Genomic DNA, 56,144 nt, shown 5'->3' with positions numbered 1-56,144 from the left:
TTTGCCGAGGGTGTCCGCGGCGGTCTTGGCGTCGAGGCCGACGACGACGCGCAGCACGACGGCCTCCGCCTGGTCCTGCGGGAGTTGGGCGATGAGGGAGAGGGTGCGGCCCGTGGCGAGCGCCTCGATGGCCTCGCCTGCGGTGTCGGACTCAGCCGCCCTGCCGGTCAGCTCGCTCTCGTCGCCGCCCGTCGCGGGGCGCCGCCCGCGCATACGTATGTGGTCGAGCGCGCGGTTACGGGCTATCCGGGCAGCCCAGCCGCGGAACCGGTCGGCGTCTCCGCTGAACCGTTCCAGGTCGCGGGCGATCTGCAGCCAGGCCTCGGACGTCACGTCCTCGGCGTCGGGGTCACCGACCAGCGTCCGCACATACCCCAGGAGCCGTGGATGCACGGCTCGGTACACAGTCCGGAACGCGGTCTCGTCCCCGTACTGTGCGGCAAGCACCGCGGCGGTCAGCTCCGCGTCGTCCCCCAGCACAGCGCCCCTTATCGCGCCCGGCCGGCGCCGCTCCCGCGGGCCGGGTCATCCCCGTCATGGTCTCTCGATCGATGGTTGCGGTCCTGCCCCGCATCCGGCGCGAAATGCACGTTACGGCTTGAAACCGGGGCGCGTCCATGTCCGTACAACTTGCAACTAACTCGTTGCGGCGCGGGGTGTGACACAAAACGCACCGTCGGCGCTGAGGAGAGTACGGGCCGCCGCGCGGCCCGTGCCGCGCGACGGCCGGGGCCTCTCCTGTGGGGGGTGGCGGCCCCGGCCGTTGCCATCGGCGGAGCCGCCACCCCCTCCCCTCAACCGCTCCCACCCTTTGCGTGGTTCGCGCTTTTCGCGGCCTTCGGGCTTTTCGTGGCACCGCTGCCCGGCGCCTTCGACGGCTTGGCCGCCTTGGAGGGCTTGGCCGTCGTCGACGGCTTCGGCTTGGGCGTGTCGGGGGCCTTGGGGCGCTTGTTCGGGTTGGTCGTTCGTGTCGCGCAGTACGCCGCCACCTCGTCCTCGCCGCCCGCGGCCCGGACCAGCCGTTGCCAGGCGGCCGAGTCGGGCACCTTGCCCTTGCCCTTGCCCCTGCCCCGCTTCTTGGCGTTGTCGTACGCGCGGCAGTGGGCCGCGGTGTCCTGAGCGGTGGGAGGCCGGTCGGTCCGGCCGGGCGCGGACCCACCGGGGGTACCTGGCCTACCGGGTGCGCCGGACAGGGCCGGCGCAGGGGCGCCGGGGTGCGCCGTCGAACTGCTCGACGGTCGTCGCGTCCGGTCCCGCTCGTCCCCGTCGTCCCGCCCGCCGCCGCCCGAGCCGATGGCCGCGACCGCCACCCCGCCGAGCGTCACGCTCGCGGCCAGCGCGATCAGCGTCGCCCGCAGCGACCGGCCGCGCCGTTCGCCCGCCGACCGCCAGTCGTCCCGACGCCGGGTACGGAACCTGTCGGGCGCCCCCGCGTCCCGGGCGTCCCGGAACGCCGCGAGGGCCCGCTTCTCGGCGTCGGGGTCCGCCGCCTCGGCCCGTACCGCGGCGGCGAGAAGGGCACCGAGGTCCGGGCGGGTGCCGCCGCCCTCCCGTTCAGCCATGTCCGCATCCACTTCCGCCACCGGAGGACCGTCCGTCGTTCATCCCGACTCCCCCAGCGTCCGGAGTTCCTCTTCCGTCACACCCTCCGGGGCGAGGCTGCGGGCCAGCCGCTTCAGGCCCCGGTGGGCGGCGGTACGTACCGCGCCGGGGCGTTTGCCGAGGACGCGGCCGGCCGAGGGACCGTCGAGACCGACGACGACCCGCAGCAGGACGGCCTCCGCCTGGTCGCGCGGCAGGGTCGCGAGGAGTTCGAGGGCGTACTGCGTACCGAGGGACTCCAGGGCCTGGTCGTCCGTGTTCCGCGCGGCGGGCAGGTCGAGCACGTCCTGGACGAGCTCGGACGCCCGCGGGCGCACCTTCTGGCGCCGCAGATGGTCGAGCGCCCGGTGTCTGGCGATGGTCGCGGTCCAGCCGCGGAACCCCGCCCCGTCCCCGCGGAACCGGCCCAGGTCCCGGGCGATCTCCAGCCACGCGTCCGAGGCCACGTCCTCCGCCTCGGTGCCGACCAGACCCCGCAGATATCCGAGCAGTCCCGGCTGCACGATCCGGTACGCGACCGCGAAGGCGTCCTCGTCCCCCTGCTGGGCCCGCGCGACGGCCACGCCCAGCTCCCCGTCGGACGACCGCACGCCGCGGGACTCCCCTCCCTGGCCCAACACTGCCTCGTTCGCACCGGGTCCGGACCACCGCGGCGGACGTACGCGGTCGCCCGTGGTCGCAGGCAGTCGCGTGCGGTCGCCCGTGGTCGCACACCCTCAAGGTCATCTGCGTCGGACGGCGCGGAAACGTCACAGCTCGTCCGGCGCGCCACCCGCCTCCGCGCGCCCGAACCGCCCGAACCGCCCTGCGGACCGCGGCAGTTCGGCCCGCGCCCGCCCGTGCAACTGCAGATAGAACGTGCGCAGGGACTCCCGCTCCCCCGCCTCGAACCTCTTCACGACCTTGCCCAGCGGATTCCACACCCGCCCGTCCGGCATCCGTACGCCCACCGGCTGACCGAACAACTCCCGCTGCCCCCGGTCGAACTCGACCCACGCGGCACCGGCCCGCCGCACCAGCACCTCCCCCGCGTACACCCCGAGTCCGAACAGGACGCCCCGTACGTCCGTGCGGTCCCGGCCGCTCCTGCGCAGCCCGTCGACGATGAAGTCGACGACGCGCAGGCTCGCGACGGAGTAGTCGAGCGGCAGGCGGTTGCGGGCCGTGACGTCCCGTACGAACCGTGCCGCGTGCTGCCGCATCCGCAGATCGGCGGAGAGTCCGCGGGTCGTACGCGAGGGCTCTCCCGACTCCGCGCTCGTTCCCCTCACCGTTTGCGCCCCCTCACTCGGTCACGTCCGGGCCGTGGGAGCCACGGCCGGTCCGCAACACCAAGCGGGCCGGGCGACCCGAACATCACACGTCCCCATAGTGACAAAGGTCACGCGGCAATTCACCGGAATCCACACAACCATTCACTTCCTCCGGGCGTCAGGGCGCTCCCGAGTGACGTACCGCACAGGCTTGTTGGGTGATGTTTGGTCCGGATTTGGCGCTGAATTAAGGAGCCACCCGTGAGACGGGTGGGTATGCAGAGCTGCTTCTCTAGGGGTGGGGTATTTGAGTCGCCGGACGAGTCACGCGTACAAACCGCTGAGTCTGAAGCGGAGAGCGTGGCTGACCACAGGGGCCGTCGTACTGGCCGGAGCGGGCGCCGTGACGTACGCGGTCGCGAACCCGGGCGACGACCCGTCGGTCGACGCCGGCCGCGGCAAGCGGCCTGTGCAGGTGCACGAGTTGGCCATGAGCGCCGACGGCGCGGGCCGCCGCGAGGTGGAGCGGACGAGCACCGCCCGGTTCTCGCTGCTCGGCGTCTCCTGGACCGGCGCGAAGGCCGAACTCGACGGCACCGCCCAGGTGAGGACCCGCGCGGTCGGCTCGGGCGAGTGGACCGGCTGGCAGAACCTGGACCTGGAACCCCACCCGGTCGACAGGGCGGAGGCGGGCGCCGAGCAGGCGCGCGGCGCGTCCGATCCGCTCTGGGTCGGCCCCAGCGACGGCGTCGAGGCGCGGGTGGTGGCCGCCAGGGGCACCTCCCGGACGGGGTCCGGGGGAGGTTCGGCGAGTGCCGGTCTGCCCAAGGGACTTGAGCTGAGCCTCGTGGACCCGGGCGTGACCTCCGCCGAGGCGAAGAGCGAGTCGCTGAGCACGGCCACAGGTCTCTCGATGGACGGCGCCGCCTTCGCCGCCGAGGACGCGACCGGCTCCCCGGCCCCGGCCGACGCCACCGCGGTCACTGCGGCCACCCCGGCCTCTGCGTCTCCGACGGGTGCGGCGGGCACGACCGACGCCCCCGCGGCCCCCGCCGAGAGCACCTCGCAGAGCGCCTCCGAGAGCGCGCCCGAGAGCGCCACGGCCTCCCCGACGCCCGACCCGGTCCCCTCCCCGCCGCCGTCCACCGTGACGCAGCCGCCGATCGTCCCCCGCGCCCAGTGGGGCGCGGCCGAGTCGGCGGTCAAGGACGCGCCGGAGTACATCGACAAGGTCAGCGCGGTCTTCGTGCACCACACGGTCGGTACGAACGACTACAGCTGCGCCGAGTCCCCGGCGCTGGTGCGCGGCATCATGGCGTACCACGTGCAGACCGAGCTGTGGAACGACATCGGCTACAACTTCCTGGTCGACAAGTGCGGCCGGATCTTCGAGGGCCGCGCGGGCGGCGTCGACCTGCCGGTGCGCGGCGCGCACACGTACGGCTTCAACGGCGACTCGGCGGGCATCGCCGTCCTCGGTGACTTCGAGGGCGCCGCCGCCACCTCCACCACCGCGGCGAAGGCCGCGGGCAAGCCGACCCGGGCCGCCCTGGAGTCCGTGGCGCGCGTCGCCGCGTGGAAGCTCGGCCAGTACGGCGGGGATCCCAGCGGCCGGGTCACCCTGACCGCCGCCGACGACACGGGCGTGTGGAAGGCGGGCGACCAGGCCACCCTGAACACGGTCTCCGGTCACCGCGACGGCTTCGCCACCGAGTGCCCCGGCAAGAACCTCTACTCGAAGCTCGGCGAGATCCGCCGGTACGCCGCCGCTCCGGCCAGGAACTCCGCGGTCCCGACGGCCGACTTCGACGGTGACGGCGTCAGCGACCTCGTCGCCGCCACCCCGAAGCAGGGCAGCGGCTGGCTCACCCTCGTGCCCGGCGGTGTGAACGGCCCCGTGTCCGCCTCGAAGGTGAAGCTCAACCAGGGCACCGCGAACGTGCCGGGCGCCGCCGAGTCGGGCGACCAGTGGGGCGCGGCCACGGCCCTCGGCGACATCAACGCCGACGGTTACGCGGACATCGCGATCGGCGCCCCCGGCGAGGACGACACGACCGGCCACAAGGACCGCGGCGCGGTGACGATCCTGTACGGCCCGAAGTTCGACCTCGGCGCCGACACCATGGCGCTGGGCGACGACTACGAGCCGAACGGGGCGCGGTTCGGCGCGACGGTCGCGGTCGGCGACTTCAACGCCGACGGCAAGGCGGACGTCTTCACGGCGGCCACCGGCACGGGGGGCAACTGGGCGGCCCGCTTCGACGACGGCCACGAGGTCGCGGGCGACCTCACCACTGCCTCCGGCGCCCTCTCGTACGCGGACGCCGCGACCGGTGACTTCAACCGGGACGGCTACGCGGACGTGGCGCTCACCTACCTCGACGCGTCCGGCGCCGGCAAGGTCACCTGGTTCAAGGGGTCCAGGTCGCTGGGGCTGTCGAAGGTGTCCACGCTCTCCGTCAAGGGCGGTCGCTCGATCGCCGCGGGCGATGTGAACGGCAACGGCTACGACGACATCGTCATCGGCCAGCCGTACACCGCGGAGTCCGGTGCCAAGGCGGGCGGCCAGGTCACGATGGTCCCGGGTTCGGCGTCCGGCTTCACCACCACCGGGATGACGACGATCCACCAGGGCACCTCGGGCGTCGAGGGCGCCGCCGAGTCGGGCGACGCGATGGGCACCTCGGTCTCGGTCGGGGACTTCAACGCCGACGGCTTCGCGGACGTCCTCACGGGCGCCCCGAACGAGGACATCACCCGCAGTGGCGCCAACAAGGCGAACGCGGGCGCGGTCTGGCTCCTCAAGGGCACCTCGGCCGGCCTCACCGGCACCGGGTCGCTCTCCTTCTCCCAGGACACTACGGGCGTCCCCGGGTCCACGGAGAAGGACGACAAGCTGGGTTCGTCCGTCTCGCTGACGGACTTCTCCGGCCACGGGCGCGCGCATCTGCTCATCGGCGCGGAGGGCGAGGACGCGTACAACGGCACGCTGCTCCACCTCCCGAGCACCGCCTCGGGGGTCTCCGTCGCCGGGTCGGCGTACTACGGCGTCACCCAGCTGGGCACGGCGACGGCCGCACGGCTGGGCCAGGTCCTGACCCCGTAGACCTCACGTGGCGTACGCCTGAGACCGGGACCCTGTACGGAACGGGGCCCCGGCCTCATATGTGGTCCCGGGTGCTCAGGCGCGTCCGCGGGCCCGTCGGGAGACCACCGCGCGCAGGACGCGGCGGCCCTCGGTGGTGAGCTCCCGTGCCTGGCGCAGACCCGCCGGGCCGTGCGCCGCCACCAGTTCGAGGACGCTGACCTGGCGCCGCAGTTCGGCGGCGACGAGCGGTGACATGTCCTGCGTACGCCCTTCGCGCCGGTCCCGCGCCGAGGCCGCGCCGCCGGACTCGGCGCGGGCCGTGGCGTCGAGGAGGCCGTGGATCTGCAGCGCGGCGACCGAGCACGTGTCGGCCCACTCCCGCAGGTTCGCGGCGGTCCGCTCCGCCGGGGCCGCGCCGAGCATGCGGTGGGCCAGGGCGACGGCCTCGCCCTCGGCCGACGCGCCGCCCTCCGGGCCGTCCGCCACGTACAGCTTGGCGCGCACCTGCTCGACGCACTCGCCCCAGTCCCGGAACCCCTCCTCCGGCTCCGCGAGACTCGCCCACAGCGGGCGCAGGATCTCGTCGTCGCCACCCAACAGGGGTACGCACCTGTCCAGGCACGCCAGGCCGCCGGCCGCGAGCCCCAGCTCATCGGCCCGAGCGGTCAGTTCCACCAGGCTCATCACGCCTCCCTCGGTGGGCCGCCGCTGGTCGCGGAGCCCGCACTTCCCCTTACTGCGTGCACGGTGGCCGGAACGTCACAGTGCGAAGTGGCCGAAATCTACATGGGGATGACGCCCAGTCGGTCCAGGAACCGGAAGAAGAGCATCTCGGCCGAGGGGTTCGCGTCGGAGCTGAGCACGTCGAGGAGGCGTTCCTCCGACGCGTCGCGGCCCGATTCGGCGGCCCAGGCGAGGGCTCGCTCGACGGCGTCGCGGGGTTCGAGGAAGAAGTCGTCGACGGCCAGCCCGTCCTCGTTCCCGCCCAGATAGCCGGCCATCGCGTCCCTGGCCAGGCAGGTCGACCAGGCCCCGCTCTCGGGGGCGGCGGCCTCGACGACCACGCAGTCGCTGTCCATGACGTATCCGAAGAGCGCGGGCGCGCCCGTCTCCTGGGCCAGGTCGTTCATGTTGCCCACGTCCGAGGCGCCCCCGCCGGGAGCGTTCGGGTACTCCCAGACCTGCCAGCCGCCCTCCGCCGTCTCGTGCAGCGTCATGCCCGCCGCGCCGGACAACGCGCGTAGCTCGGCAAGCGGCTGCTCGCTTCTGCCCACGACGAAATACCCCCAGTAGCCCATGCCGCTCCCCCCGGTGTGTCGGTCGGCCAGGCCGAATACACCACACGGGCACAGTAGTTCGCCACCGGAACACGCAAGCCGCCGGAACACGCGAGCCGCCGGCAACCGCGCGGCCCCTCACGGAGCGGGCGGGGCGGGCGGGCCCCTCACGGAGCGAGCGGGGCGGGCGGGCCCTTCACGGAGCGAGCGGGGCGGGCGGGCCCTTCACGGAGCGGGCGGGGCGGGCGAGGCCCTCAGTCCAGCTTCCCCGCCAGCGTCTTGAAGTCGGCCCATGACGACACCGGCTTGCGCGGATCCCACAGCTTCTGCGTCAGCGCCCGCAGCGGCAGCCGGATCCCCGCCGCCACCTGGGCCTCGGTCTGGGAGCCCGAGAGGTCGCACCAGACGGCGAAGGACGCGCCGAGGATCTGGTCGTCGTACTCCTCGGACACCGGGGACGTGCCGCGGACGACGAGGGGGGTCCACTGCTCGTAGATGCGCTGCCCGGTCGGGTAGACGAAGGTGTTGGGCTGCCCGAGGACGTAGTACAGGTACTCGTCGTTGTAGTTCAGCAGTTCGCGCCCGGACCGCAGGTACTCCGTCGGCTGCCGCGCGCCGATCTCCTTGCCGGTCCAGTACGCGACCTGGATGTCCTTGTCGGCCTGGACGGTGCCCCCGGCGAAGATCCCGTCGTTCCAGGCGCGCATGGTCCGGTCGTGTCCGCGCACGGTGTCGGCCCGGTCGTTGAGCCACCCGGTCGCCAGGTCGGCGATCCCGGCGCCGGATCCGTACGCCTTCGTCGCGGCGGAGGCCAGCTGCGGGTACGAGGCCGCCGGGTTCGCCACCGTCAGGGCCTGGTACTCGTCGGCGCCGAGGTGCCAGTACGGCCCGGGGAACAGGTCGGCGTACTCGTTCAGCAACTCGTCGACGATCTTGCCGGCGGCGGGCTTCGAGAGGTCGAGCGCGCCCTTCGAGGCGACACCCGCGGTGTTGCGGAGCTGGAGGTCCGGGTGCGCGGCGATCACCGCGCCGAGGTGTCCGGGCGAGTCGATCTCCGGCACGACATCGATGTGGCGGCTCTCGGCGAGCGCGAGGATGCGCCGCACCTCGGCCTTGGTCAGGTCTTCCTTCGAGACGACCTCGGGGTGCGAGTCGGAGGCTATCCGGAAGCCCTGGTCGTCGGAGAAGTGCAGGCCGAGCTGGTTGTACTTGAGGTCGGCCAGCTCACGGATCCGGTCCTCGATCCAGGCGGCGGTGAAATGCTTGCGCGCGATGTCCAGCATGAACCCGCGCTGCGGCTTGGCCGGCGAGTCGCGTACGACTCCCTCGGGCGCCGTGGCGTCTCCGTGGACCTCCTGCTTGAGCGTGCGGGTGCCGTAGAAGACGCCCGCCTCCTCCGTACCGCTGATCCGCACCCGCCCGTCGGCGACCCGCAGGGTGTACGACTCGGCGTTCGCGTCCTCGTCCGTGAGGCTCAGCCCGACGTCCCCGGCGCGCGGCTCGCCCCGGCCCGCGTAGGCCAGCCCCAGCTCCTTGGCGAGAAGCCGCCCCTCGTCGGCGAGCGCGCCGTCGCCCACGAGGACCCGGCCGCCCTTCGCGGGCCGCCAGCCGGGTCCGCGGGCGGGCGTGTGGTCGCGGACGGCCGGAATCGTCCGGGGCGTCTTCGACAGCGGATACGTCCGATCGGGTGACGGGGTCGGGGAGTCGGCCGACGCCGCAGCGCTCCTCTCCCCACTGGGCCGGCCGGTCGAGGGCGCGCCCGAGTCTCCGCTCGGCCAGAGCCCCACGGTCAGCGCGGCGCCCGCCAGGACCGCCACGACGCCCGCGCCGACCAGCAGGGGCTTCCTGTCGGCCGATGCCGGTGCTTTGCGCCTACGCCCGTTCACCACAGCCCGCTCACTCTCCCGATCGCCGGCCCGATCACTCGCCCGAGCCCGTCCCCGTACGCTGTACCTCCGTGGTGAACCTAAGCCCCGGCGACCGGTGCCGCCGTCCACCATCTGTCTTGAAACTCTCCCTTACGGGTGAAGTTCGGGCATCTCTCGGACAGCTCCCGCCACGCCTCGATAGCGTTGAACCACATTTGTCACTTGCTCCCCTGTCGAACCACGTGCGGCGCTCGTCCCGGCGTCGCCGAACCGCCGAGGAACCCACGCTGCCCGCGCACCGTCCTTCCCGTCTCCCCGGCCAGGCCGTCGCCACACCGGAGTCGCCCGGGCACCGTGCCCCCGGCCTGGCCCGGTTCAACGCCATGCCCGCGGACGAGGCCGAGCGCACGCTCCTGGCCTGCTGCGGCAGCCGCCACTGGGCCCGCCGTATCGCGGCGCACCGCCCCTATCCCGACCTGGACGCCCTGCTGGCCGCGTCCGACGAAGCGGCGTACGACCTGACGCCGGCCGATGTCGCCGAGGCCCTGGCCTGCGAATCCCTCACGCTTCTGCCGGAGGGCGCGTACTCCGCCGCGCACACGGCACTGAGCGCCGCCCACGCGGCGTACGAGAGCCGTTTCGGCCATGTTTTCGTCATCTGCCTGGACGACACGTCGCCGGCGGAGGCCCCCGACCGGGTCCTGACCGAAATCAGCTCCCGCCTCACGAACGACCCGGACGAGGAACGAGCCCACACCACGGAAGAACTCCGCCACCTGGCAAAAGGCCGCCTGACCAGATCGCTGCACCCCCACCCCCCAGGGGCGCGGGGAACGGCGCAATCTTTCAGCCCTGCCGGGGACGCGGGACCCGGCACAGCCCCTCCCGGCGGGACCACACTCATTAAGGGGCGCGGGGAACGGCGCAATCCTTGACCTCAACCCGGGGACGCGGGGGCCCGGCACACCCCTCCCCACAGCACCACCCTCATAAGGGGCGCGGGGAACGGCGCAATCTTTCAGCTCAGCCGGGAAGGAGGGGGTAGGCGCAGCCACCCACACCGCACCCGCAATAGCCCATACGTACCCCTTTGCCTGCCAGTTCGATCACATCGGTAGGCCCGCCGTAAACGTTCCGACAACACGTCGCTACGATGGCCAGGGCCGGTGGACCGTACCCGGCCGGGCCAGGTCGACATCGAAGCCGGCAGGCCCCAATCCCCGCTCCCGGAGGGTTCTTCCGTGCCGGCTGGAACGCTGTACCGCGGCCGGGAAGGAATGTGGTCCTGGGTGGCTCATCGAGTCACCGGCGTCCTCATCTTCTTCTTCCTGTTCGTACACGTGCTGGACACCGCTCTTGTCCGTGTCTCTCCCCAGGACTACGACAAGGTCGTAGCCACCTACAAGACGCCGATCGTCGCGCTGCTGGAGTACGGCCTAGTCGCCGCCATCCTCTTCCACGCGCTCAACGGTCTGCGGGTGATCGCCGTCGACTTCTGGTCGAAGGGCCCGCGCTACCAGAAGCAGATGCTCTGGACCGTTGTCGGCATCTGGGTCGTGCTGATGATCGGGGCCCTGTACCCCGTCCTCGGCCACGCCGCTCGTGAAGTCTTCGGGAGCTGACGCGCAAGATGTCGAACAACACAGACACCACCGAGAAGACCGCGTCCGGTATCGGCCCCGTCGAGGGTGCGTCCCTCTACGACGTCGACAACCCGGCGCCCCTGATCGAAGCCCCGCGCAAGCGGACCCGCAAGACCCCGAAGTCCACCCGCGGCAACTTCGAGATGTACGGCTGGCTGTTCATGCGGCTGTCCGGCGTCGTCCTCGTCGTGCTGGTCCTCGGCCACCTGCTCATCCAGCTCGTCCTCGACGGCGGCGTCTCCAAGATCGGCTTCGCCTTCGTGGCGGGCCGCTGGGCCTCCCCGTTCTGGCAGGTCTGGGATCTGTTGATGCTCTGGCTGGCCATGCTGCACGGCGCCAACGGCCTGCGTACGGTCATCAACGACTACGCGGAGCGCGCGGACACCCGGCTGTGGCTCAAGGGCCTGCTCTACACCGCCACGGTGTTCACCATCCTGCTGGGCACGCTGGTGATCTTCACCTTCGACCCGAACATCCGCTAGGCACGGGGCTGCGAGAATCATGAAGATCCACAAGTACGACACCGTCATCGTCGGCGCCGGCGGCGCCGGAATGCGCGCGGCCATCGAGTCGACGAAGCGCAGCCGGACCGCCGTGCTGACGAAGCTCTACCCCACCCGGTCCCACACGGGCGCCGCGCAGGGCGGTATGGCCGCCGCGCTGGCGAACGTGGAGGAGGACAACTGGGAGTGGCACACCTTCGACACGATCAAGGGCGGCGACTACCTGGTCGACCAGGACGCCGCCGAGATCCTGGCGAAGGAGGCCATCGACGCGGTCCTCGACCTGGAGAAGATGGGCCTGCCGTTCAACCGGACCCCGGACGGCACCATCGACCAGCGCCGCTTCGGCGGGCACTCCCGCAACCACGGCGAGGCCCCGGTCCGCCGGTCCTGCTACGCGGCGGACCGCACCGGCCACATGATCCTTCAGACGCTCTACCAGAACTGCGTCAAGGAGGGTGTGGAGTTCTTCAACGAGTTCTACGTCCTCGACCAGCTCCTCGTGGAGGTCGACGGCGTCAAGAAGTCGGCGGGCGTCGTCGCCTACGAACTGGCGACCGGTGAGATCCACGTCTTCCAGGCGAAGGCCGTGATCTACGCGTCCGGCGGCACCGGCAAGTTCTTCAAGGTGACGTCGAACGCGCACACCCTGACCGGTGACGGCCAGGCCGCGGTCTACCGCCGTGGTCTGCCGCTGGAGGACATGGAGTTCTTCCAGTTCCACCCGACCGGCATCTGGCGCATGGGCATCCTGCTGACGGAGGGCGCCCGCGGTGAGGGCGGCATCCTCCGCAACAAGGACGGCGAGCGCTTCATGGAGAAGTACGCGCCGGTCATGAAGGACCTCGCGTCCCGTGACGTCGTCTCCCGCTCCATCTACACGGAGATCCGTGAGGGCCGCGGCTGCGGTCCCGAGGGCGACCACGTCTACCTCGACCTCACGCACCTCCCGCCGGAGCAGCTGGACGCCAAGCTCCCGGACATCACGGAGTTCGCGCGTACGTACCTGGGCATCGAGCCGTACACGGACCCGATCCCGATCCAGCCCACCGCGCACTACGCCATGGGCGGCATCCCGACGAACGTCGAGGGTGAGGTCCTGGCGGACAACACCACGGTCGTCCCGGGCCTGTACGCGGCCGGCGAGGTCGCGTGCGTCTCGGTGCACGGCGCCAACCGCCTGGGCACGAACTCGCTGCTCGACATCAACGTCTTCGGGCGTCGTGCGGGCATCGCCGCGGCGGAGTACTCGGCCACGGTCGGGCACGTCGAGCTGCCCGAGGACCCGGCCTCGCTGGTCGTGGGCCAGATCGAGCGGCTGCGGGCGTCCACGGGCAGCGAGCGCGTGGCGGACATCCGCCGCGAGCTGCAGGAGTGCATGGACGCCAACGTCATGGTGTTCCGCACCGAGCAGACGATCAAGACGGCCGTCGAGAAGATCGCCGAGCTGCGCGAGCGCTACCTGAACGTGTCCGTCCAGGACAAGGGCAAGCGGTTCAACACCGACCTCCTCGAAGCCGTCGAGCTGGGCAACCTGCTCGACCTCGCCGAGGTCATGGCCGTGTCCGCGCTCGCCCGCAAGGAGTCCCGCGGCGGTCACTACCGCGAGGACTACCCCAACCGCGACGACGTCAACTTCATGCGCCACACCATGGCGTACCGCGAGGTCGGCGACGACGGCACCGAGTCGATCCGTCTCGACTACAAGCCGGTCGTCCAGACCCGCTACCAGCCGATGGAGCGTAAGTACTGATGGCAACCCCCACCCTGGACAAGACGGACGAGGCCGGCACGCCCGAGCCCGGCTTCGCCGACTCTCCCTACATCACGGCCACGTTCCGCATCCGCCGCTTCAACCCCGAGAACTCGGCGGAAGCGGTCTGGGAAGACTTCCAGCTGGAGATCGACCCCAAGGAGCGTGTCCTCGACGCGCTGCACAAGATCAAGTGGGATCTGGACGGCACGCTGACGTTCCGCCGGTCCTGCGCGCACGGCATCTGCGGCTCGGACGCCATGCGGATCAACGGCAAGAACCGTCTCGCCTGCAAGACCCTGATCAAGGACATCAACCCGGCCAAGCCCATCACGGTCGAGCCCATCAAGGGCCTCACCGTGCTGAAGGACCTGGTCGTGGACATGGAGCCGTTCTTCCAGGCGTACCGCGACGTGATGCCGTTCCTCGTCACCAAGGAGACGAACGAGCCCACGCGCGAGCGGCTGCAGACGGCGGAGGACCGGGAGCGCTTCGACGACACGACGAAGTGCATCCTGTGCGCCGCGTGCACGTCCTCGTGCCCGGTGTTCTGGAACGACGGCCAGTACTTCGGTCCGGCCGCCATCGTGAACGCCCACCGCTTCATCTTCGACTCGCGTGACGACGCCGGAGAGCAGCGTCTGGAGATCCTCAACGACAAGGACGGCGTGTGGCGTTGCCGCACGACGTTCAACTGCACGGACGCCTGCCCGCGCGGTATCGAGGTCACGAAGGCGATCCAGGAAGTGAAGCGGGCACTGATCACGCGCCGCTTCTGATCTTTTCCGGTCCGCCGGTACGCATGCGAGAGGGGCCCCACTCCCGCCGGAGTGGGGCCCCTCTCGCGTCACACGTACGGAGATCAGCCGCGCAGCACGCGGCCCTCCTTGTCCGTGCGGTCGTTGCTGGTGAGGAACAGGATGCCGTCGATCAGCGCCCAGAAGCCCAGACCACCGCAGGTGAGGAGCTGCGCGACACCCACGCCGACGGAGCCGACGTAGAAGCGGCCGATGCCGAGCGTGCCGAGGAAGATCTGCAGGATGCCCGCGACGATCTTCGACTTGTCGGAGTAGGGGCGGCCCTGCGGGTCGACGCCGTACGGGGCGCCGGGGGTGGGGACGGTCATGAGACGTGCTCCTGGATGACTGAATGAAACCGGAGCAGGCCCGCCCCGGGGAACTCCAGGAGGGACCCGTGGCAGATGCCTGCCGAAGGTCGCGTCAGCGTCACCGCGCACACGTGAGCGTGTACACGTCGTCCCCCCTGTGACGTGTGAGCGTACGGAGGAGCATGGGGCCAGCGGGAGAGCGAACGGCCTATTGTTCCCATCCCGTGATCAAGTTATGTCAAAATTCAGCCACGAATATTGCGGACAACCGTCCAGGTGACTGCTACAGCGAGCACCAACACCTGCACCCGCGAGCTCAGTCGGGGCCGCCAGCGCCGTCCGCGCAGCCCTTCCACGATCCAGCGCGCCAACAACGCGAGGGCGAGGGGCGAGGCGAGCAGCAGCACTCTGTTGTCCAGCCAGGCCGCCGTGAACTGACCATGCATCAGGTCGTACACCATCCGTGTGCCGCCGCAGGCCGGACAGAGCAGGCCGGTGAAGAACCGGAAGGGGCAGGCGGGCAGGAGGTGACCGGACTCGTGCGGATCGGTGCCGTACAGATAGCCCGCGCCGGCGGCCCCGGCGACGAGCACCGCGAGGGGTGCTGCCGCCGGATGCCGCAGAACGTCCGCGCGCGGTAGGCGCACGGGGCCCGTCTCAGCCACGCAGCGGTCGGCCCTGGGCGTCGGTGGCGTTGTGCCCCGTCAGCAGCATGATCCCGTCGATGAGGGCCCAGATCCCGAGCCCGCCGCAGGTGAAGAGCTGGGCGAGCCCGATACCGACGCTGCCGATGTAGAACCGCCCGACCCCGAGGCTGCCGAGGCAGAGCTGCAGAACACCCGCGATGATCTTCGACTTGTCGGAGTACGGGCGCCCGTAGGGGTCGTAGCCGTACGGGGCGTTGGGGTCGCCGGTGAAGGTCCCGGGAGGGTACGCGCCGGCCGGGGCGTACCCGCCGGGGGGCGGATACCCCGGCCCCTGCTGATACCCGGACTGCGGAGGCCCGTACGCCTGCCCGGGCTGACCGGGCTGCCCCGGCTGACCGCCCGGCTGCCCGGCCGCGTACGGGTTGGCGTCGCTGGGCGGGACGGCGCCCGGGTTCGGATACCCATACCCGGGAGGCGTCTCCCCGGAGTTCGGATAGCCGTAGCCGGGCGGCTGGTTGGGGGGCTGCTGCGGCTGAGACGGCTGCTCGCTCACGGTGACTGCTCCTGGGGACGGTGATGATGGCGTATGAAAAGAATCAGGTCAGGACATCTTGCCGGAGAGGACCCACAACAGAGAAGCCGGTTCGCCTCAACGGCAAGTCCTGATCTCAGTCGCGACAGAAAGGACCGCACAAGAACGACGTGCGGCACTGCCCGGGGAAGCTTCGTCGAGCAGTCGAGACGGCGGACACGAACGCTGTGTGAGGTGCTCGTGGGCCCCGGACGTGCCGCGTGCCCCGGACTCCGTCCGGGCTGAGCTTCCTCACCTCGACAGCACACTGCCGAGGGCCCCTGCACGTGCGGGGCTTCGCGGGTAGGGCCTTCATCGCGTACATGCTGTGCCGGACGTGGAGTTGGCGACATACTCGACGCACCGATTTCGGGGGCGACAGTATGCATCGACCAACACGGGGCGGCAGCTTCCGGAGCTTGCAGATGAGAGGCGTTCACTCGCGCCTGAGTTACGGCCGTGACCCGGCGGGCCGCCCGGACGAGCACGAGTACCTGCACGTCTGCCGGAACGTGCACTGCTCGGCACCCACCCAATTGGGGGGCTCGTCAGCGCCCCTTCACCAGTGCTGTCAGTCCGGCCTGCTGAGCCGCCCGGTTACCGATGGGTGGTTCTCGCCCATCAGAGGGCAGGATCACGACATCTGGGCATGTCCACGCTGCGAAACCCCTCCCCATAGGAGTGTCGACCCTCCGCAACACGTCGTTTGCGGCCATGGCTTCCTGCGCTTCGCCATAGCCCGCACGCAGCAGTAAAGGGAGCTTGCTGAATGCTGAACGGACTACTCTCCGCAGGAAGCAAGGTCCTTGGAGGCGCGCGATTCAGCTTGATCAGCGTGATGCCCAACTTCCTGGTCATCACGGTGATCGCGGTCCTGGTCCGAGCGCACCTGTACGATCCGGACGCCCCTGCGGACTTCTCCGCGGTGATGCCGTCGAAGGATGACGCCTTCGGTGTAGCGCTCTTCCTTTTCCTCGCCTTTCTGGGCGGAGTGATCCTCCGACCGTTCGAGGCGGCTGTCGTCCAACTTTTAGAGGGATATTGGGAGACTCCTTCACCCCTGGCGCCCCTGTACGGGACAGCGGTGGAGCGGCACAGACGGCGCCGGAACCGCGCAATCCTGGACGTGGCCCATGGCAGCGCGCCCGATGCCACCTTTCCTCCCCTGCCGTCTCTGCGTCCACTCAGCGAGCTTGCCGTCCAGGACCGGACCGACGCCAGAAGATCCCGTGCGGTCGCCAGATCCCGGCGAATCCGACGCGGCTACCCCATGGAAACGCGAGCCCTTGCGAATCTGATCAGCAGAGATCCCGATGGAGAGCTGATGCCTACTCTGCTCGGAAATGCTCTCAGGCGTGGTGAGCGGCTTTCGGGTGACCGCTACGGTCTGGACATGCCGACCATCGGGCCACGGCTCTACCCGTTCACGTCCCCTCGGCTGCAGAGCGCCGTCAACCAGCAGATGGACCTCATCTCGGCCACGGCGTCCTTATGCGTAACGCTACTCGTGACAACTGTCGCGATGCTGCCGCTCGTTGTGCGGCTCGACCTCTGGTCACTACTCCCCCTGGCACCCGCCAGCATGGCCCTTCTGGCGTACAGAGGAGCTGTCGCGGCGGCCATCTACCACGGCACTCTGCTCAGCACGGTCTTCGACTTGCACCGCTTCGACCTGATCAGGGCTTTCCATTACGAGCTTCCGACAGACACCAACGAGTTTGTAGATCTGAACCGCAGGATTTCCACATTCCTCGCCGCCGACAACCAGCAACGGCTCGACAATAGTTTCGAGTTGCAACATGACCCGATGACCCATCCGTCGGACGACCAGGACGTCCTACAGCGAACTGATCGCGACGGATCCGCCCAGACCTAGCACGTTCAGAACGAGCCGGTGCGGATAGCGAGGTCTCCCCTCACTCAGGTACTCGGCAATATTCGGATACACCACGATACGGTCCGCGAAGTGTACGGCCGGTGAGCTCTCCACATTGCCCTTCACTACCGCACAGTATGGCCCGACGACGAGTTCGACCCGGCCGAAGAGCACAGTTATGTCCACCTCGATCGCGCGGGCCGGGTCATTGATCGCCGTGACACCCATGAACTGCGCACCGGACAGATCGATCACGGCGTTCCCGAAGTACGAGCTCACCGTCAAGCTCTGCAAGGGAACCGTCGTGGTGACAACGCGTCGGTCAACCGGAACCAGCACGCTTCGGTACCGGCGCAGCGGATGTTCTTCCCCAGGACGACGCGATTCGGTTCGAACGCCCAGAGAGAGCGCCATTCCGAGGGCGATGACAACGAGCGGCCATACTCGGTCGGCCGACGACTCGTCGAAGGCACCCGCGTTGTAAGCGGCCCACAGCCCGCCCCCCGCAAGGAGAAGGACGGGCCCGACCAGCAACCCTCTGGGCACGGCTGCCCGCAGAATCAGCAGAAGCCCCACCACAGCAAGGCCGTACGGCAGCGCCGACAGCGCCCACTGCCCGCCCGACCGGACGGCCGACCCTCCACCCAGCAGCCAGACCGTGCCGACGACAACCGCCAGCAGCCCGAGGGCAATTCGCGCACGGACCACCGGCTTCGCCTCCCCCAATCAGCCTGAAGAGTACTGAAGCCTCCGCAACAGGTCCCATCGAGGGCAGGGGCGGTTGGAAGCATTACCTCGCCGAACCCACGCCTACAGGGCAAAGTCCGGGCTCGGAGCGCGCCATTCCGCCCACACCTCCTTGCCGCCGCCGTCACGCCGCCCGTTGATCACGAGGTGATGACCCCAGTCGTCGGCACACGCCCGTGTGAGCCAGAGCCCGCGCCCGGACTCGTCGTCGGGCCCGGCCCCCGGCGGACGCGGTGGAGGATACGGACTGCTGTCCCACACGCTGAGCCGCAGCCGCCCGTCGGTCCGCGTGAGCCGCACGGCTACGGAATCCCGCGTACAGGAGAGGGAGTTGGTGACCAGCTCCGACGCGACGAGTTGGGCATTGTCAAGGACGCCGGAACTCACCTGATACCGGGTGAGCACGGCCCGCACGTGGGCCCGGACGATGCCCGGCCCGAGCAGCGAGTTGGGAATCCGTAGCGCGTACTCCCAGTCGCCGTCGAGGGGCGAGTCGGCGAGGTGATGCAGGGCGAGTTCGGTCACGTCCGTAACTCCTTGGTGCGATACAGGGGTTGATGGATGCAGTCAGGTGACGCGGGCGGTGGCTCTGTCGCTGGTGCGGTGCACTTCCGGGGCTCCTGCACCACGTTGAGTGACTGACCGCACACTGAAAGTAGAGCACGTGGTTGCAATACTGCTACCGAACACGGCAACTTATTGGAGTGAAGCCGCGATGCCACCAAGGCCTTCAGCCACCGTTAGGCAGCAGCGCCTAGGCGCTGAAATGCGCAAACTCCGTGAGCGCGCGGGCCTCAACTCCCGTGAGGCGGGACAGAAACTGGGCATCGATCCGGCCCGTATCAGCAACATCGAGTCCGGACGGTTCGGTGTCAGCGCCGATCGTGTTCGAGCATTCGCCCACGGGTACGAATGCTGCGATGAGTCCTACATCGACGCGCTCGCGGCCATGACGGCCGGGCGCTCCCGCAACTGGTGGGACGACTACAGGGATCTCCTCCCTCCGGTCCTGCTGGACCTCTCGGAGATGGAAGAGCACGCGAAGGCACTGCGTACGGTTCAGTTCACGCATCTGCCCGGCCTGCTTCAGACCGCGGACTACGCACGCCTGGTCTTTCAGCAGAACGTGCCCAGCCTGCCGCCTCCGAAGATCGAGCACCGGCTGTCCCACCGGATCAAGCGCCAGGGGATTCTCTACGGCGACAGCCCGACGCAGTACGCCGGGATCATCCACGAGGCGGCTCTGCGTATGCGATTCGGAGGCCCCAACGTCATGCGCGACCAGTTGGCGCACATTGCGCAGATGAGCGAGCGCGAGAACGTGACCGTCCTCGTGCTCCCCTTCTCGGCCGGAATCTTCCCCGGCGCGGGCCAGACCGTGGTCATCGCCCACGGTCCGCACCCACAGTTGGACACCGTGCAGTTGGACACGGAACACGGCTCGGAGTTCCTGCACGCGGAGGCCCAGTTGGAGAAGTACCGAACAATCATGGGCCGCATGGAGCAGCTGTCACTCACTGCCCCGGAATCGCGCGACTTCATCCACGGACTGATCGCAGATCTACAAAAGGACCCGTCATGACCGAACTGCGCTGGCAGAAGTCCTCATTCAGCAGCGAGGCCAGCAACTGCCTGGAACTGGCCACCACCCCCGACGGCGAACTCCGCCTCCGCGAGTCCGACGACCCGACGACCACGCTCGCCCTCGGCTCCGCAGGCCTCCACTCACTGCTGGTCGCCGTCCGCCAGGGGATAACCGGCCGCTCGTAGGCGCAGGCGCTCCGGACCACCCACGTCCGTAGCTCTTGAGGCAGCCTCCTCCCGACAACTGATCCGCGAGATCATCAGCGTCCTTTGAAAGGCCACAAGTGCCCTGTTTTCACTGGCAGAAGTCGTCCTTCAGCAGTGAGGGAAACAACTGCCTGGAACTCGCCATCGCGCCCGACGGAACCCTCCGCCTCCGCGAATCCGACCACCCCGCAACCGCGATCGCCGTCCCCCGTGCGGGCCTCCACTCACTGCTGGCCACGGTCCGCCACGGAAAACCCGGCCGCCCCCGCCCTTGAAGCCGTTCGCGTAGTCGGCAGCGCCCCTCCAGACGCGTGGTCGCCGCGGTATTCGCACGTCACAGCCCCAAAAAAGCTTTACGTGCTGCCCGCGGAATGATCAGCTGTGGCGTCACGAACGGAGTGGCCTCTGGGGAGGGGCCGGGGGATGGGAGATCGCCGAGTGAGTACCAGCGTCGGGACCAGCGGGCAGGCCGGAGAGACAACGCAGCCGTGCCCGCAGTGCGGGGCCGGGATTCGGGTGGACGGGCGGTTCACCACCTGGTGTGCCGGGTGCGACTGGAACGTGGATCCGGAGCGGCCCGGTGAGGAGCCGGGGCGGCTGGAGAGACGGCGGCGAAGACTCGCCCGCCGTCACGGCGAGCGCCTGGCCGCCGAAGTGGCCGCCGGAGAGACGCTGCGCCCGCGACGCGACGCCGCCGGCCTCGCGGCCTACCTGATCGCGCTCACGGTGCACGGAGTCACCGTGGCCCTGGCCGTCGGCGCGATGTGGTTTCTCGTCACCGGGTGGGGCGGCGCCGGGATGGTCCTCGGCCTGGTCCTCGCGGTGCTCACCTGGACGTTGCGGCCGCGCTTCTCCGAACTGCCCGATGATCAGCCCCTGCTGACCCGCACCGACGCGCCCGCGCTCTTCGCGCTGATCGACGAGATCGCCGTCGTCGCGGGTACCCGCGGAGTCGACACGGTCGCCATCAGCACCGAGTTGAACGCGAGCGTGACGACGTACGGGATACGCGGTCGCCGGCTGTTGACGATCGGCATGCCGCTCTGGGAGATCCTCACCCCGCAGGAGCGAATCGCCCTGCTCGGCCACGAACTCGGTCACTACAGCAACGGGGACACCCGCCACGGGCTGATCATCGGCAACGCGCTCCGCTCCCTCAGCACCTGGCGCTACTACGTCGCCCCGACGCCGAACCCGACCCTCGTGGAGGCCTTCGTCAATCTGGTCTTCTTTCTGCCCCGCGCCCTGCTCCAGGGACTGCTGATGCTGCTGGACCGGCTGACCCTGCGGGCGACACAGCGCGCCGAGTACCTCGCCGACTCGATGGCCGCGCGCGCCGGTTCCACCGACGCGGCGGCGTCGGTCATGAACCGTTTCCTCGTCCTCGACTCGGCCGAGACCATGCTGCGGCGCGAGACCAACGCCCAGCAGGTCAGCCGACGCGGCACGGCGGACCGGCAGCCCTGGCAGGGCTTGTGGGAGCGCCTCGGCGCGCACATGGACTCCGTTCCGCAGAGCGAGTACGAACGTCAGCGCCGCGCGGCGATCCTGCGGGGCCACAGCGTCGACACGACCCACCCCCCGACCCACCTGCGCCACCAGTGCCTCCTCGCCGTCCCACCCCTCCCGGCGACCGTCACGACGGACGGCGACACGGAGTCCCGAATCGCCACCGAACTGACCGCCCCGGCCACAACGACGGCCCAGCGCATCGTCAAGCACGGGCTCGGCCGCTAGTCGGGGGGCCGACCTCCTGCGGTTAGCCGCGTGCCGCGTCCCCGGAAGTGCTCCGGCGTCGGCCTACCGCCGTGAGGTCGATCTCGATGTCGAAGGGTGCCGTGGTCTTGAGGCGGTCGTGGAAGATGCCGGTAAGCCCGTAGGACTTTGTGGCGGGGTCGAGTTCGTACACGTAGCGGAGGTTCCGGTCTGTTCCGTCGGTCCAGCACGACGGTGAACTCCCGGTAGACGTCCAGATCATCCGGCGCCCGGCTCAGCAAGCCGCGCTCCAGCAGACGCATGCAGCGCGAGTGGAAGCGCGTCTGCTGGCTCCTGTGGACGAGGCTTCCGTCGATCAACTCCGTGTGCGGCGGGAGGTCAGGGATCCGGTCGAGGTCCTCCGCGATCCAGCCCTCGGGCGGCGGCGTCGGTCGGCGGAACGCACCCTCCGTGTCGGGCTCGTCTCGGATGCGGCGTCCGTCGTTGTTCCCATGCGACGGAGTCTCGCCCGCGGGATCAGCGCTCCCACCAGCAATGACCGCCGGCTCAGCCGAAAGAGTGGCCCGGCGTCGCGGCGCCACACGGGTGACTCCCCTCAGTGGCTGCCCGCCGCCTCCCCCCGCACCCCCACCCCACCACCTAATCTGACGACATGTCAGACGAAGAGTCGTACGAGCTGCTCGGATTCGACAATGTCCTTCTTCCCGTCGGCAGTCTCGACGAGGCCGTGGACTTCTACCGGCGGGCCGGGTTCACCGTCGGGTTCCGGCTCGACGAGGCCGGGATCGCCGTGCTGAAGGTCGGCAAGGAGACCCCCGGCGTGCTGCTGCGGCTGGAGGGGGAGCTGGCGCACCGGCCACCCTCCTGGGCCACTCCCCGGGTGTGGCTGGAGGTGCGGGACGCCAGAGGCATGGCCGACGCCCTCGCCGCCGCCGGCGTCCAGCCGCTCGACGCGCCCCTGTCCGTCGCCACCGGCTGGACCGTCGAGGTCGCCGACCCCTGGGGCAATGTCATCGGGTTCACCGACTACACCAAGCGGCCGGAGTTGGCCCGCACCGGCTGAGGGCGGCCACCGAGGAACCTCCTGAGCCGCACGTCACACCCGTACCGCCGAAGCTTCGCTTGAACGTGTTCAAAAACAGGTCTACATTCTCTCTCGACAGCCTTTTGAACACGTTCAAGAATGGGCGGGGAACATGGACCTCACGGTCGTTGCGTATGTCATATATCTGCTGATCAGCGTCGCGCTGACGGTCTGGGTGGCGCGGACGCTCAGCCACAACGGGCGCATCTTCCTGGCCGACGTCCTGCAGGGCAACGAGAAGCTCGCCGACGCCGTCAACCACCTCCTGGTGGTCGGCTTCTACCTGGTGAACCTCGGCTTCGTGGCGCTCTATCTCAACCAGGACGACGTGATCACCGACGCCCGCGGCGTCTTCGAGGCCCTGTCGACCAAGCTCGGCGTGGTGCTGCTGGTGCTCGGCGCGATGCACCTGGGGAACGTGTACGTGCTCAACAAGATCCGCCGCCGGGGCGTCATGGAGCGCGAGCAGCAGCCGCCCGTGCCGCCGCAGGGCTGGGTCGCGCCGACGGCCGGGGCGTGACTCCGGTGGCGACCGCCGCCGGACCGGACCGGGACGCCGCACGCGTCCCGGTCCGCGGGCTCACCGTCTTGTACGACGCCCGGTGCTCGCTCTGCGCCTTCCTGCGCGACTGGCTCGTACGGCAGCGGCAACTGGTGCCCCTGGAGCTGGTGGCCGCCGGGTCGGCACAGGCCGCACACCGCTTCCCCGGGCTCGACCACGCCGCGACCCTCGACGAGATCACCGTCATCGGCGACGCGGGCCAGGTCTACCGCGGAACCGCCGCCTGGATCGTCACCCTGTGGGCGCTCGCGGACCACCGCCCGATGGCCCACCGGCTCAGCACCCCGGCCGGGGCCCGGCTGGCCCGGGGCGCGGTGCTCGCCGCCGCCAAGTGGCGCGAGGGGCAGCGAGCCCGCCGGGAGGGGTACTGGGGCGGGCAGGAGGGGCAGTGGGGCGGGCGTACGTACGGCGCGGCCGACGGGTGGTCGTACGACCCGGCCGTCGGCTGGACCTACGATCCGCCCGCCTGCGACAGCGGCACCTGTCCGCCTCGTTAGGCTCTGTCCCGTGCCAGCAGCGAACGACAGTGCCCCCAGCCCGGACGGTCCCGCCGTGCCCGACAGCTCCGGCGGGGCCAGGGGCTCCGCGGTGCCCGACGGCCCCGGCGCCCCGCGTACGCCCGCCAAGAGCGAGCAGACCCGGGCCCTGATCCTGGAGACGGCGATGCGCCTGTTCCAGGAACGGGGTTACGAGAAGACGACGATGCGGGCCATCGCCAAGGAGGCCGGGGTCTCCGTAGGCAACGCCTACTACTACTTCGCGGGCAAGGAGCACCTGATCCAGGGCTTCTACGACCGTATGGCCGTGGAGCACCGGGCGGCCGTCCGCGAGGTCCTGGACCACGAGCGGGATCTGGAGAAGCGGATCGCCGGGGTCCTGAAGGCGTGGCTGGACGTGGCGACGCCGTACCACGAGTTCGCCGTGCAGTTCTTCAAGAACGCCGCCGATCCGGACAGCCCGCTCAGCCCGTTCTCGCCCGAGTCGGAGCACGCGCGCGTGGAGGCCATCGGCGTCTGCGGCGAGGTGCTGAGCGGTTCGAAGGCGAAGATCCCGGAGGAGCTGCGGGAGGTGCTTCCCGAGTTGTTGTGGCTCTCGCAGATGGGTCTGGTCCTGTACTGGATCTTCGACCGCACGGAGGGCCGCGAGCGCAGTTACCGCCTCGCCGAACGCGGCGCCCGCCTCACCTCGCTCGGTGTCTCGCTGGCCCGGTTCCGCGTGCTGCGGCCCCTGGTCCGCGAGGTGCACGAACTGTTCACGGACTTCCTGCCGGGGATGACGAACGCGCTGCCCGACCCCGCCAAACCCGCCAGGAAGTCCACCGCTTAGCGCCTCACGGCGCCTCGCGCGGTCAGTTCACCGCGTCCACCTCGTCCTCCGCCAGCTCTACGTCGTACACCAGCGGTTCCGCGCCGACCATCACATGGCGGGCCCGGGAGGCGTGCTCCTGGGCCGTCACGGCCAGCAGGTACGAGCCCGCGGACGGGACCGAGACGATGTACGAGCCGTCGGCCAGCGAGGTCACCCGGTCGAGCTGACGGCCGCCCTTGGAGAGCAGGGTCAGCGCGGCACCCTCCACGGGCTCCCCGTCCGGGGTGCGGACGAAGCCGTGGATCACGGTGGAACCGCCGCCGGTACCGGAACCCGTACCGGTGCCGCGGCCGGTCTCGGCGTCGGCCACGCGCGCGTGGGGCTCGGCGACGGCCTCCTCGCGGGGCTCCACCGCCAGGTGCGGCAGCCGCTTCTCCAGGCCCGCGGGCAGCCACCAGTTGGAGTTGCCCAGCAGGTGCATCGCGGCCGGCACCAGGGCCGTACGCAGGATGAACGCGTCGAGGGCGACCGCCGCCGCGAGCCCGATGCCCGCCATCGCGCCCTCCAGGTCACCGCTGAGCACGAACGCGGAGAACACGCAGATCATGATCAGGGCCGCGCAGTTGATGACCCTGCTGGTCTCGGCGAGGCCGACCCGGACCGCGCGCGCGTTGTCCCGGGTGTGCACCCACTCCTCGTGCATACGGCTCACCAGGAACACCTGGTAGTCCATCGAGAGCCCGAAGAGCAGCGACAGCATGATGACCGGCAGGAAGGCGGTGATCGGCCCCTCCTTGCCGATGCCGAGGAGTTCCGTGCCCCAGCCCCACTGGAAGATCGCGACGAGCACTCCGAAGGAGGCGGCTGCCGCGATGAGGTTCATCAGGGCCGCCGTCAGCGGCACCACCAGGGAGCGGAAGGCCACCATCAGGAGGAGGAAGCCGAGCGTGATGATCGCCACTACGAAGTAGGGCAGCCGGTCCCCCGTGACGGCCGCGAAGTCCTTGAAGACGGCGGTCACTCCGCCCACGTGCGCCTCGGTCCCGGAAGCCGGGATCACGTCGTCGCGCAGCCGGTCGATCAGCTGGTCCGTCTTCTCGGACTGCGGTGACGTGGTGGGTACGACCTGGATGACGGTGATGCCCCGCGCGGGCGGCGCGGCGGCGGCCTGGGCGACTCCGTCGGTCGAGCGAATGGTGGACACGAGCGCGTCCGTGCCGGCCTTGTCCCCGCCGTCCACGACCACCTGGAGCGGGCCGTTGAAGCCGGGCCCGAAGCCTTCGGCGAGCAGGTCGTACGCCTGCCGGGTGGTCGTGGAGTCCTGGTGGTTGCCCTGGTCGGTGGCGCCGAGCCGGATCGACAGGACGGGCAGCGCCAGGATCGTCATGACGACCAGGGCCCCGGCGGCGATCGCTCGCGGACGCTTCTGTACGAACGCGGACCAGCGGGCGGCGAGTCCGCTCGCCTCCTCCGACTCCGGTCCCTCGGCGGCGAGCCTGCGGCGCTGCTTGCGGCTGAGCACCCGCATGCCGAGCAGTCCGAGGAGCGCCGGCAGCAGGGTGATCGCGGCGAGCACGCTCAGCACGACCGTCAGCGAGGTGGCGACGACGACACCGTCCAGGAAGCGCATGTTCATCACCAGCATTCCGGCGAGCGCGATGCACACCGTGCCGCCGGCGAACAGGACCGCGCGGCCCGAGGTGTTGAGGGCCGTGACGGCGGACTCCTCGGGCTGCATGCCGCGCAGGATGCCCCGGCGGTGCCGCGTCACGATGAACAGGGCGTAGTCGATGCCGACACCCAGGCCGATCAGCGAGCCGAGCAGCGGCGCCACTTCGGGCACGTCGGTGACATGGCTGAGCAGCGAGGTCGCCATCAGGCCGGTGCCGAGGGCGGCGATCGCGACGACGAGGGGCAGCAGCATCGCGAAGAGCGAGCCGAAGGCGAGGAAGAGGACGACCGCCGCGGCCAGGATGCCGGTCGTCTCGGCGATGCCGGTGGGCGGTTCCTGGGTGCGGGTGATCGCCTGGCCGCCCAGCTCCACCTGCAGCCCGGCGCGTTCGGCGCCCTGCGCGGTGTCGACGACGTCCTCCACGAGCGCCTTCGGCACACCGTTGGCCTGCTCGGTGAAGGTGATCTGGGCGTACGCGATCCGCCCGTTCTCGCTGACCTGCGAGGCCCCCTGGGCGGCGTACGGGCTGCTGACCTCGCCGACGCCCTTCATGCGCCCGATCTCTTCGAGGGCGGGCTCGATCCGCGAGCGTACGGACGCGTCGCGCGCCGTCCCCCCGTCGACCTTCCACACCACCGTGTCGGTGTCGCCGGACCGCTCCGGGAAGGCCTTCTGCATCAGGTCGTACGCACGCGTGGAGTCCGTGTTCGGAAGGGTGAAGGTGTCCGCGTAGTTCGTGCCCGCGGCGGAACCCGCGAAGCCCAGCCCCAGCAACGCCCCCACCCACAGAATCAGGACCACCAGCCGGTGCCGATAGCACCACCGTGCCAATGTCGTCACGCCTCAACGCCCCTTATTCATGTATCAGTTGTCGGTTGGTCCCCCAGGTCCTGGGGGACAGCATCGGGCGCGGCGCGGGGCGCTGGACATGACCTGGCCATGACTCACAAGGAACTCCAAAGGGAGAGCCGGCCCCGTTGTCGGTGCTCGCGCCGATACTGGGGGGCATGACCGTTCACGAGGGGGCGACCGTGCTGGTCGTCGAGGACGAGCCGAGCATCGCGGACGTGCTGACCATCGCCCTGCGCTACCACCGCTTCCAGGTGATGACGGCGGGGACGGTCCGCCAGGCGCTGACGCTGGCCGAGCGCACGCGCCCGGACGCGGCGCTCCTCGACGTGATGCTCCCGGACGGCGACGGCCGGGCGCTGGGCCGCGAACTGCGCGTGAAGCAGCCCGATCTGGCGCTGGTGTTCCTCACCGCCCGGGACGCGCCCACGGAGATCGTCGGCGCGCTCTCCTTCGGCGACGACTACATCACCAAGCCGTTCAACATCGACGAGGTGGTCGCCCGCATCACCGCCGTGCTGCGCCGCACCCGCACCGCCGACGTCCTGCCCGAGCGCCCGCCGCTGCGCTACGGCGACCTGGAGCTGGACGAGACGACGTACTCGGTGCACCGCGCGGGCCGCACGGTCGAGCTGACCCCGACCGAGTACGCGCTGCTGCGCTTCCTCGTGCGCAACGGCGGCCGGATCGTGCCCAAGGAGCAGTTGCTGCGGCACGTCTGGCAGTACGAGCATCCGGCGGAGTCGACGGTCGTGGAGACGTACATCAGCTATCTGCGGCGCAAGCTCGACGCGCTCGGCGCGCCGGTGATCACGACGCGGCGCGGCGTCGGCTACGGGCTCGCGTGATCCTCCGGCGCTGCCGCGGGCGCGGCATCCACTCCCTGCGCGGCAAGCTGACGGTGGCCAATGTGGCGCTGCTGGCGCTCGGCATCGTCCTGGCGACGGCGGTGAGCCTGATGGGCATGCGGTACTACCTGCTTGACCAGGTCGACTCGGAGCTGCTCAGGATGCGGGACTCCCTGGAGAGTACGCAGCTGACCGCGCGGCAGATCGACTCGCTGAGCGCGCTGGCCTTCGTGCGGGAGGGGAGGACGCCGGAGGCGCAGGGTCCGCCGGACGCGGACTCGCTGTTCGCGGTGGTCGACTCCGAGGGCCGGCCTCTCACACTCGGCACGTTCGAGCCGACCGCGAACCAGCGGGCGCTCGCCGCGGCGGTGGGCGATCCGCGCACGCTCACCGGCGACGCGGATCCGCGCGACGTGACGGTGGACGGTTCCCCGTTCCGGGTGATCGGTGCCTCGCTGTCCGACGATTCCGTGATCCTGGTCGCCGGCTCGACCGACGCGCTGCACAAGGGGATGGCCAAGGCGCTCAAGCTCGATCTGTTCTTCGGGCTGCTGCTGCTGGCGCTGCTCGCCGTGCTGACGATGCTGAGCGTGAGCCGGCGGCTGCGGCCGTTGGAGGACATGGTGGAGACGTCGTCGGCGATCGCCGAGGGGGACCTGGCGCGGCGGGTGCCGTCCAGCCATCACCCCACGCTGGAGGTCGAGCAGTTGCGGCTCGCCCTGAACGCGATGCTCCAGCAGGTCGAGGTGGCGTACCGGACGCGCGAGCGGAGTGCGGCGCAGTTGCGGCGGTTCGTCGCGGACGCCTCGCACGAACTGCGTACGCCGCTGTCGGCGATACGCGGCTATCTCCAGCTGTACGACAAGGGCATGCTGCGGGAGCCGGCCGAGCGCAAGCGGGCGTGGGACCGGATGACCGGGGAGGCCGACCGGATGGGGCGGCTGGTCGACGAACTGCTCACCCTGGCGCGCCTCGACCAGCAGCCCGAACTGCGGTTCCGCAACGTCGACCTGAGCCGGCTGGTGCGGGACGCGGCGGAGGATCTGCGGGCGCAGCAGCCGGGGCGGCCGGTGTCGGTGAGCGCCGAGGGGGCCGTCCTCGTACGGGCGGACGAGTCGGGCCTGCGGCAGGTGCTGGGCAACCTGATGGCGAACGTACGCACGCACACGCCCGCGGATGTCGCGGTCGCCCTCGCGCTGGAGCGGACCGACGGGGTGGTGCGGGTGTGCGTCGCCGACGAGGGGCCGGGGCTGGCGGAGGAGGACGCGGCGCGCATCTTCGACCGGTTCTTCCGGGCGGGTGGGGGTGCGGGGAGTGGGCTGGGGATGGCGATCGTGCAGGGGGTTGTGGTGGCGCACGGGGGTGGGGTGGCGGTTCGGACGTCGCCGGGGGCGGGATTGACGGTGACGGTCACGTTGCCCTCCGGGTTGGGTGGGGGTTGATTTTTCGGGGGCGGGGTGGGGGGATCGGTGAGTCGCAGAGGTGCGGGCCGACCGCGGTGGGCCGCGCAGTTCCCCGCGCCCTGTAGCGCGCCTGCGGCGCATCCCGGGAGGGCACGCAAGGGGCGCGGGGAACTGCGCGGCCAGCACCCACCGCCTCACAGGCCGAACGGCAGCAGGTCCAGCCCCCTAAGGCGCGCGGGGAACTGCGCAATCGGTCCGGGCCCACCGGGCCGCCCCTCAAGGGGCGCGGGGAACTGCGCGGCCGGCACCCACCGCCTCGCAGGTCGGATGGCAGCCGGGCCAGCTCCCTCAGGGGCGCGGGGAACTGCGCAGTCGGGTGGGGGTCGGCGGGGCTGGAGGGCTATCTCGGGGTGGGGGACGGGACCAGGGCCCAGACCGTTTTGCCGTGGCGGCCCCGGCTCCAGACCCCCCACGCCGTCGTCAGGCTCTCCACCAGCCGCAACCCCCGCCCCGACTCCTCCTCGTACTCCCCGACCGACCGCACCCGCGGCTGCACCGCGCTCTCGTCGGACACCTCTATGAGGCACGACCCGTCCGCGAGCGTCGTCACCGCCACCTCGAACTCCCGCTCAAGCAGCGGCGCATGCCGCACCGCGTTCGTCGCCAGCTCGGACACCAGCAGCACCACGTCCTCGAACGCCTGCTCCCCCGAACTGTGCCCCCAGTTCGACAGATGGTCCCGCACCCGGCGCCGCGCGAGCCCGACGGACGCCGGATGCCGGGGCAACCGGAAGGAGTTGCGTCTCAACACGTTTGCCCCTCACCCCGCGCACGCTTCCGTCACACCATGTTGCGTGGTGCGAGCCCGATGCGTCACTCGCGCAATTGCAACCCTGCATGAACGCGACAGCCTGCCGACGGGCCGATCCCGCCCCGGCTCCACAACCGGAACACCCCCCTGCCGTCCGGCGGATACCCGGGCGAGGCCGCCACCCCCGCGTCCGCACTGCTCAGCCCGTGATGCGCCCCCCGCCGCGGCCCACCGGCGGGCCCCCGCCCACGACGGTTCACCGGACCATGTGAAGGTTCCCGGCGGTTCGGCCACGCCCGGCGCCCCGCCGACTGTCCAAAATCAGCTGGTCGGCGCCCCGCCCCGGGCGTCCCGCGTCAGGCCTGCTTGGAAGCCAGTTCCACGACCGTGATGTCGGACGGCGCGCCCACCCGCGTCGGCGGCCCCCACGCGCCGGCGCCCCGCGACACGTACAACTGCGTGTCCCCGTAGCGCTCCAGACCGGCGAGGGTCGGATTGGCGAGGTCCGCGATGAAGTTGCCGGGCCACAACTGCCCGCCGTGGGTGTGCCCGGAGAGCTGGAGGTCCACCCCGTGGTCCACCGCGTCATGGATCTGTACGGGCTGGTGGGCGAGCAGGACACACGTCCGGGCGCGGTCCCGGTCACCGAGGGCCTTCGCGAAGTCGGGGCCCTGCCCCTCGTCCTCCCCGGCCACGTCGTTGACCCCGGCGAGATCGAAGTGGGCCAGCTCGGTCCGGGCGTTCTCCAGCGGGTTCAGCCCCAGTTCACGTACCCGCGCGACCCACTCCTCGGCCCCGGAGAAGTACTCGTGGTTCCCGGTGACGAAGAACGAACCGTGCCGTGCCCGCAGTTGCGCGAGCGGCGCGGCGGCGGGGCCGAGGTCCTTCACACTGCCGTCGACGAGGTCGCCCACGACCGCGATCAGGTCGGGCTGCGTCGAGTTGATCGTGTCGACGACCTTCTGGGCGAAGCCGCGCCCCAGCACCGGCCCGAGGTGGATGTCGCTGACGACGGCGATCCGGTACCCGTGGGCGGCCCTCGGGAGCTTGGCCAGCGGCACGGTGACCCGCTTGACCTTGGGCCCGCTCAGGACGCCGTAGGTCCCGTACCCGACGGTCCCCACGGCGGCGGACGCCGCGACCCCACCCACGACACGCGAGATGAGAAGCCGACGCGAGGGCCCGGCGGACGCGGGCGCGGGCACAGACGCAGGCGCGGGCGCAGGCGTGGACGCCGATGCAGATGCGTCCGAGGCCCGCTCGGCCTCCCCGGGCTGCGCCTCCCCGGCCGCCGACGCCCCCGCCGGGACATGCGCGGCCTCGCGCACCTCCGCCGGTTCGGTCACCGGCTCGGTCACCGGTTCTGGCGCGGACGCCGTACGCCGGTCCAGCGCCCTCCGCAGCAGCGGCCGTACCGCCTCGCCGACCAGCAGCGCCAGCAGGAGGTAGATCGACAGCGCCATCCACAGGAAGCCGGGCCAGGCCAGCACCTGCTGCAGCCAGAACGGCGCGCCCGTCCGCTCGGACGTGATCGCCGCGAACATCAGCAGCGGCCCGCCCACCAGCACGGCCGTGCCCACGCGCCGGGACACTCCGGGCCGCGCCGTCGTGTCACGCACCAGCCGACGCCACAGGTACCAGTGCAGGCCCCCGAACACGGCCAGGACCAGAACCCCGATCACGACGAACACGATGACCACGCGACGACTCTCCCGTTATGACGTATACGACGCATATGACGTTGTGCGTTACGGCGATACAGCGCTACGGCGTCCGGGCGTCACGGCGACTGCGTCCGACGCAACGCCCGGACACCGCGCAACCCGATGCCTCCGACAACCGTCCCCAAGACAAAGGAGACAACGGCGAGCGTCAGGTGCACCCAGAAGTACCCGGTCGGATCGCCCGCGTCGTCGAAGGCGAGCCCGCTGCCGTCCTTCCAGAGATTTTTGATGAAAGTGATCCAGATGACCCAGCTCCACACTCCGAAGGCGAGCAGGAACCAGGAGAGGGGACGGCTGAGCTTCATGGGTTCAGTATCGCCGTCCGCGAACGGAACCGGCGCCCGGGGTGGGTCCGGCCACGGCGCACGGCACGGTGGCGCGAAAGCTCCTGCCGGAAAGGGCCTCGGCGAGGAGGCCCCTACGACTTCCCTCGCCACGCCCTGTACGTTCTCGACCGTGCCCGCCATGAAAAAGACCGCCAAGCCCTCCTTGCTGGTCACTTCCGCCACCCTGTTGTCGTTCTCGCTCGCGCTCGCGGCGACCGCCACCGCGCCGGCCGCCGCAGCCGCGGCCGGCCGCGCGGCGGACAAGCCGAAGCCGTCCCCGTCGGCCAGTCCCTCGGCCACACCGCCGGCGGACATGTCGACCGTGGGCGGCGCCCTGCTCGCGCGGCCCGGGACCCAGGCGAACCTCGGCGCCGGCGCGCCGGTCCTCCCGAAGGATCTGAGCGCCCGCTCCTGGATCGTCGCGGACGCCGAGTCCGGCGATGTGCTGGCCTCGCACAACGCGCACTGGCGGCTGCCTCCGGCGAGCACCCTGAAGATGCTGTTCGCCGACACCGTGCTGCCGAAGTTCCCCAAGAAGCAGAAGCACAAGGTCGTCCCGTCCGACCTGGCGGGCATCGGCTCGGGCTCCAGCATGGTGGGCATAAAGGAGGACGAGACGTACACGGTCCACGACCTGTGGCTCGGCGTCTTCCTTCGCTCCGGCAACGACGCCGTGCACGTCCTGTCCGCGATGAACGGGGGCGTGGACAAGACCGTCAAGGACATGAACGCGCGCGCCGAGGAACTCCAGGCGCTCGACACGACCGTGGTCAGCCCGGACGGCTACGACGAGAAGCACCAGGTGTCGTCGGCGTACGACCTGACGCTGTTCGCCCGCTCCGGCCTGCAGAACGAGGACTTCCGGGAGTACTGCTCGACGGTCCGCGCGAAATTCCCCGGCGAGACGAAGAAGAACAAGAAGGGGAAGACCACCCGCGGGTCCTTCGAGATCCAGAACACCAACCGGCTGCTGACCGGCGACTACGGCCTCGACGCCTACCAGGGCATCGCGGGTGTGAAGAACGGCAACACCACCAACGCGGGTGCGACCTTCACCGGGGTCGCCGAGCGGGACGGCCGGGTGCTGCTCGTCACCGTCATGAACCCGGAGAAGCAGGAGCACGACGAGGTCTACAAGGAGACCGCCAAGCTCCTCGACTGGGGCTTCAAGGCCTCGGGCAAGGTCTCCCCGGTGGGCCAGCTGGTGCCGCCGAAGAGCGCGGACACGGGTGCGCAGCCGGGCGCCAACGCCTCCGGTGAGGCGGGCGGTTCGGGTGACGGCGCGGGCAAGCCGAAGACGGCGTCCGCCGCGTCGAAGACGGACGGTTCGGGCGGTGTCGGCATCGCTCTGGCGATCACCGGCGGCGTCCTCGCCCTGCTCGCCGCCGGTGTCTTCCTGATCAACCGCCGCTGGCCGCTGCCGGAGCTGATGCGTCGCCGCCGCTGAGGTGCGCGGAGCCGTCCATTCCGGTCGGCTCCGCCGTCTCCTTGTGTTCCGTCGCCGTCCAGGACGCACAGAAGAGCAGCAGCTTGGACGTGAAGTTGATCCACAGCAGCAGCGCGACGGGCACCCCGAACGCCCCGTACATGCTCTTCGCCGCGACTCCCTGGATATAGCCGCTGAGCAGCAGTTTCAGCAGCTCGAACCCGGCGGCGCCGATCAGTGCGGCGACGACGAGGCGGCGCCGCTCGGGCTGGACGCCGGGGAGCAGCGTCAGGAGGTACAGGAGCAGCAGGAAGGCGGCGAGGACGGCCACGGCGAACGCGGCCACCCGCAGCAGCACTCCGCCCCAGCCGCCCTCGTCGACGCCGAGCTGCCGGGTGGTCCAGCCCACCGCCGACGAGGCGAGGGTGGACGCGGCGAGCGTGACGAGCGCGGCGCCGCCGAGACCGACGAGTACTCCGCCGTCCACGAGCTTGCGCAGGATCGGGTTCTCCTCCTCGTCCGGCAGTTCCCAGACGGCCCGCAGGCACTCGCGCATCGAGCCGACCCAGCCGATGCCGGTGAACAGCAGCAGGGCGCCCGCGATGAGTCCGACGGTGCCGGCGTTGTCGACGAGGGCGCCGATGTCGAGTTGTTCGGCGATGCCGGGGATCTGCTCGGCGATCTTGTCCTCAAGTGTCTTCACCCCCTTCTCGTCGAGGGCCGCGGCGGCGATCGCGGCGGCCACGGTGATCAGCGGGAAGAGCGCGAGGAAGCTGATGAAAGTCATCGCCGCGGCGAGCCGCGTCCACTTCACCCGGTCCAGCCGTTCGTACGAGCGCCAGGCGTGCGTGAGCATCAGCCGTGCGACCAACGGGCCCACTACGGGGAGCTTTTTCAGCCAGTCCATGATCCGACTCTGCCCTCGCCTCGGAAAACCAATGTCCTCGTACCCCAAAAGCGCAGGACCGTAGCGAGCGCCATGCCGATTCCCGCGCCCGACACGGTGTCCGCGCGCGGGGAGGTGAACCCGAGGCCGTAGTGGCTGACGAGGATGCACAGCAGCTGCACCAGGGCTCCCGCGATGTTCACCCCGAAGAAGATCCCGTACTGGAGCAGGCTCGTGGACGTGTGCCGGTACGTACCCAGCGCGTTGCCCGCGTACGCGACCGAGCAGCCCGCCACGAAGGACAGGGCCTTGGCGGTCAGCGGGTCGAGCCCGGCCGGGCCGCGCAGCCAGAGGAAGAGGGCGAGGTCGGCGGCGTACGCGAGGAGGCCCGCGGCGGCGAAGCCGAGCAGTTCCCGGCGTCCCGGCCGGCGGGTGTGCGGCGTGGCCGCCCGGCGCACGCCTCCCGTTTCCGCGCTCTGCGCCCCGCTCACCAGTTGGCCACCGCCAGCCCGTACATGGCGAGCCACGCCACGCCGATGAGGGCGAGTGCGCGGTCGCGCAGGACCACGTCCTCCGGTTCGCCCGCGGTGCCCCGGTCGGCGAAGACCGCGTACCGCAGGACGGCGAGGATGAAGGCGACCATCGACAGCTGTCGCCAGGGCAGCACGCTGGTGTGCGGGAGGCCGCCCTCCTCCAGGGCCCACAGGCAGTAGCCGAGGACGGCGACGGAGGCGGCGAGCTGCCAGACGAAGCGCAGGTAGCCGACGGTGTACTCGGTGAGCAACGCGCGCGTGGCGCCCGCTTTCCCGGCCATCTGGACCGCTTCGGAGTAGCGCTTGGCGGACACCATGAACAGCGCGCCGAAGCCGGTGGTGATGAGGAACCAGCGCGACAGCGGGATGCCGAGCGCGAGGCCGCCGATCATGGCCCGCATCAGGAACCCGGTGGTCACCACCACGAGGTCGACGACCAGGACGTGCTTGAGGCTGACGCAGTACGCGAACTGCATCCCCAGGTAGGCGGTGAGCAGCGCGGAGGTGAGCGGCGAGCACACGAAGGCGGCCACGGTCGGCGCGACGACGGCGAGGACGATCCCCGCGGAGTAGGCGACCGGGACGGGCACCACCCCGGCGGCGACCGGCCGGTGGCGCTTGACCGGGTGGGCGCGGTCGGCGTCGGCGTCGCGGGCGTCGTTGACCAGGTAGACGCTCGCCGCGCAGGCCGTGAACAGCACGAAGACGAGGGCGACCTGGACGAGTGCGTGGCGTGAGAAGAGTTCGCCCGCGGCGGCCGGGGCGGCGACGACGAGGACGTTCTTGACCCACTGTTTGGGCCGGGCGGTCCTGATGAGCCCCTTCAGGAGGCCGCTTCTCGCCGACGCGGGCGGCTTCCCCCGTGCCGCCTCCGCGGTGACCGGGCTCCCCGTGTTCTTCGAACTCCCCAGCAGGACCGTGTCAGCCATGGTCCCGGCCTCCTGTCATCCAGCGGGCGCCCAGCCGGGCCGTCACCGCGCCGAGGGCGGCGCCCGCGGCGACGTCCGAGGGGTAGTGGACGCCGACGACCACCCGGGACACGCACATCGCGGCGGCCAGCGCGGGCACCACACGGGCGCCGAGCGCGCCGAAGGCCACGGCGGCGGCCACCGCGGACGTGGCGTGCGAGCTGGGGAAGGAGTGCCGGCCCGCGGTGCGGACCAACGGTTCGACATGGCCGGGGCGCGGACGGCGTACGAGCCGTTTCACGCCCATGCTGGCGAGGTGCGCGCCCGCGGTCAGGGCCGTGCCGCGCAGCCAGGCGCCGCGCCGCTCCCGGTCCGCGGCGGCTCCCGCGAGGCCCGCCGCGAGCCACAGCGCGCCGTGCTCGCCGGCCAGGGACAGGGTCCGCGCGGCGGCGGCGACTCGGGGGCCGGTGCCGCGTGCGTGGAGGGCCGTGAGGATCCGGTGGTCCAGGTCAGGGCGCTCGTCGTGGTGGTCCATGGGGGCCCACTGTTCACGTCGACACCGCTCCAGCTCCGGCAATATTGAGCGACATCCCATTAATCACCCATTTCGGGGAGGTAAGCGGAGGAAAGGGATGTTAGGTAACCAAAGGTGCGCTCCGCTCGATACGGTCGCTGACATGTCTACCGACACGGTTTCCGTCACGGGGTGGGGCCGCACCGCTCCCACCGCAGCCCGCCTGGTGCGCCCCCGCTCGTACGACGAGGCCGTGGCGGCCGTCCGGGACTGCGGGGCCCGCGGCGGCATCGCACGGGGCCTGGGACGGGCGTACGGGGACGCCGCACAGAACGCGGGCGGGGCCGTGTTCGACATGACGGGGCTCGACGACATCCACGCGATCGACGTGGACGGCGGGACCGTGCTGTGCGGGGCCGGGGTCTCCCTGCACCGCCTCATGGAGGTACTGCTGCCGCTGGGCTGGTTCGTGCCGGTGACCCCGGGGACCCGCTATGTCACGGTCGGCGGGGCGATCGGCGCGGACATCCACGGCAAGAACCACCATGTGTCCGGCTCGTTCGCCCGCCACGTCCTGTCCTTCGAACTGCTCACCGCCGACGGCCGGATCCGCATGGTGGACCGGGGTACGCCGCTGTTCGACGCCACGGCGGGCGGGATGGGCCTGACCGGCGTCATCCTGACGGCCACCGTACGGCTGCAGCCCGTCGAGACGTCGCTGATGTCCGTCGACACGGAACGCGCCACGGACCTGGACGACCTGATGGCCCGCCTGACGGCCACCGACCACCGCTACCGCTACTCGGTCGCCTGGATCGACCTGCTGGCCCGCGGGGCGTCCATGGGCCGCTCGGTGCTGACCCGGGGCGATCACGCCCCCCTGGAGGCGCTGGACGGCCGCACGCGCGCGCTTAGGGCCCCGTTGGAGTTCCGTCCGGGGCGGCTGCCCGGCGCGCCCTCCTTCGTCCCGGAGGGCCTGCTCGGCCGTACGACGGTCGGCCTCTTCAACGAGCTCTGGTACAGGAAGGCACCCCGCGCGCGGGTGGGCGAACTCCAGCGGATGTCCACCTTCTTCCACCCCCTCGACGGGGTGCCGCACTGGAACCGCGTCTACGGGCGGGGTGGTTTCGTGCAGTACCAGTTCGCCGTCGGCTACGGGCAGGAGGAGACCCTGCGCCGGATCGTGCACCGCATCTCGCAGCGCCGCTGCCCCTCCTTCCTCGCCGTCCTGAAGCGGTTCGGCGAGGGCGACCCGGGGTGGCTGTCCTTCCCGATGCCCGGCTGGACCCTCGCCCTCGACATCCCCGCGAACCTGCCGGGGCTCGGCGGCTTCCTCGACGAACTGGACGCGGAGGTCGCCGCGGCCGACGGCCGGGTCTACCTCGCCAAGGACTCCCGACTGCGGCCCGAGCTGCTCACCGCGATGTATCCGCGGCTCGCCGAGTTCCGGGCGCTGCGCGAGGAGCTGGACCCGCGGTCCGTCTTCACCTCCGACCTGTCCCGGCGCCTCGGACTCTGACGCCGGCCACCTGCCCTGTCGGCCCTCTTTCCTGTCGGCCCTCTCCCCGGTCGGCCCTCTCCCCATAGGAGTTCGGTTCCATGAAGGACGCCTTCGGCATCCCCCAGTCCCTCCTCGTCCTCGGCGGCACGTCCGAGATCGGGCTCGCCACCGCACGGCGGCTGATCACCCGCCGCACCCGCACGGTGTGGCTGGCGGGCCGTCCCTCGCCCGGCCTGGAGTCGGCCGCCGCCGGACTGCGCGAACTGGGCGCGGACGTCCGTACCGTCGACTTCGACGCGCTCGACCCCGACGCCCACGAGGCGGCCCTCGGCAAGGTCTTCGCCGAGGGGGACATCGACATGGTCCTGCTCGCGTTCGGCGTCCTCGGCGACCAGTCGCACGACGAGAACGAGCCCGGCGCCGCGGTACGGGTCGCGCAGACCAACTACACGGGCGCCGTGTCGGCGGGGCTGGTGTGCGCACGGGCGCTCCAGACGCAGGGCCACGGCTCCCTGGTGGTGCTCTCCTCGGTGGCGGGCGAGCGGGCCCGCCGCGCCAACTTCATCTACGGCTCCAGCAAGGCCGGCCTCGACGCGTTCACCCAGGGCCTGGGCGACGCGCTGTACGGCACGGGCGTCCACGTGATGGTCGTACGCCCCGGCTTCGTCCGCTCCAGGATGACGGAGGGCCTGGCGGAGGCCCCGCTGGCGACGACCCCCGAGGCGGTCGCCACGGCCATCGAGACGGGCCTGCGCCGCCGCTCGGAGACGGTGTGGGTGCCGGGGGCGCTGCGGGTGGTCATGTCGGCGCTGCGGCACGTCCCGCGGGGTGTGTTCCGCCGCCTGCCGCTCTAGGTCCTGTCGGCTTGGGCAGCCGTGCCGGTGGGGGTGCCCGGGTCAGCAGGCCGGGAGCGGGCCCCGGTGGACGTGCGTCGCCTGCGGGGGTACGACCGCGCCGCCGAAGACGTAGTCGCGCAGCCTGCGCCACACGCCGTCGGGCCCCTGCTCGTAGAGCGCGAAGCCGGTGCACGGCCAGTGCGCCTCGTACTCCGCCAGTTCCTCGAAGGCACGGTCCATCGCCTCGTCGTCGATGCCGTGCGCCACCGTCACATGCGGGTGGTACGGGAACTGCAGCTCGCGCGCCACGGGTCCGGAGGCGTCCCGGACCTGCTTCTGCAGCCAGGTGCAGGCCTCGGCGCCCTCGACCACCTGCACGAACACGACCGGGGACAGCGGACGGAACGTGCCCGTGCCGCTCAGCCGCATCGAGAAGGGCCGGCCGGCCGCCGCGACCTCCATGAGATGCGTCTCGATCGCGGGCAGCGCCGACCGGTCGACCTCGGTCGGCGGCAGCAGTGTGACGTGGGTGGGAATGCCGGAAGCCGCGGGGTCGCCGAAGCCCGCGCGCCGCTCCTGGAGCAGGCTGCCGTGAGGCTCCGGGACCGCGATCGACACACCGATCGTTACGGTCCCCACGTCGTCTCCTGTCGTTGTGCCGGTGTTCTGTTCCACCGTGTCTTCGTTCCGGTCGGGCGAGGGCCGCCGCCGGTTCGGCTATCGACTGTACGGCGGTGCGGGCCCGTTCCGGATGTCGTGCCGGTGTTGTCCTGGTCTCGTCCCGGCGATCAGTGCTTGGCGGGCAGGAAACCCACCCTGTCGTACGCCTGGGCCAGCGTCTCCGCCGCGACCGCGCGAGCCTTCTCCGCACCCTTGGCCAGGATCGAGTCGAGCGTCTCCGGGTCGTCCAGATACTGCTGGGTGCGCTCCCGGAAGGGCGTCACGAAGTCGACCATGACCTCCGCCAGGTCCGTCTTCAGCGCACCGTAGCCCTTGCCGGCGTACTTCTGCTCCAGTTCCGCGATACCGGTGCCGGTGAGGGTGGAGTAGATGCCCAGCAGATTGCTGATGCCCGGCTTCTCCACGGGGTCGAACCTGATCACCGTGTCCGTGTCGGTGACCGCGCTCTTCACCTTCTTCGCGGTGGCCTTCGGCTCGTCGAGGAGGTTGATGAGACCCTTCGGCGTCGACGCCGACTTGCTCATCTTGATCGCCGGGTCCTGAAGATCGAAGATCTTCGCCGTCTCCTTGAGGATGTACGGCTTCGGAACGGTGAACGTCTGCCCCAGGCGGCTGTTGAACCGCTCGGCGAGGTCGCGCGTCAGCTCGATGTGCTGGCGCTGGTCCTCGCCCACGGGGACCTCGTTGGCCTGGTACAGCAGGATGTCCGCGACCTGCAGGATCGGGTACGTGAAGAGGCCGACGGAGGCGCGGTCGGCGCCCTGCCTGGCGGACTTGTCCTTGAACTGGGTCATGCGGGAGGCCTCGCCGAAACCGGTGAGGCAGTTCATGATCCACGCGAGCTGGGCGTGCTCGGGGACATGGCTCTGGACGAACAGGGTGCAGCGCTCGGGGTCGAGCCCGGCGGCGAGCAGCTGGGCGGCGGCGAGCCGGGTGTTCGCGCGCAGGTCCGCGGGGTCCTGCGGAAGGGTGATCGCATGCAGGTCCACGACCATGTAGAAGGCGTCGTGGGACTCCTGCAGGGCCACCCACTGGCGGACGGCGCCGAGGTAGTTGCCGAGGTGGAACGAGCCTGCGGTGGGCTGGATTCCGGAGAGCACACGGGGACGGTCGAGAGCCATGCTCATCATTCTCTCAGGTGTCGGGGGCCGCTCCGGAACTGGTCGGAAACAGGTGGGATCCGATCCGTCCCCGACGGTGTAACAAAAGGGTGGGACGGGGCGAGGGTGCGGTCGCCGATGAGACGAGGAACACAGTGCGGAGCAGGGGTACAGGGGTCACCGTGATCGCCTCGGCGGCCGTGGCCGTCGGGTCCGCCGTGGCCGCCGCGTTCACCGTGGTCGTCGGGTGTGCCTTTGTCGTCGGGTTCGGGGCGGTGCCGGCGCACGCGGCGGGGCCGGGCGGCCCCGGAGGCGACTCGCCGGATCTCGCGGTCGTCGTGGCGGGGGACGGTACGGGGCGGACCACGAGCGTGCGCTCCGGCGAGCCGGACTTCGCACGACTCCGGCAGCTGCTGCGGCCGACGGCCACCGGCACGGAGAAGGTCCCGCAGGACTGGATCGAGGGCCGCCACCCCGCCGTGCGGGCCACGGTCACCTGGGGGACGACCGGAGTGGGCGGCTGGCCGGAGACGGACCGGGCGCCCGGGGGCGACATCTTCATGGGGCGCCAGGACCAGGTGTTCCTGGCCGGGGACGGCACGCCCTGGATCAGGTCCGACCCGGCCCCCGACGTGGACGACGACGACCTCCGCTGGCACCGGGCGTCCCGGACGGTCTACGACCAGGTGGAGCGTACGGCGTTGTTCGGGTCCGGACCCGTCGTGGGCGGCGGGCCCGGAACCGGGGACCGGGCGTGGTGGGCGCAGCCGGGGCTCGCGCGGGGCCTGGCGGCGGGACTCGTCCTCGGCTGCGGCGGCACGGTGCTGATACGCCGAGCGGCGGCCCGGCGCGAGCCCGGGCCGCCGCGGGAGCCACGACAGGAGCTGATCGACCTGTGAGACGGACGGCCGGGTGGCCGGGTGGCCGGGGAACTCAGCCGAGGTCGATCTCCGGGTACAGCGGGAAACCGGTCAGGAGGTCGGTCGCGCGGTGCGAGATCTCGTCCGCGACCTTCGCGTCGAGGATGTGCTGGGCCTTGGAGGGGGCGCCCTTCTTGGTGGTGCCCGCTTCCGTGGTGGTGAGGACGCGGTCGATGAGGCCCGCGATCTCGTCCATCTCGGCGGCCCCCAGACCCCGGGTGGTCAGCGCGGGCGTACCGATCCGGATGCCCGAGGTGTACCAGGCGCCGTTCGGGTCGGCGGGGATCGCGTTGCGGTTGGTGACGATGCCCGAGTCGAGCAGGGCCGACTCGGCCTGGCGGCCGGTGAGACCGTAGGAGGAAGCCACGTCGATGAGGTTGAGGTGGTTGTCCGTGCCGCCGGTGACCAGCGTGGCACCGCGCCGCATCAGGCCCTCGGCGAGGGCGCGGGCGTTGTCGACGACGGCCTGGGCGTAGTCGCGGAACTCGGGACGGCGCGCCTCGGCGAGGGCGACCGCCTTGGCGGCCATGACGTGCGGGAGCGGGCCGCCCAGGACCATCGGGCAGCCGCGGTCGACCTGGTCGGCGAGCGACGAGTCGCACAGCACCATTCCGCCGCGCGGGCCACGCAGCGACTTGTGGGTGGTCGTGGTGACGATCTGGGCGTGCGGGACCGGGTCGAAGTCCCCGGTGAGGACCTTGCCGGCGACGAGTCCCGCGAAGTGGGCCATGTCGACCATGAGCGTGGCGCCGACCTCGTCGGCGATCTCGCGCATGATCCGGAAGTTCACGAGCCGGGGGTACGCGGAGTAGCCGGCGACGATGATCATCGGCTTGAACTCGCGGGCGGTGACGCGCAGCGCCTCGTAGTCGATGAGGCCGGTGGTGGGGTCGGTGCCGTAGGAACGCTGGTCGAACATCTTGCCGGAGATGTTCGGGCGGAAGCCGTGAGTGAGGTGGCCGCCGGCGTCCAGGGACATGCCGAGCATGCGCTGGTTACCGAAGGCCCGGCGCAGCTCGGCCCAGTCGGCCTCGGAGAGGTCGTTGACGTTGCGGACGCCGGCCTTCTCCAGGGCGGGGACCTCGACACGCTGACCGAGTACGGCCCAGAAGGCGACGAGGTTGGCGTCGATGCCGGAGTGCGGCTGGGCGTAGGCGTGCTCGGCGCCGAAGAGCTCGCGGGCGTGCTCGGCGGCGAGGGCCTCGACGGTGTCCACGTTGCGGCAGCCCGCGTAGAAGCGGCGGCCGACGGTGCCTTCCGCGTACTTGTCGCTGAACCAGTTGCCCATCGCGAGGAGGGTGGCCGGGGAGGCGTAGTTCTCGGAGGCGATCAGCTTGAGCATCTCGCGCTGGTCGGCGACCTCCTGCCCGATGGCGTCGGCGATCCGGGGTTCGACGGCGCGGATCACTTCGAGGGCGCTGCGGAAGGCGGTGGACTCGGTGGAGAGGGGTGCGCGGGATTCTGACATGACGGCCTCCGGACGTGGCGTTCGGCGTTCACGGTTCGGCCCAGGCGCACGGCACACGGTTCCCGGGCCGCTCCCCGATGGTCGATCCCATCCCAGCGCGCCAGTCACGGCCCGTGGATCAGCGTACCGAAAGCGCTCCGGAGGGAGATCTCGCCGTCCACCATGTGACCCACGGCAGGGGCGGCCGGGCCGGGCCGCCCCTGCCGTGGGTCACAGGATCACGTGCGGCAGGAAGCGCGCGTACTCGTCCGTCACCAGCCCGGACGATTCGCGGATGCCGAGGCCGGCCGGCTCGTCCCCGACGACCCAGGCGCCGAGGACGACCCGGTTGCCGTCGAAGGACGGCAGGGGTGCCAGCTCCTGGTAGCAGCAGGCCTCCTCCCGGACGGCGAGGGGGACGGGGACGGGACCAGGCGCCGGTTCGTGGACGGTGACGCCGGCGCCCTCGCGGCCGAGGAGGGGCTTGGCCACGTATCCGGTGGTGGTGGCCAGTTCGCGGGGGCCGTCGAGGTAGGCCGGGAGGAGGTTCGGGTGGTCGGGGTACAGCTCCCAGAGGATGGCGAGGAGGGCCTTGTTGCTGAGCAGCATCTTCCAGGCGGGCTCGATCCACATCGTCGTACCCGTGCCGCCGCCGTTGTCGAGGGTGTCCAGGACGTGCGCGGCGAAGCGGTCGGTGGTGAGCCATTCCCAGGGGTAGAGCTTGAAGCAGCTGCGGATGAAGCGGAGCCGCTTGTCGACGAAACGTCCGGAGAGGCGGTCCCAGCCGATCTCCTCCATCGCGATCCAGGCGGTGTCGAGCCCGGCCTGTTCCGCGGTCTCCTTCAGGTAGCCGACCGTCATGAGGTCCTCGCCGAGTTCGTCGGCGGCGGAGTGCGCGAAGTAGAGGGGGCTGCCCGGCGGGAGGAGGGGGGCCTGCTTCCGCCAGGCCTCGACCAGCCGTTCGTGGAGGGAGTTCCACTGGTCGGCGCCGGGGAAACGTTCCTCCATCCAGAACCACTGGGGGCTCGCGGCCTCGACGAGCGAGGTCGGGGTGTCGGCGTTGTACTCCAGGAGCTTCGCCGGGCCCGTGCCGTCGTAGCGGAGGTCGAAACGCCCGTACAGAGAGGGCAGTTCGGCGCGGCGGCGCCAGGCCTCGGCGACCGTCTCCGCCACCCGCGGGTCGGTGATCCCGAGGTCGGCGAGGCGGTTCCCGGTGACGATGTACTCGGCGGCGGCCAGGCACATCGTGTGGAGTTCCCCGACGACCTCCTCCAGGGCCTCGACCTCGGGCAGGGAGAAGACGTAGTGGGCGGACTCGTCCCAGTAGGGGCGCAGGGAGTCGTCGGGGTAGCGGGTGAGGGGGTAGATGAGGCCCTGGTCCTCGACTGTCCGCTGCCAGCCGGGGCGGGGTTGCATGGTTCGGCGTTCCACAGTGGTGTGTCCGTAGTCCGTCAGCGCGTCGGTGCGTCGGTGCGTCAGCGTTCGATACGTCAGTACATCGGGCCGTCAGTACATCGGGCCGTCAGTACAACGGCCCGTCGGTACGTCGGTCCGTCAGGGCGGTCCGTCAGGGCGGTCCGTCAGGGCGGTCCGCGTCGCGGTCAGCCGCCGCCGCTGCCGGAGTCCGAGCAGCCGAAGCCGCCCCGGTCGACGGCCTCGCTGCGGCTGAAGGTGCCGTCCTCGGCACGGCCGCCAGAGACGTCGGCGTCGTAGTACCAGGCGGCGTCGGTCCCGCCGCTCCTGCCGGTGCCGCCCGTCCCGCGCTTCTTGCCCGCCGACGAGGAGCCGGACGCGCAGTTCTTGTCGGCGACGACCTTGTAGCCGCCCGTGTAGTCGTAGCTGTCGCGGTCCACACAGCGGCGGTCGGGATCGGACCCGCAGGAGGTGAGGGCCGTCGCCAGGACGCCCATGCCACCGAGTACGACCGTGCTGGACCGAAGTCTTCTGCGCTGCTCTGCCATGTCTCTCCCCCGTCCGGCCCGTCCGGCGGGCCCGTCAGTCACAGCGTAAAGATCACGTGCCCTGCTTGTACAAGCGGCTACCCCAACTCTCGCTCCCCTAAAGTCACTTTGTGCTCTTTGGAATGCTGTGGGCACTAGGGGGTGTGTTTCGGGACGGCGACGGTGCTGCAGGCGGTCGCCGCGCGGGCGGCCGGGCCGGGCACCGGGACCGCTGCCGCGGCTTCCCGTGTGGACGCCGCTCTGTTCCTGCGGGCCGTCCGTCAGTGGCGGTATGGAGTGACGAGGGGACGGGGTGACGGGGTGACGGGGGGACGGCGGAACCGAGGGGTCCGGCCGGTCTAGGGCAGCGCCGCGCACAGTGTTTCCAGTGCTCCCGGCCAGCCGCTGTCCGACGGGGTTCCGTAGCCGACCACCAGGGCGTCCGTCGGGGGGAGCGTGGCCGCCGGGTGGCGGTAACGGGTCAGGCCGTGGGCGGCCAGGCCGTGCCAGGCCGCCGCGCGGACCACCGACTGCTCGGTGCCGGGCGGGAGCCGCAGCACGGCGTGGAAGCCGGCCGCGATACCGGTGGCCGTGACCGACGGGGCGCGGGCCGCCAGGGCCGTCACGAGCTGGTCGCGGCGGCGCCGGTAACGGAGGCGGGAGGCACGCACATGACGGTCGTACGCGCCCGAGGTGATGAACTCCGCCAGGGTCAGCTGGTCCAGGACCCCGCACGACCAGTCCGCGCCGCCCTTCGCCGCCATGACCTCGGGCGCCACGTCCGGCGGCAGGACCAGCCAGCCGAGGCGCAGGCCGGGCGCGAGCGCCTTGCTGGCGGTGCCGAAGTACACCACGCGGTCCGGGTCGAGGCCCTGGAGCGCGCCCACGGGCTGGCGGTCGTAACGGAACTCGCCGTCGTAGTCGTCCTCCAGGATCAGCCCGCCCGTACGCCGCGCCCAGTCGACGACGGCGGCTCGGCGCTCGGGGCGCAGCGGCACGCCCATGGGGAACTGGTGGGCGGGCGTGAGCAGCACCCCGCCCAGGGTGCCGCCGCCGGCGCGTGCACCGCTCCCACGCCCGCGTTCGGCCAGGTCGTCCGTCCGCGTGCCCAGTTCGTCGAACGGCAGCGGCACCGATTCCAGCCCCGCTCGCTCGATCAGGTCCCAGTGCACGTCGAGGCCGTACGACTCCACCGCGAGCGTCCGCGCGCCCCGCCGCCGCAGCACCTCCCCGAGCAGGATCAGCCCGTGGACGAAACCCGAGCAGATGAGGATGTGCTCGGGGTCGGCGCGTACGCCACGGGCTCGGGCGAGGTAGCCGGCGAGGGCGGTGCGCAGTTCGACACGGCCGCGCGGATCCCCGTAGCCGAGGGCGTCGTTCGGTGCCGCGGTGAGGGCCCGGCGGTAGGCCTTGAGCCACTCCCCGCGCGGGAAGGAGGCGAGGTCAGGGGTGCCGGGGACCAGGTCGTACGCGGGCCCCCGGGGTGACCGGGGCCTGCGCGTCGGCGAGGCCGGGACCGGTACGTCCCGCTGCGCCACCCGCGTGCCCGAGCCCTGGCGTGCGGTGAGCCAGCCCTCGGCGACGAGGTCCGCGTACGCGTCGGCGACCGTGTTGCGGGCGATGCCGAGGTCGGCGGCGAGGGAGCGGGAGGACGGCAGCCGGACGCCCGGTGCGAGCCGTCCGCCGCGCACCGCCTCCCGCAGCGCGTCCGTGAGGCCTCTGCGCAGGCCGGAGCCGGTACGCGCCACGTCGACATGCAGATCCACTCCGAAAGTGGCCCAAGATCCAGCCATGGAAATGGACCATACTCGTGGGCTGGTTCGCTCGTAGGGTCGACAGCATGACGACGACGGAGAACGACACCGCGAAGGACACCTCGTACGCCTCCGAGGACACCCCCCGACTGCAGTGGGCGAAGTTCGCCCCCGAGGTCTACAAGGCGATGGTCCGGCTGGACGCGGCGGCGCGGCGGGGTGTCGACCCTGTGCTGCTGGAGCTGGTGAAGATCCGCACCTCGCAGCTGAACCACTGTGCGTTCTGCCTCGACATGCATACGAAGGACGCGTTCGCGGCGGGTGAGAGCGTCGAGCGGATCGTGCAGCTCAACGCGTGGGAGGAGTCGCGGCACTTCTACACGGAGAAGGAGTTGGCGGCGCTCGCGCTGACCGAGGCCGTGACGGTGCTGACGGACGGCTTCGTCCCGGACGAGGTGTTCGAGACCGCCGCGCGGCACTTCGACGAGGCCGAACTGTCCCAGTTGCTCGCCTCGATCACGGTGATCAACGCGTGGAATCGGTTCGGCGTGAGCTGTCGCCTTGTGCCGGGGCACTATACGGCGGGGCAGCACGCGTGACGGTGGGGTCGGTGGGGGTGTGATCGGCTGGGGCGCGGGGGCTTTTGCGCAGTTCCCCGCGCCCCTGGGTGGGGTGGAGTTCGGGTCGGGAGGAGGTGTTACTGGGGTAGCCATTTCCTCCATGTTTGCTCATGCGAGCTCATCCACCTCTTTGCCGCTTCCTCCGGGGAGAGTTTTTGGTCCGCTATCAGGAGGGAGACCTCGTTCTGGTCCTCCGTTGTCCACTTGAACTTCTTCAGGAACGCGGCGGCCCTGCCGCCGGACTTCGCGAAGTCCGCGTTGAGGTACTTGCGGAGCGGCGTGTGCGGGTACGCGCAGGCGACCGCCTCCGGATCCGCGTCGCAGCCCTCCTCGTACGCGGGCAGCTTCACCTCCGTCATCGGCACCTTCTCGAAGAGCCACTGCGGCGAGTACCAGTACGTGAGAAACGGCTTCTTCTCCTTGGCGAACTGCCGCATCTGCGTGATCTGCGCCGCCTCCGAACCGGCGAACACCACCTGGAAGTCGAGGTCCAGGTTCTTCACCAGCGCCTTGTCGTTCGTGACGTAGGACGGTGAGCCGTCGAGCAACTGCCCCTTGCCGCCGCTCTCGGCGGTGCGCAACCGGTCCGCGTACTTGTTCAGGTTCTTCCAGTTCGTCACGTCGGGGTGCTGCTTCGCGAAGTACGTCGGTACGAACCAGCCGATGTGCCCGGTGACCCCGAGACCGCCGCCGTCGACGATGGTCTTCTTGTCCTCGACGTACCGCTGTTGCTGCTCGGGGTGCCCCCAGTCCTCCAGGATCGCGTCGACCCTGCCCTGGCTGAGCGCGTCCCACGCGGGCACCTCGTCGACCTGGACGGTGTCGACGCGATAGCCCAGTTCGTGCTCCAGCACGTACTGCGCGACGGCCACGTTGGCCTGCGCCCCGACCCAGGACTGCGTGGAGAGGGTCACGGTCCTCGCACCCTGCGCGTTGGCGAAGGGCGAGGACTGCTTGGTCATGTCGGCGGCTCCGCAGCCGGTCGACAGCACCAGCAAGGAGCAGCCGATCGCGAGCGCGCCCCTTGTCCGTGTCACACGCGTACGCATCTCAGGCTCCCTTCTTCGTACGGCCACGCGTCGGTTGCGTGACCCGGTCGAGCATCAGGCCGAGGCAGACGATCGCCGCGCCGGCCACGAGCCCCGTGGCCAGGTCGCCCTGGGCGAGGCCGAACACGACGTCGTAACCGAGCGCTCCACCGCCGACCAGACCGCCGATGATGACGACGGCGAGGACGAGGACGACGCCCTGGTTCACGGCGAGCAGCAGCGCGGGGCGGGCCAGCGGCAGCTGCACCTGGCGCAGTTGCTGCCAGCCGGTCGCGCCCATGGAACGCGAGGACTCCATGGCCGCCGGGTCCACGTGGCGCAGCCCCTGCGTGGTGATGCGGACGACGGCGGGCAGCGCGTAGACGACCGCGGCGGCGACCGCGGGGGCCCGGCCGACGCCGAAGAGCGCCACGACGGGTATGAGGTAGACGAACTGCGGCATCGTCTGGAAGACGTCCAGGACGGGGCGCAGGAGGCGTTCGCAGCGCTCGCTCCTGGCCGCCGCGACGGCGGTCCCGAAGCCGAGGACGAGGGTGACCGCGACCGCCGCGAGGACCTGCGACAGCGTGTCGAGGGACGGCTGCCACACGCCGAGCACCCCGATCGCGGCCATCGCGAGGACGGCGGTCAGCGCGGTGCGCCAGGTGCCGATCAGCCAGGCGAGCGCGGCGACGGTCAGCAGGACCGCCCACCAGGGCAGCCACTGCAGGCCGTCGCGGACCGGGTTCAGGACGCCGGTGGTGAAGTGCGCCGCCCAGTCGGCGGTGCCGCCGACGTAGGGGACGCCGGAGTAGAGGTGGTCCGTCATCCAGTCGACCGCGCGGTTCACCGGTTCGGCGATGTGCACGATCCAGGTCTCGGGCCAGTCGAGCCGGCCGGCCAGACGTGCGGCGACCGCGACGGCCAGTGCGGTGACGGCGGCCAGGACCCAGCCGGGCCAACCCTTCCAGCCGGTCCAACGGGAGCCGCCCCCTTCGCGCCCCTCCCCCGCCGAGCCCGCCGAGCCCGCCGCCGCCGTCACCCGGTCCAGGACGATCGCGAGCAGCACGATCGGGATGCCCGCGGCGAGCGCGGCGCCCACGTCGACCGAGGCCAGTGCCTGGTAGACGCGGTCACCGAGGCCGCCCGCGCCGATGACAGACGCGATGACGGCCATCGACAGGGCCATCATGATGGTCTGGTTGAGGCCCAGCAGGAGTTCCTTGCGGGCGAGCGGCAGCCGGGCCGTGAACAGCCGCTGCCGCGCGGTGGTACCCAGGGACTCGACGGCCTCCATCACCCCGGCGTCGGCGCCGCGCAGCCCCAGCGCGGTGAGGCGGGCCATGGGCGGGGCCGCGTACACGACGGTGGCGAGCACCGCGGCCGGGACACCGATGCCGAAGACGAGGACGACCGGCAGGAGGTAGGCGAAGGCCGGGAGCACCTGCATGGTGTCGAGGACGGGTCGCAGTGCGCGGTACGTACGGTCGGAGAGCCCGGCGGCGAGGCCGAGCAGCGCGCCCAGGGCGACGGACACGAGGACCGCGATCACCATGAGCGCGAGGGTCTGCATGGTGGGCACCCACATACCGAGCAGCCCGCAGGTCAGGACCGCGGCGGCCGTGCCGAGCGCGAGCCGCGTCCCGGCCACCCGCCAGGCGACCAGGGCCGCCGCCGCTGTGACGCCCGCCCAGCCCGCGGCCAGCAGGACGAGGTAGACGGCGCGGACGGACAGGACGACCGCGTTCGACACGTGTCCGAAGAAGTGGAGGAACAGCGGGTGGCTGTCGCGGTTGTCGATGATCCAGGTGCTGGCCCGGCCGAGGGGTTCGGTGAGGTCGACCGTGAGGGCGGCCGGCCAACTGCCGCTCGCCCAGCGGGCGTCGGCCAGCGGGACGAGGACGGCCGCGACGACGGCGAGCAGGACGAGCTTGCCGACGGCCGGGCGCCTGAGGAAGCCGAGGAGGCCGGGCAGGCCCGTACGGGAAGCGGGAGCGGTGGCAGTGGCCATCAGGCCACCCCCTCGCGAGCCGACCCTGCGGACTCCGCGGACCCTGCGGACTCCGCGGACTCGGCGGACCCGGCGGACCCTGTAGGCCCCGCAGACCCGGCCGATCCCGCGGACCGGGTGGTCGTCCCCGCCACCACCTCCAGCAGCGCGTCCGAGTCCACCACTCCGAGGCAGCGTCCCTGGTCCACCACGCGGGCGGTCTGTCCCGAGCGCGCGACCGCCTCGATGGCCTGCGAGACCGTGGCCTCCGGCGACAGCGCCGGACCCTCCCCGGCCTCCTGCGCCGACGCGGCCCGCATGGCCCTGCGGACCGTCATGACCTGCTCGCGCGGCACGTCCCGGACGAACTCGCGTACATAGTCGTCGGCGGGCGAGCCCACGATCTCCTCGGGCGTGCCCAGCTGGACGATGCGGCCGTCGCGCATGAGGGCGATCCGGTCGCCCAGGCGCAGCGCCTCGTTCAGGTCGTGCGTGATGAACACCATCGTGCGGCCCTCCTCGCCGTGCAACCGGATCACCTCCTCCTGCATGTCTCGCCTGATCATCGGATCGAGAGCACTGAACGGTTCATCGAAGAGCAGGACCTCGGGATCCACCGCCAGCGCCCGCGCGAGTCCCACCCGCTGCTGCTGGCCGCCCGAGAGCTGGCCGGGCCTGCGCTGCTCCATGCCTTCGAGGCCGACCTTCGCGACGACCTCCCGCGCCTTCGCCCGCCGCTCACGCTTCGGCACGCCCTGGACCTCAAGGCCGTACGCGACGTTGTCGAGCACGGAACGGTGCGGCAGCAGGCCGAAGTGCTGGAAGACCATCGCGGCACGGTGGCGGCGCAGTTCGCGCAGCCGTGCCCGGTCCATCGCGCGCACGTCCTCGCCGTCGATGGCGATCGTGCCGGCGGTCGGCTCGATGAGCCGGGTCAGACAGCGTACGAGGGTGGACTTGCCCGAGCCGGACAGGCCCATGACGACGAAGACCTCGCCCTTGCGCACATCGAAGCTCACGTCCCGGACGGCGGCCGTACAGCCGGTACGGGACCGGAGTTCGGCGGCGGAGAGGGCGGCGAGCCCGGGGTCGGCGGGGACACGGTCGGCCTTGGGGCCGAAGACCTTCCACAGGCCGTCGACGGAGAAGACGGGTTCGGCGTTCTCCGCGCCCGTGCTCTCGGCGGCGGCCTCCTGAACGGGGATCGTCGTACTCATCACGCACCGCCTCCCAGCAGGTCCACGCACTTCTCGCCGACCATGAGCACCCCGATCATCGGGTTCACGGCGGGCATGGTCGGAAAGACGGACGCGTCGGCGATCCTGAGGCCGTCGAGGCCGCGGACCCGCAACTCGGGGTCCACGACGGCGAGCCGGTCGTCCGCCGCGCCCATCCGGCAGGTGCCCGCCGGGTGGTACACCGTGTGGGCGACCTTGCGCGCGTACTCGCTCAACTCCTCGTCGCCGGTGACGTCAGGGCCGGGGCACACCTCACGCGTGAGCCAGTGCGCCAGCGGCTCGGCCTCGGCGATCTCGCGGGCGATCCGGATGCCGTCGACGAGCGTGCGGCCGTCGTAGTCGTCCTCGTCCGTGAAGTAGCGGAAGTCGAGGGCGGGCTTCTCGGCCGGGTCGGCGCTGGTCAGATACAGGCGGCCACGGCTGCGCGGCTTGGGGATGTTCGGGGTCATCGAGACGCCGTGCTCGGGGCGTTCGTACCCGAGGCGCTCCGGATTGTCCGTGAACGGGATCTGGTAGAAGTGGAACATCAGGTCGGGGCCCTCCCGTTCGGGGTCCCGCCGTACGAACAGACCCGCGTCGGAGTCCATCGCGGAGTTCTCCGGGATCGGCCCGTCCGTCTCCCAGACGATGACCGACTCGGGGTGGTCGAGCAGGTTCTCGCCGACACCCGGCAGGTCGTGGACCACGGGGATGCCGAGCGCTTCGAGGTCCTCGCGCGGCCCGACACCGGAGTGCAGCAGCAGCCGGGGCGAGTCGACGGCGCCGGCGCACAGCAGGACCTCGCGACGGGCCCGTACGAGGAGTTCACCGCCGTCCTTCGTCGTCACGTGGACCCCGCGGGCCCGGGTGCCGTCCAGTTCCAGCCTGTGCGCCCAGGTCTCCAGGTACAGGTGGAGGTTGGGCCGCTCGTCCATGACGGGGTGCAGGTACGCGACGGACGCGCTGGAGCGCTTGTTGGTCTCCGGGTGGTACGCGAGGTCGAAGAAACCGACGCCCTCGGTGAACGGCTTCTTGTTGAAGCCCTCCACGCGCGGCACGCCGAGCGCGGCCTGCGCCGCGTCCACGAAGTCGCGGGCGATGGCGTTCCGGTCCTTCTCGTCGACCGGGACGATGTTGTTGCGCAGACGCGGGAAGTACGCCTCCATGGGGACCGAACCCCAGCCCTCGGCGCCCGCCGCCTCCCACTCGTCCCAGTCGGACGGCAGCGGCTTGAACGCGATGAGGGTGTTGTGCGAGGAGCAGCCGCCGAGGACCCGGGCGCGGCTGTGCCGGATGTGCGAGTTGCCGCGCGGCTGCTCGGTCGTCGGGTAGTCGTAGTCGAGCTCCCCGCCGAGCAGGCCCATCCAGCGGCGCAGGGTCAGGACGTCGTCACGGTCCACGTCGCTGGGGCCGCCCTCGATGACGGCGACGGTGACGTCGGGGTTCTCGGTGAGGCGAGAGGCGATGACGGACCCCGCGGTACCGCCGCCGATGACGACGTAGTCGTACGTGTGCTCGGGCTCGGGCTCGTTTTCGGGCATGCCAGGGCGCTCCAGGTGCCTTGTGCGGTGGGATGAGGTGAGGTGAGGTGACCGGCGTACGGGCCGGTGATCGGCGTAACGGCCGGTGGCCGCCGATGACCGGCGGGCGGGCCGGTGAGGGGGTGGCGGGCGTCAGCCCGCGAACCAGCGGACCGGCTTCGGCGCGAGGTTCTGGTACACGTGCTTCGTCTCGCGGTACTCGGCGAGCCCCGCGGGACCCAGCTCACGGCCGACGCCGCTCTTGCCGAAGCCGCCCCACTCCGCCTGCGGGAGGTAGGGGTGGAAGTCGTTGATCCAGACGGTGCCGTGCCGCAGCCGCCCCGCCACCCGCCGGGCGCGCCCCGCGTCGGCGGTCCAGACGCCGCCCGCCAGCCCGTACTCCGTGTCGTTGGCGAGCGCGACGGCCTCGTCCTCCGTACGGAAGGTCTCGACCGTCAGGACAGGCCCGAAGACCTCTTCCCGTACGACGCGCATCTCGCGGTGGCACTGGTCGAGGACGGTCGGCTCGTAGAAGTAGCCGGTGGCGGGCAGCCGGTCGGACGGATCGGGGCGGGCGCCGCCGGTCCGCAGTACCGCGCCCTCCGCCAGGGCCGCGGCCACGTACCCCTCGGTCTTCTCGCGCTGTTCGGCGGAGACGAGCGGGCCGCACTCGACGCCCTCCTCGGTGCCGCGCCCGAGCCGGATCAGCTCGGCCCGGCGCACCAGTTCGGCGACGAAGCGGTCGCGGACCGACTCCTCGATGATCAGCCGGGAGCCCGCCGAGCAGACCTGGCCGCTGTGGATGAACGCGGCGTTGAGCGCCTGGTCGACGGCGGTGTCGAAACCCTCCTCGGTGGCGCAGGAGTCGGCGAAGACGACGTTGGGGTTCTTGCCGCCGAGTTCGAGGGCGACCTTCTTCACGGTGAGGGCGGCGGCCTGCGCCACCTTCGTACCGCTGGCGAGCCCGCCGGTGAAGGAGACGAGGTCGACGCCGGGATGCTCGGCGAGCCGGGCGCCGACGCTGTGCCCGGGGCCGGTCACGAGGTTGGCCACTCCGGCGGGCAGCCCGGCCTCGACCAGCAGCTCGATGAGGGCGACGGTGGTCAGCGGGGTGATCTCGCTGGGCTTGAGGACGAAGGTGTTCCCGGCGGCGAGGGCCGGGGCCACCTTCCAGCTGGCCTGCAGCAGCGGGTAGTTCCAGGGCGTGATCATCGCGCAGACGCCGAGGGGCTCGTGCACGACGACGCTGTGGATGTCGTCCGAACCGGCGTCGACGACCCGCCCGCCGCCCTCTCCCACGACGAGATCGGCGAAGTACCGGAAGGCGTCGGCGACGCAGTCGATGTCGACCCGCCCCTCCTCCAGCGTCTTGCCCGCGTCCCGGCTCTCCAGGAGCCCGAGCTTCTCGCGGTCGCGGACGAGGAGGTCGGCGACGCGGCGCAGCAGGGCGGCCCGCTCGGTGACGGGTGTGCGGGGCCACTCCCCGTGGTCGAAGGCGCGCCGGGCGGCCTCGACGGCGGCGTCCGCGTCCGGCACCCCGCCCTCGGCGACCTCGGCGAACGGCTTCGCGTCCGCCGGGTCGAGGATGTCCCGTACGGCTCCCGAGGCGGCCCCGCGCCACTCGCCGTCCACATGAATCGTCTGCTGCGCCTGGTGTCCCGACATGATCCGGTGCTGCCTTCCGTTCCTGTTCCGTGCCCGTCCCGTTCGGGGCCGGGCAGCACCTGCCCCTCGGCCCCGATGTCATGCGTGCTCCGCCGCCGAAGTGCGCGGGGTCACTGACAAGCCGCCCGAAACCTGGACACCCCGGCGACTCTTTGACTAAAGTCAAAGATTATGGAGTCGGTGTCGGCGTCAGTCCCCGAGCCCGGGGTGTCCGCGGCGCACGTGAGCACCCTGCGTCGCTTCAACCGCTACTTCACCCGCCGGATCGGGGTGCTCGACGACCACTACCTCGGGCAGGACCGGCCCCTCGGGGAGGCCCGGCTGCTGTACGAGATCGGAGCCGGCGCGTCCCTGCGGGACCTGCGGACCCGGCTCGGCCTCGACGCCGGATACCTGAGCCGGATGGTGCGCGCGCTGGAGCGCCAGGGGCTCGTGCGGGTCACCGTGCACCCGGCGGACAGCAGGCTGCGCCTCGCGGAGCCGACCCCGGCCGGACGGGCCGAACTGGCGGAGCAGAACCGGCGCGCGGACGACCTCGCCGAGGGACTGCTGCGCGGGCTGACCGGGCCCCAGCGGGACCGGCTGACCGAAGCGGTCGCGGTCACCGAACGACTGCTGCGCCTGGCCGCGATCACGGTACGGCCCGTCGGGGCGGCCTCACCCGACGCACGCGCCTGCCTCGCCGGTTACGCCGCCGAACTCCACGAACGCTTCCCCGAGGGATACGCCGCCACCGACCTCGTACCTCCCGAGCGGATCGCCGTGCTCCTCGTCGCGTACGAGGAGGAGCGTGCCGTCGGCTGCGGGGCGCTGTGCGCGCTCGACGCGGAGACGGCCGAGATCCGGCATCTGTGGGTACGTCCGCGAGCGCGCGGGCTGGGCCTGGGGCGCCGGCTGCTCATCGAACTGGAGCAGGCGGCTGCCGGGCGCGGCCACCGGACCGTACGCCTGGACACGCACGAGGTCCTGAAGGAGGCGGCGGCGATGTACCGGAGCGGCGGGTACAGCGAGATCCCGGCGTACGGCGACAATCCGCACGCCGGGTACTGGTTCGAGAAGCCGCTCGGGCCCGCCGGCAAGGGGCCCGGAACGCGCTGATCCCCGGGCGGCTGCCCGGGGACCGGCGAAGAACGAGCAGGGCCTGACCGATCAGGACCTGAACGAGCAGGACCTGAACGAGCAGGACCTAGATGAGGCCGAGGGCGCGGACCGCCTCGCGCTCCTCGGCGAGCTCCTGCACCGACGCGTCGATACGGGCGCGGGAGAACTCGTTGATGTCGAGGCCCTGGACGATCTCGTACGAGCCGTCCTTCGTGGTGACGGGGAAGGAGGAGATGAGGCCCTCCGCGACACCGTACGAACCGTCGGACGGGATGCCCATGGAGGTCCAGTCGCCGTCCGCCGTGCCGTTGACCCAGGTGTACACGTGGTCGATGGCGGCGTTCGCGGCCGAGGCGGCGGAGGACGCGCCACGGGCCTCGATGATGGCCGCGCCGCGCTTGGCGACGGTCGGGATGAACTCCTCGGCCAGCCACTTCTCGTCGTTCACGGTCTCGGCGGCGTTCTTGCCGGCGATCGTGGCGTGGAAGATGTCGGGGTACTGGGTGGCGGAGTGGTTGCCCCAGATG

The 56,144-nt window shown here is 71.0% G+C and carries 55 protein-coding genes, 1 pseudogene and 1 riboswitch (2 of these 57 cut by a window edge); of the genes and pseudogenes, 23 read left to right on the top strand and 33 right to left on the bottom strand.

The window, feature by feature from the left end; genetic code table 11:
• The 4 genes from K3769_RS14955 to K3769_RS14940 all read right to left on the bottom strand — a co-directional run.
• A protein-coding gene (locus tag K3769_RS14955) for an RNA polymerase sigma factor (protein ID WP_267026919.1) crosses the window boundary here: on the bottom strand, positions 1-480 show its 5' portion. Its footprint begins 210 nt before the window's first position; the window shows 480 of its 690 coding nt (coding positions 1-480); its start codon is at positions 478-480; its stop codon lies beyond the left edge, outside the window.
• A 314-nt stretch (positions 481-794) separates the two neighbouring features.
• Positions 795-1,562 (bottom strand): hypothetical protein, encoded by a 768-nt coding sequence (locus K3769_RS14950; protein WP_267026918.1) that lies wholly within the window; start codon positions 1,560-1,562, stop codon positions 795-797.
• Positions 1,563-1,601: 39 nt separating this feature from the next.
• Positions 1,602-2,219 carry an RNA polymerase sigma factor gene (locus K3769_RS14945; protein WP_267026917.1) on the bottom strand — a complete coding sequence of 206 codons (618 nt, stop codon included), beginning with the start codon at positions 2,217-2,219 and terminating at the stop codon, positions 1,602-1,604.
• A gap of 132 nt (positions 2,220-2,351) precedes the next feature.
• Positions 2,352-2,804 carry a hypothetical protein gene (locus tag K3769_RS14940; protein ID WP_267031384.1) on the bottom strand — a complete coding sequence of 151 codons (453 nt, stop codon included), beginning with the start codon at positions 2,802-2,804 and terminating at the stop codon, positions 2,352-2,354.
• A gap of 349 nt (positions 2,805-3,153) precedes the next feature.
• Between K3769_RS14940 and K3769_RS14935 the strand changes: the two genes are divergently transcribed.
• The gene (locus K3769_RS14935) at positions 3,154-5,961 is read left to right on the top strand and encodes an FG-GAP-like repeat-containing protein (RefSeq protein ID WP_267026916.1); all 2,808 of its coding nucleotides are present in this window, start codon (positions 3,154-3,156) and stop codon (positions 5,959-5,961) included.
• Positions 5,962-6,036: 75 nt separating this feature from the next.
• On the opposite strand, the gene K3769_RS14930 is transcribed toward K3769_RS14935, so the two are convergent.
• From K3769_RS14930 to K3769_RS14920, 3 genes are all read right to left on the bottom strand, one after another.
• The gene (locus tag K3769_RS14930) at positions 6,037-6,627 is read right to left on the bottom strand and encodes a hypothetical protein (RefSeq protein ID WP_267026915.1); all 591 of its coding nucleotides are present in this window, start codon (positions 6,625-6,627) and stop codon (positions 6,037-6,039) included.
• 98 nt (positions 6,628-6,725) lie between these two features.
• Complete coding sequence (locus K3769_RS14925; protein WP_267026914.1) at positions 6,726-7,241, bottom strand: hypothetical protein; 516 nt, start codon at positions 7,239-7,241, stop codon at positions 6,726-6,728.
• A 233-nt stretch (positions 7,242-7,474) separates the two neighbouring features.
• Complete coding sequence (locus K3769_RS14920; protein ID WP_372514944.1) at positions 7,475-9,106, bottom strand: beta-N-acetylhexosaminidase; 1,632 nt, start codon at positions 9,104-9,106, stop codon at positions 7,475-7,477.
• Positions 9,107-9,471: 365 nt separating this feature from the next.
• Between K3769_RS14920 and K3769_RS14915 the strand changes: the two genes are divergently transcribed.
• The 5 genes from K3769_RS14915 to K3769_RS14895 all read left to right on the top strand — a co-directional run bounded on the left by K3769_RS14915 (position 9,472) and on the right by K3769_RS14895 (position 13,766).
• Complete coding sequence (locus K3769_RS14915; protein ID WP_267031382.1) at positions 9,472-10,023, top strand: 2-oxo-4-hydroxy-4-carboxy-5-ureidoimidazoline decarboxylase; 552 nt, start codon at positions 9,472-9,474, stop codon at positions 10,021-10,023.
• A 306-nt stretch (positions 10,024-10,329) separates the two neighbouring features.
• Complete coding sequence (gene sdhC / locus K3769_RS14910; protein WP_210880708.1) at positions 10,330-10,710, top strand: succinate dehydrogenase, cytochrome b556 subunit; 381 nt, start codon at positions 10,330-10,332, stop codon at positions 10,708-10,710.
• 8 nt (positions 10,711-10,718) lie between these two features.
• Complete coding sequence (locus tag K3769_RS14905; RefSeq protein WP_267026913.1) at positions 10,719-11,213, top strand: succinate dehydrogenase hydrophobic membrane anchor subunit; 495 nt, start codon at positions 10,719-10,721, stop codon at positions 11,211-11,213.
• Positions 11,214-11,232: 19 nt separating this feature from the next.
• Positions 11,233-12,987, top strand: coding sequence for a succinate dehydrogenase flavoprotein subunit (sdhA, locus tag K3769_RS14900; protein ID WP_267026912.1), 1,755 nt, complete (start codon positions 11,233-11,235; stop codon positions 12,985-12,987).
• Positions 12,987-13,766, top strand: coding sequence for a succinate dehydrogenase iron-sulfur subunit (locus K3769_RS14895; protein WP_267026911.1), 780 nt, complete (start codon positions 12,987-12,989; stop codon positions 13,764-13,766). The genes sdhA and K3769_RS14895 overlap by 1 nt, the downstream gene beginning before the upstream one ends.
• 83 nt (positions 13,767-13,849) lie before the next feature.
• Here K3769_RS14895 and K3769_RS14890 read toward each other — a convergent pair whose 3' ends face one another.
• From K3769_RS14890 to K3769_RS14880, 3 genes are all read right to left on the bottom strand, one after another.
• A complete protein-coding gene (locus K3769_RS14890) occupies positions 13,850-14,113 on the bottom strand; it encodes a TM2 domain-containing protein (protein WP_308216337.1) in 264 nt (87 codons plus the stop codon).
• Between the two features lie 227 nt (positions 14,114-14,340).
• A complete protein-coding gene (locus K3769_RS14885; RefSeq protein WP_372514942.1) occupies positions 14,341-14,760 on the bottom strand; it encodes a DUF2752 domain-containing protein in 420 nt (139 codons plus the stop codon).
• The gene (locus tag K3769_RS14880) at positions 14,753-15,295 is read right to left on the bottom strand and encodes a TM2 domain-containing protein (RefSeq protein ID WP_267026908.1); all 543 of its coding nucleotides are present in this window, start codon (positions 15,293-15,295) and stop codon (positions 14,753-14,755) included. The genes K3769_RS14885 and K3769_RS14880 overlap by 8 nt, the downstream gene beginning before the upstream one ends.
• Positions 15,296-16,082: 787 nt before the next feature.
• Here K3769_RS14880 and K3769_RS14875 point away from each other — a divergent pair.
• Positions 16,083-17,189, top strand: coding sequence for a hypothetical protein (locus K3769_RS14875; RefSeq protein ID WP_267026907.1), 1,107 nt, complete (start codon positions 16,083-16,085; stop codon positions 17,187-17,189).
• Here the strand turns inward: K3769_RS14875 and K3769_RS14870 are convergent.
• Positions 17,151-17,897: a hypothetical protein gene (locus tag K3769_RS14870; protein ID WP_267026906.1), complete on the bottom strand. Its 747-nt coding sequence runs from the start codon at positions 17,895-17,897 to the stop codon at positions 17,151-17,153. The genes K3769_RS14875 and K3769_RS14870 overlap by 39 nt on opposite strands.
• Positions 17,898-17,999: 102 nt before the next feature.
• A complete protein-coding gene (locus K3769_RS14865) occupies positions 18,000-18,461 on the bottom strand; it encodes an ATP-binding protein (protein ID WP_267026905.1) in 462 nt (153 codons plus the stop codon).
• Between the two features lie 190 nt (positions 18,462-18,651).
• Between K3769_RS14865 and K3769_RS14860 the strand changes: the two genes are divergently transcribed.
• The 4 genes from K3769_RS14860 to K3769_RS14845 all read left to right on the top strand — a co-directional run bounded on the left by K3769_RS14860 (position 18,652) and on the right by K3769_RS14845 (position 21,464).
• Entirely contained in the window at positions 18,652-19,518 is an 867-nt protein-coding gene (locus K3769_RS14860; RefSeq protein ID WP_267031381.1) for a helix-turn-helix domain-containing protein, read from the top strand.
• On the top strand, positions 19,515-19,706 hold the full coding sequence (locus K3769_RS14855; protein WP_267026904.1) for a DUF397 domain-containing protein: 192 nt from the start codon (positions 19,515-19,517) through the stop codon (positions 19,704-19,706). Before K3769_RS14860 ends, K3769_RS14855 begins: the two co-directional genes overlap by 4 nt.
• 98 nt (positions 19,707-19,804) lie before the next feature.
• A complete protein-coding gene (locus K3769_RS14850; RefSeq protein WP_267026903.1) occupies positions 19,805-20,002 on the top strand; it encodes a DUF397 domain-containing protein in 198 nt (65 codons plus the stop codon).
• 163 nt (positions 20,003-20,165) lie between these two features.
• Positions 20,166-21,464, top strand: coding sequence for a M48 family metallopeptidase (locus tag K3769_RS14845; RefSeq protein ID WP_267026902.1), 1,299 nt, complete (start codon positions 20,166-20,168; stop codon positions 21,462-21,464).
• 22 nt (positions 21,465-21,486) lie between these two features.
• On the opposite strand, the pseudogene K3769_RS14840 reads toward K3769_RS14845, so the two are convergent.
• A pseudogene (locus tag K3769_RS14840) lies at positions 21,487-21,913 on the bottom strand (hypothetical protein).
• 182 nt (positions 21,914-22,095) lie between these two features.
• Between K3769_RS14840 and K3769_RS14835 the strand changes: the two are divergent.
• The 4 genes from K3769_RS14835 to K3769_RS14820 all read left to right on the top strand — a co-directional run bounded on the left by K3769_RS14835 (position 22,096) and on the right by K3769_RS14820 (position 24,415).
• Positions 22,096-22,506, top strand: a complete 411-nt coding sequence (locus K3769_RS14835) for a VOC family protein (RefSeq protein WP_267026901.1) — start codon at positions 22,096-22,098, stop codon at positions 22,504-22,506.
• 133 nt (positions 22,507-22,639) lie between these two features.
• Entirely contained in the window at positions 22,640-23,047 is a 408-nt protein-coding gene (locus K3769_RS14830; RefSeq protein WP_267026900.1) for a hypothetical protein, read from the top strand.
• The gene (locus K3769_RS14825; RefSeq protein ID WP_267026899.1) at positions 23,044-23,586 is read left to right on the top strand and encodes a thiol-disulfide oxidoreductase DCC family protein; all 543 of its coding nucleotides are present in this window, start codon (positions 23,044-23,046) and stop codon (positions 23,584-23,586) included. Before K3769_RS14830 ends, K3769_RS14825 begins: the two co-directional genes overlap by 4 nt.
• 91 nt (positions 23,587-23,677) lie before the next feature.
• Complete coding sequence (locus K3769_RS14820) at positions 23,678-24,415, top strand: TetR/AcrR family transcriptional regulator (protein ID WP_267031380.1); 738 nt, start codon at positions 23,678-23,680, stop codon at positions 24,413-24,415.
• A 22-nt stretch (positions 24,416-24,437) separates the two neighbouring features.
• Here the strand turns inward: K3769_RS14820 and K3769_RS14815 are convergent, their stop codons facing one another.
• Positions 24,438-26,900 carry an MMPL family transporter gene (locus K3769_RS14815; RefSeq protein ID WP_267031379.1) on the bottom strand — a complete coding sequence of 821 codons (2,463 nt, stop codon included), beginning with the start codon at positions 26,898-26,900 and terminating at the stop codon, positions 24,438-24,440.
• A gap of 176 nt (positions 26,901-27,076) precedes the next feature.
• Here K3769_RS14815 and K3769_RS14810 point away from each other — a divergent pair, with 176 nt between their 5' ends.
• Both K3769_RS14810 and K3769_RS14805 read left to right on the top strand, forming a co-directional pair.
• Complete coding sequence (locus K3769_RS14810) at positions 27,077-27,766, top strand: response regulator transcription factor (protein ID WP_267026898.1); 690 nt, start codon at positions 27,077-27,079, stop codon at positions 27,764-27,766.
• Positions 27,763-29,208, top strand: coding sequence for a sensor histidine kinase (locus tag K3769_RS14805; protein ID WP_267026897.1), 1,446 nt, complete (start codon positions 27,763-27,765; stop codon positions 29,206-29,208). The genes K3769_RS14810 and K3769_RS14805 overlap by 4 nt, the downstream gene beginning before the upstream one ends.
• Positions 29,209-29,569: 361 nt before the next feature.
• On the opposite strand, the gene K3769_RS14800 is transcribed toward K3769_RS14805, so the two are convergent.
• From K3769_RS14800 to K3769_RS14790, 3 genes are all read right to left on the bottom strand, one after another.
• Positions 29,570-29,980, bottom strand: coding sequence for an ATP-binding protein (locus K3769_RS14800; protein WP_267026896.1), 411 nt, complete (start codon positions 29,978-29,980; stop codon positions 29,570-29,572).
• Positions 29,981-30,336: 356 nt separating this feature from the next.
• The gene (locus tag K3769_RS14795; RefSeq protein ID WP_267026895.1) at positions 30,337-31,680 is read right to left on the bottom strand and encodes a metallophosphoesterase; all 1,344 of its coding nucleotides are present in this window, start codon (positions 31,678-31,680) and stop codon (positions 30,337-30,339) included.
• A gap of 80 nt (positions 31,681-31,760) precedes the next feature.
• The gene (locus tag K3769_RS14790; protein WP_267026894.1) at positions 31,761-32,009 is read right to left on the bottom strand and encodes an SCO4848 family membrane protein; all 249 of its coding nucleotides are present in this window, start codon (positions 32,007-32,009) and stop codon (positions 31,761-31,763) included.
• Positions 32,010-32,160: 151 nt separating this feature from the next.
• Here K3769_RS14790 and K3769_RS14785 point away from each other — a divergent pair, with 151 nt between their 5' ends.
• Positions 32,161-33,477: a D-alanyl-D-alanine carboxypeptidase family protein gene (locus K3769_RS14785; RefSeq protein ID WP_372514941.1), complete on the top strand. Its 1,317-nt coding sequence runs from the start codon at positions 32,161-32,163 to the stop codon at positions 33,475-33,477.
• On the opposite strand, the gene K3769_RS14780 is transcribed toward K3769_RS14785, so the two are convergent.
• The 4 genes from K3769_RS14780 to K3769_RS14765 are packed head-to-tail and all read right to left on the bottom strand — an operon-like array spanning position 33,431 to position 36,318.
• Positions 33,431-34,363 (bottom strand): YihY/virulence factor BrkB family protein, encoded by a 933-nt coding sequence (locus K3769_RS14780; protein ID WP_267026892.1) that lies wholly within the window; start codon positions 34,361-34,363, stop codon positions 33,431-33,433. The two genes, K3769_RS14785 and K3769_RS14780, sit on opposite strands and share 47 nt — an antisense overlap.
• Positions 34,351-34,800 (bottom strand): GtrA family protein, encoded by a 450-nt coding sequence (locus tag K3769_RS14775; RefSeq protein WP_267031378.1) that lies wholly within the window; start codon positions 34,798-34,800, stop codon positions 34,351-34,353. Before K3769_RS14775 ends, K3769_RS14780 begins: the two co-directional genes overlap by 13 nt.
• A 29-nt stretch (positions 34,801-34,829) precedes the next feature.
• Positions 34,830-35,804, bottom strand: a complete 975-nt coding sequence (locus K3769_RS14770; RefSeq protein ID WP_267026891.1) for a decaprenyl-phosphate phosphoribosyltransferase — start codon at positions 35,802-35,804, stop codon at positions 34,830-34,832.
• Complete coding sequence (locus K3769_RS14765) at positions 35,797-36,318, bottom strand: phosphatase PAP2 family protein (RefSeq protein ID WP_267026890.1); 522 nt, start codon at positions 36,316-36,318, stop codon at positions 35,797-35,799. Before K3769_RS14765 ends, K3769_RS14770 begins: the two co-directional genes overlap by 8 nt.
• Positions 36,319-36,460: 142 nt before the next feature.
• Between K3769_RS14765 and dprE1 the strand changes: the two genes are divergently transcribed.
• Positions 36,461-37,816 (top strand): decaprenylphosphoryl-beta-D-ribose oxidase, encoded by a 1,356-nt coding sequence (gene dprE1, locus K3769_RS14760; protein WP_267026889.1) that lies wholly within the window; start codon positions 36,461-36,463, stop codon positions 37,814-37,816.
• Between the two features lie 80 nt (positions 37,817-37,896).
• Positions 37,897-38,652, top strand: coding sequence for a decaprenylphospho-beta-D-erythro-pentofuranosid-2-ulose 2-reductase (dprE2, locus tag K3769_RS14755; RefSeq protein ID WP_267026888.1), 756 nt, complete (start codon positions 37,897-37,899; stop codon positions 38,650-38,652).
• 42 nt (positions 38,653-38,694) lie between these two features.
• Here the strand turns inward: dprE2 and K3769_RS14750 are convergent, their stop codons facing one another.
• Both K3769_RS14750 and trpS read right to left on the bottom strand, forming a co-directional pair.
• Positions 38,695-39,273, bottom strand: coding sequence for a 2'-5' RNA ligase family protein (locus K3769_RS14750; protein ID WP_267026887.1), 579 nt, complete (start codon positions 39,271-39,273; stop codon positions 38,695-38,697).
• 149 nt (positions 39,274-39,422) lie between these two features.
• Entirely contained in the window at positions 39,423-40,436 is a 1,014-nt protein-coding gene (trpS, locus tag K3769_RS14745) for a tryptophan--tRNA ligase (protein ID WP_267026886.1), read from the bottom strand.
• Positions 40,437-40,690: 254 nt separating this feature from the next.
• Between trpS and K3769_RS14740 the strand changes: the two genes are divergently transcribed.
• Positions 40,691-41,314, top strand: a complete 624-nt coding sequence (locus K3769_RS14740) for a hypothetical protein (protein ID WP_267031377.1) — start codon at positions 40,691-40,693, stop codon at positions 41,312-41,314.
• Positions 41,315-41,348: 34 nt separating this feature from the next.
• Here the strand turns inward: K3769_RS14740 and K3769_RS14735 are convergent, their stop codons facing one another.
• From K3769_RS14735 to pdxR, 4 genes are all read right to left on the bottom strand, one after another.
• Positions 41,349-42,803 (bottom strand): glycine hydroxymethyltransferase, encoded by a 1,455-nt coding sequence (locus tag K3769_RS14735; protein ID WP_267026885.1) that lies wholly within the window; start codon positions 42,801-42,803, stop codon positions 41,349-41,351.
• Positions 42,804-42,834: 31 nt separating this feature from the next.
• A riboswitch (ZMP/ZTP riboswitch) is annotated at positions 42,835-42,921 on the bottom strand.
• Between the two features lie 92 nt (positions 42,922-43,013).
• Positions 43,014-44,213 (bottom strand): glutathionylspermidine synthase family protein, encoded by a 1,200-nt coding sequence (locus K3769_RS14730; protein ID WP_267026884.1) that lies wholly within the window; start codon positions 44,211-44,213, stop codon positions 43,014-43,016.
• A gap of 170 nt (positions 44,214-44,383) precedes the next feature.
• Entirely contained in the window at positions 44,384-44,743 is a 360-nt protein-coding gene (locus K3769_RS14725; RefSeq protein WP_267026883.1) for a hypothetical protein, read from the bottom strand.
• Positions 44,744-45,081: 338 nt separating this feature from the next.
• Entirely contained in the window at positions 45,082-46,515 is a 1,434-nt protein-coding gene (pdxR, locus tag K3769_RS14720; protein WP_267026882.1) for a MocR-like pyridoxine biosynthesis transcription factor PdxR, read from the bottom strand.
• 47 nt (positions 46,516-46,562) lie between these two features.
• Here pdxR and K3769_RS14715 point away from each other — a divergent pair, with 47 nt between their 5' ends.
• Positions 46,563-47,075 carry a carboxymuconolactone decarboxylase family protein gene (locus tag K3769_RS14715; protein ID WP_267026881.1) on the top strand — a complete coding sequence of 171 codons (513 nt, stop codon included), beginning with the start codon at positions 46,563-46,565 and terminating at the stop codon, positions 47,073-47,075.
• A gap of 98 nt (positions 47,076-47,173) precedes the next feature.
• Here the strand turns inward: K3769_RS14715 and K3769_RS14710 are convergent, their stop codons facing one another.
• The 5 genes from K3769_RS14710 to K3769_RS14690 all read right to left on the bottom strand — a co-directional run bounded on the left by K3769_RS14710 (position 47,174) and on the right by K3769_RS14690 (position 54,516).
• The gene (locus K3769_RS14710; protein WP_267026880.1) at positions 47,174-48,145 is read right to left on the bottom strand and encodes an ABC transporter substrate-binding protein; all 972 of its coding nucleotides are present in this window, start codon (positions 48,143-48,145) and stop codon (positions 47,174-47,176) included.
• A gap of 1 nt (position 48,146) precedes the next feature.
• Positions 48,147-50,135, bottom strand: coding sequence for an ABC transporter permease (locus K3769_RS14705; protein WP_267026879.1), 1,989 nt, complete (start codon positions 50,133-50,135; stop codon positions 48,147-48,149).
• Positions 50,135-51,331 (bottom strand): quaternary amine ABC transporter ATP-binding protein, encoded by a 1,197-nt coding sequence (locus tag K3769_RS14700; RefSeq protein WP_267026878.1) that lies wholly within the window; start codon positions 51,329-51,331, stop codon positions 50,135-50,137. The genes K3769_RS14705 and K3769_RS14700 overlap by 1 nt, the downstream gene beginning before the upstream one ends.
• Positions 51,331-52,872 (bottom strand): GMC family oxidoreductase, encoded by a 1,542-nt coding sequence (locus K3769_RS14695; protein ID WP_267026877.1) that lies wholly within the window; start codon positions 52,870-52,872, stop codon positions 51,331-51,333. The genes K3769_RS14700 and K3769_RS14695 overlap by 1 nt, the downstream gene beginning before the upstream one ends.
• 132 nt (positions 52,873-53,004) lie before the next feature.
• Positions 53,005-54,516 (bottom strand): aldehyde dehydrogenase family protein, encoded by a 1,512-nt coding sequence (locus K3769_RS14690; protein WP_267026876.1) that lies wholly within the window; start codon positions 54,514-54,516, stop codon positions 53,005-53,007.
• Positions 54,517-54,687: 171 nt separating this feature from the next.
• Here K3769_RS14690 and K3769_RS14685 point away from each other — a divergent pair, with 171 nt between their 5' ends.
• A complete protein-coding gene (locus K3769_RS14685; protein WP_267026875.1) occupies positions 54,688-55,614 on the top strand; it encodes a GNAT family N-acetyltransferase in 927 nt (308 codons plus the stop codon).
• Between the two features lie 88 nt (positions 55,615-55,702).
• On the opposite strand, the gene K3769_RS14680 is transcribed toward K3769_RS14685, so the two are convergent.
• Positions 55,703-56,144: the 3' end of a malate dehydrogenase gene (locus K3769_RS14680; RefSeq protein ID WP_267026874.1), read on the bottom strand. The gene runs 548 nt beyond the window's last position; the window shows 442 of its 990 coding nt (coding positions 549-990); the start codon falls outside the window, past its right edge; the stop codon is at positions 55,703-55,705.

The organism is Streptomyces ortus (assembly GCF_026341275.1).
In the GTDB taxonomy this organism is placed as follows: domain Bacteria; phylum Actinomycetota; class Actinomycetes; order Streptomycetales; family Streptomycetaceae; genus Streptomyces; species Streptomyces ortus.
Note: the sequence above shows the minus strand (reverse complement) of the source record. Positions and strands in the feature narration are given on the sequence as shown.

What these genes read in the sequence shown, in the direction of transcription:
- K3769_RS14950 (WP_267026918.1), bottom strand. Translation starts at nt 1,562, where the DNA reads ATGGCTGAACGGGAGGGCGGCGGCACCCGCCCGGACCTCGGTGCCCTT.
- K3769_RS14940 (WP_267031384.1), bottom strand. Translation starts at nt 2,804, where the DNA reads ATGCGGCAGCACGCGGCACGGTTCGTACGGGACGTCACGGCCCGCAAC.
- K3769_RS14930 (WP_267026915.1), bottom strand. Translation starts at nt 6,627, where the DNA reads ATGAGCCTGGTGGAACTGACCGCTCGGGCCGATGAGCTGGGGCTCGCG.
- K3769_RS14925 (WP_267026914.1), bottom strand. Translation starts at nt 7,241, where the DNA reads ATGGGCTACTGGGGGTATTTCGTCGTGGGCAGAAGCGAGCAGCCGCTT.
- K3769_RS14915 (WP_267031382.1), top strand. Translation starts at nt 9,472, where the DNA reads ATGCCCGCGGACGAGGCCGAGCGCACGCTCCTGGCCTGCTGCGGCAGC.
- K3769_RS14905 (WP_267026913.1), top strand. Translation starts at nt 10,719, where the DNA reads ATGTCGAACAACACAGACACCACCGAGAAGACCGCGTCCGGTATCGGC.
- sdhA (WP_267026912.1), top strand. Translation starts at nt 11,233, where the DNA reads ATGAAGATCCACAAGTACGACACCGTCATCGTCGGCGCCGGCGGCGCC.
- K3769_RS14895 (WP_267026911.1), top strand. Translation starts at nt 12,987, where the DNA reads ATGGCAACCCCCACCCTGGACAAGACGGACGAGGCCGGCACGCCCGAG.
- K3769_RS14890 (WP_308216337.1), bottom strand. Translation starts at nt 14,113, where the DNA reads ATGACCGTCCCCACCCCCGGCGCCCCGTACGGCGTCGACCCGCAGGGC.
- K3769_RS14875 (WP_267026907.1), top strand. Translation starts at nt 16,083, where the DNA reads ATGCTGAACGGACTACTCTCCGCAGGAAGCAAGGTCCTTGGAGGCGCG.
- K3769_RS14860 (WP_267031381.1), top strand. Translation starts at nt 18,652, where the DNA reads ATGCCACCAAGGCCTTCAGCCACCGTTAGGCAGCAGCGCCTAGGCGCT.
- K3769_RS14855 (WP_267026904.1), top strand. Translation starts at nt 19,515, where the DNA reads ATGACCGAACTGCGCTGGCAGAAGTCCTCATTCAGCAGCGAGGCCAGC.
- K3769_RS14835 (WP_267026901.1), top strand. Translation starts at nt 22,096, where the DNA reads ATGTCAGACGAAGAGTCGTACGAGCTGCTCGGATTCGACAATGTCCTT.
- K3769_RS14830 (WP_267026900.1), top strand. Translation starts at nt 22,640, where the DNA reads ATGGACCTCACGGTCGTTGCGTATGTCATATATCTGCTGATCAGCGTC.
- K3769_RS14810 (WP_267026898.1), top strand. Translation starts at nt 27,077, where the DNA reads ATGACCGTTCACGAGGGGGCGACCGTGCTGGTCGTCGAGGACGAGCCG.
- K3769_RS14790 (WP_267026894.1), bottom strand. Translation starts at nt 32,009, where the DNA reads ATGAAGCTCAGCCGTCCCCTCTCCTGGTTCCTGCTCGCCTTCGGAGTG.
- K3769_RS14780 (WP_267026892.1), bottom strand. Translation starts at nt 34,363, where the DNA reads ATGGACTGGCTGAAAAAGCTCCCCGTAGTGGGCCCGTTGGTCGCACGG.
- K3769_RS14770 (WP_267026891.1), bottom strand. Translation starts at nt 35,804, where the DNA reads ATGGCTGACACGGTCCTGCTGGGGAGTTCGAAGAACACGGGGAGCCCG.
- K3769_RS14765 (WP_267026890.1), bottom strand. Translation starts at nt 36,318, where the DNA reads ATGGACCACCACGACGAGCGCCCTGACCTGGACCACCGGATCCTCACG.
- dprE1 (WP_267026889.1), top strand. Translation starts at nt 36,461, where the DNA reads ATGTCTACCGACACGGTTTCCGTCACGGGGTGGGGCCGCACCGCTCCC.
- dprE2 (WP_267026888.1), top strand. Translation starts at nt 37,897, where the DNA reads ATGAAGGACGCCTTCGGCATCCCCCAGTCCCTCCTCGTCCTCGGCGGC.
- trpS (WP_267026886.1), bottom strand. Translation starts at nt 40,436, where the DNA reads ATGGCTCTCGACCGTCCCCGTGTGCTCTCCGGAATCCAGCCCACCGCA.
- K3769_RS14735 (WP_267026885.1), bottom strand. Translation starts at nt 42,803, where the DNA reads ATGTCAGAATCCCGCGCACCCCTCTCCACCGAGTCCACCGCCTTCCGC.
- K3769_RS14725 (WP_267026883.1), bottom strand. Translation starts at nt 44,743, where the DNA reads ATGGCAGAGCAGCGCAGAAGACTTCGGTCCAGCACGGTCGTACTCGGT.
- pdxR (WP_267026882.1), bottom strand. Translation starts at nt 46,515, where the DNA reads ATGGCTGGATCTTGGGCCACTTTCGGAGTGGATCTGCATGTCGACGTG.
- K3769_RS14715 (WP_267026881.1), top strand. Translation starts at nt 46,563, where the DNA reads ATGACGACGACGGAGAACGACACCGCGAAGGACACCTCGTACGCCTCC.
- K3769_RS14710 (WP_267026880.1), bottom strand. Translation starts at nt 48,145, where the DNA reads ATGCGTACGCGTGTGACACGGACAAGGGGCGCGCTCGCGATCGGCTGC.
- K3769_RS14705 (WP_267026879.1), bottom strand. Translation starts at nt 50,135, where the DNA reads ATGGCCACTGCCACCGCTCCCGCTTCCCGTACGGGCCTGCCCGGCCTC.
- K3769_RS14700 (WP_267026878.1), bottom strand. Translation starts at nt 51,331, where the DNA reads ATGAGTACGACGATCCCCGTTCAGGAGGCCGCCGCCGAGAGCACGGGC.
- K3769_RS14695 (WP_267026877.1), bottom strand. Translation starts at nt 52,872, where the DNA reads ATGCCCGAAAACGAGCCCGAGCCCGAGCACACGTACGACTACGTCGTC.
- K3769_RS14690 (WP_267026876.1), bottom strand. Translation starts at nt 54,516, where the DNA reads ATGTCGGGACACCAGGCGCAGCAGACGATTCATGTGGACGGCGAGTGG.
- K3769_RS14685 (WP_267026875.1), top strand. Translation starts at nt 54,688, where the DNA reads ATGGAGTCGGTGTCGGCGTCAGTCCCCGAGCCCGGGGTGTCCGCGGCG.